We start from the raw sequence: 57,671 nt of genomic DNA, 5'->3' as shown, positions 1-57,671 counted from the left end.
TCGGGCTGGAGACGTCGTTGTCCGATACCTGGTAGGTCATGCCGAGGTTGTAACTGAAATAGAAGAAGTCCCGGTACGCGGGAGGATCGTCGGAGTTGAAGTCGATTCCGCCGGCCGAGGTCACGTAGTAGAGGTAGGCGTAGCGGGTGCCGTACATGAAGTGCAGTGCCGACCAGGCCATGAACACACCGACCAGGGCCGTTGCGGCGTGGCTGGTGTCGGAGTTGCCGATCAGGAGCACCGCGATACCGGCCAGCCCGCACAGCGCCGCAGCGACGACCACGAGTTCCTCGAGCAGGGGGCGAAAGTCCTCTCGCCTGGCATTGCGATGAGTGGCGGAGGAATTCATCGGCCAGAGAACGGTCCAGCCCGACACGACGAAGGAGGTCTCCATTGCCGCGATACTTGCCAGAACACCCAGCGGCGTGTCGGTCGTCAGACCGACGATAGTGCCGATTACCACCCCGACAATCAATGCCGTGGCAAGCCGTGGAACCGCGGACAGCGGCAGCCTGGAACTCATGGGCCATAACTTTAGCCGCTCTCCAATTCTCAGCCGGCATGGCGAAGTCGGGCGTACTCACCTCGTGCGTCGTGCGCAGTTCTTCGTGACCCGATCGGACTTCAGGAGAACGGCATGTAGAATCCTAAGAAATTCCTATTTCCGCGGATGAGGGTTGAGCCTCCGCCGGATGATGCCGTTGACGGCGCGTGCCAGTTCGGTGCGGCGGATCGGGCCGTGGACGGCGGCGTTCAGGATTCCAGTGCTGATGACGACTGCGGTCACGGGTCGTCGACCAAGGGGGACACATGCCCGTTCGCGCACTCGTCGTCGATCCGTCCGCACCCACCGCCGTCCGCCTCGCCGAGGTGCCCGACCCCGTGGCCGGGCCGGGCCAGGTCCTGGTGGGCGTCTCCCACGTCTCGTTGAACTACGGCGACCTGAACGACGCCCGCTCCGGGCGGGTCCCCGTGGGCGCGGTGCTCGGCTCGGACGCCGCCGGAGTGGTCGTTCAGGCCGCCGGCGACGGAACGGGCCCGGCGGTGGGCACCCGGGTGGTGGCGCTGACCTCGGGAGCGTTCGCCGAGCGCGTCGCGATCAACGTGCATGCGCTCGCCGAGACACCGAAAGGCCTGGAACCGGCGCACGCGGTCGCTCTGCCGGTGGCCGGGCTGGCCGCACTGCGCTCGCTGCGGGCCGCCGGGCTCGGACCGGGCAAGAGGGTGCTGATCACCGGTGCGTCCGGCGGAGTCGGCCGATTCGCCGTCCAGTTGGCGGCGCGGGCCGGTGCCCACGTGATCGCGTCCGTGGGCTCGGCCATCCGCGCGGCGGGACTGGCCGAGGCCGGCGCCGACGAGGTGCTGATCGGTCTGGAGGGACTCCGGCGACCGGTCGACGTGGTCATCGACAGCGTGGGCGGCCCCCAACTGGTGGTGGCGTGGAACCTGCTCGCTCCCGGGGGCAGCGTGCAGAGCGTCGGCTGGACATCCGGGGAACCGGCGGTCTTTCCGCCGTACACGACCGTCGGCCCGGCCAAATCGCTGACGTCCTTCGTCATCGAGGGGGAAGTCGGCGCGGACCTGGCCGTTCTTGCCGATCTGGCCGCTGAGGGCGCCGTCGCCGTCGAGATCGGCTGGCAGGGGTCGTGGGAGCGCTTCGACGAGGCCGCCGAAGCCCTCCGCGGGCGGCGCGTCGCCGGGAAGGCGGTCCTGGAGGTGGCGGGGGAGGGCCGGTAGGGGAGCCGCCGGACTCCCCGGACCACCTCGACCGCCCGGGCGCCGCCCGACATGAGCAGACGGAGGTGGCGCCCCGGCGGCAGGGTCGCGCGGAACGGCCCTGGCGGGCGCGGGTCAGGCGGTGGCGCTTTCGGTGGTGGCGCGGTGCCGGATGTCCTTGACGACGCGGGAGCCTAGGGCACGGGAGAGGCGGGCGAGATCACGGGTGGAGAGGGCACGGTGATCGGGCGCGACCGGCGCCGGCTCGGGCGGGCGGGCGACGGCAGCGGTGTGCGCCTCCACAGCGGCGGCGATCATCGCGGCGTCGGCGATGATGGCGGCCTGCTCCTCGGTGGCCCGGTGGGCCAGGGCCGCCGCGTGAGCCGCCTCCCAGACGCGGGGGTCGCAGTGGCCACGGCACGCCATGATCCGGTCCGAGATGTAGGTGTGCCGCTGGGTCAACCGCAGCCGCATGCTGGGGCTCCACCAGGGCAGGAGCGGCGGGGCGGGACTGGAGGCGCCCTGCACGGGGCGCACGGTCCTGGCCAGCGGAGCCAGCTGCCAGTAGCGGATGGCGTCGTCGCTCCTGAGGCCGACCAGGGGAAGGATGAAGCCGATGCCTATCAGGACGGCGCTCGGCTGGGCGGTGACGATGGAGACGTCGAGGAGGACGTCCCAGTCGTGGCCCGCCCAGCGGGCGGCGACCGCGACGAGCCGGGTCGCGTCGTAGTTCGCGTAATGCAGCAGGTAGCCGGCGGCCAGCACGCGCAGTCCGATGCGCAGGGTGCCGTGGACCTCGCGTGACCAGCGCCAGCACAGGCGACTGACGGTCAGTGAGGCCACGGCGTGCGCGCTCAGGTAGAGGGCGATCATCTCGCCGAGGTACGCGGTGCTGGCGTAGTAGGTGTCGAACCGGGTGCGCTGTTCGACGGAGGCGTCGCCCAGCGCGAACAGGAGGGCGATCAGGGTGCAGACGGTGACGTACGAGGCAATGGTGATGCGGGTCTGGCGCCGGGTCTGCGCCGCGTCGGTTCCGCCGCGCCAGTTGAGGACGAGCACGAGGGACGCGCCGGAGAACCCGGTGAGCAGGATGTAGACGATCGGGGCGGCGATGTTGGGCACGCCGGTGGCGCGGTTGACGGCGGCGATGGAGGTCGTGGCGACGAAGGCGAGGTCGCCGGCGCCCACCAGCAGCAGCGCGCAGATCGAGTTGAGCAGCCAGTCCCGGCCGCGGGCGCGGATGACGGCCGGGAGTTTCAGCAGGCATGCCAGCAGCATCAGGGCGGCGGTGGCGTAGTAGCCGGCGTCGTGGGTCATCACGTCTCCTCCAGGCGGGACCGTCGTCCGGGTGGGCGCGTGCCGGGCAGGGCGAGGACTGCGGAGCGGCTGGTCATGTCTGCTGGTTCTCCGGTGTTCTGCCGGCGCGTAGCGCGGCAGCGACGATGGACGTGCGCAGGGCGCGGGACAGCCGGACCAGGTGGCTCTGGTCGGTGTTCACACGCCCCTTCCCGGCGTTCGGCGGGACGCGGGGAGGGGGGTGCCGGGTGGCGGCGACGGCGACCATGGCCGCCGTGCCGATGGCGTCGGCGTCCATCGGGTCGGCCCCGTCGGCGAGCGCCTGACGGTGGGCGGTGGCGTGGACGCGGTTGTCGAGGTGCAGGGCCAGCCTGGAGAGCCCGTCACGGATGGCGGTGGTGCGCCTGATGAGATGCAGGTCGATGTCGAAGGCCGAACGCCAGGACAGCGAGACCGTGTAGCGGGTGTCGTCCGCCACCAGCAGACGAAAGAGCGGGCGCAACCGGATGAGTGCGACGGCACTGCTCAGCCGCGGTCCGAGCAGCGGAAGCAGGTAGCCGCCGGTGACGAGGACGCTGGCGGTGGCGACCAGCGCGGGCGCGACACGGGTGCTGAGCACGTCCCAGTCGTGGCCGGTCCAGCGGGCGGCGACAGCGGCCAGCTTGGCTGCACCGAAGGCGATGTTGAAGAGCCAACCCGCCGCGAGGGAGCGCAGGCCCCTACGGGTCCAGCCGGTGACCTGGCGGGTCCAGCGCCAGGACAGTGTCGCGGTGGTGACCGCGGCGGTCATGTGCGCCACCAGGTACAGGGTGATCATCTCGCGGATGAACGGGGTGGTGGCGTAATAGGTGTCCAGGTCGGTGCGCCGCTCGACCGGAGCTTCGCCGGCCGCGAAGAGCACGACCAGGAGCACGATCACCGTGCTGTAGGCAAGCAGCCAGACGTGGCAGTCGCGCCGCACCCGCTGGGGCGGCCCGCCGCGCCACTGCACGACAAGGATGAGGCAGGCAGCGCTGTAGGCGGTCACCACCGCGTACGTCAGCGGAGCCGCGGCGTTGGGGATACCGGTGAGCTGGTTGACGGCGCCGAGGGTCGGCGGCGCGGCGAGCGCGAAGCAGCCGCCGGCAAAGAGGACCACGGCGCACAGGCAGCGCATGAAGGGATCGCGCCGGTCGCGCCACAGGGCGGGCAGTTTGGCGGCCAAGCCGACCCACAGGGCGCAGGCTGCCAGGTAGTAGACGGCCGAGCCCACGTCACACCCAGGGGCTTCTGCACACGCAGGGTCCGCTGCTCATGGAGTCCTCGATGCGGCCGGCGACCTGCTGCCGATCGGCGCGCCGGCGCATCTGCTGGGCGTGTCGCACATGCGTGGCGAAGTGCAGCCCGAACATCTCGGCTTCCGCCTCGTGGGAGTCGTCGAAGTCGGTGCGGGCCACATAACGGAGCTGGCCCAGGTCGCTCAGCCGGTCGTCCCGGGTCGCCAGGAGGGCGTGGACGACATCGTCAACCGCCGTCGTGTGGTGGGCGCGGGCCGCGGCGCCGCCCGCAGCGGTGTGTGCGGCGCAGTGACCTTCGAACATGTGCCAGATCTCATGACCCAGGATCACGTGTTCGTGTTCGCTGTTCGCGGTGTCCTCGCAGACGGCCACGATGTCCATTTCGGGCAGGTCCAGCCACAGGCCGCTGGCCGTGCCTATCGGGAACGCCGCCCGCTTGAGGATCACCGGGCGCCCGCGCAGTTCGCTCAGTACGGCACCGAGGGCGGGGAAGACTCCCTCGTCGTACGCCTGCTGGTCGAGGGAGGCGATCAGGGTGCCGCTGAGTTGCTTCATTCTGTCGCGCTGGGCGCGCCCGCCTACCACCATGCACTCCTCGCTTCCTGTGCTGGGGCCTCCGCCGCAGGCGGCCGTGGCGTCGATTGCTGGTGCACTGTCGGGCGGTGCTCTGGTGCCGGGCGGCGGCTGGCGCGATCTGCCTCCTGGCGATCCGCCACGGGCGCCGCTTGCTGCCTCCGCTTCCACATTAGCCACGTTGTCAACTCCGGTATCCAGTCGAAACAGGTCCGAAAGTAGGCCTAACTGCCTCTCGGGGAGCTGCCGTTCGTGGTCCGGAGGGCCGTCACCGCTGCTGGCGTCGTTCCTCGCGGGCCTGCCGCACCAGGCCTGCGATGACGTCTTCGAGCAGCTCGAACTGGTCGTCGGGCAGGGCGGCGGCGCTGCGCAGGGCGACGGCGCGGCGATCGCTGTACGGTTCGGATCCTGCGGTCGAGCGCAGCAGGTTCAGAACGGGCTGTAGGGCGTCGTTGAGAGCGGATGCCGGGTCTGCCGACAGCCAACCGTTGGGCTGGCCGAAGAAGAACGTCTCGACCCCGGCCTGAGTGGACGCCAGGGGGCCGCCGGAGCGGCCCGTGCGCTGCTCCGTACCTTGTGTCTTCTTCCGGACCAGGTTCGACAGCGACGCCCGGGTGGCCCCGTAGGACGAGGCGATCTCCTCGTAGGAGTGCGGGGATCCGTCGGAGCGCCGCCGTGTGGCACGTAGGTGTTCGATGCGGCGGATGATTCTTTCGGCGATGTCCTCTGCGGGGGGCTGCCCGCCGTCCAGGAGGGTGGTGACCACCTCGTGAGGCTCACCGCTGTCTGCCGACAACTGGTCCAGGTCGAGCACATCGGCGCGGCTTCGTCCGTCCTCGAGGGAGGAGTCGATGCGCCTGAGGGTCTCGGCGAGCGCGGACCGCGGATCTCTCACCGGCACATCTCCTGCAATCAGGTCGGGGCATGAGCCATGGTTGATGGCGAAACCATAACCGTCACCCGGACCTCCCAGCCAGAGAGTCGGATACCCGGGTAGACATTGATGGATACAGCAGTTGACATGTATCGGCCCGGGTTGCAGGATCACGACACGGCGTGAAGGCCGGGATTCGCCTGTGACTGCTGGTGATTCAGCTGCGGTCGCGGGTGATGCCCGGTGTGCGCCCGGACGCCAAGGCCGCCACATGACCCGGTCCGCGGTCGTCACTCCGTCCAGGGGCGTACGGTCGTGGCTCGGCGCTGTCTCCGTGAGACAGGCGGACTCCGAGCGGCCGGCGCTGCGCGTCGCGGAACCAAGCCGAGGCAGTCCGTCGTCCGGAGGGCGCCACCGAGTGCACACGACAACACATCGCCCCGTCCTGTTGGCGGGGGCTGACGAGCGCAGGCGCCAGGCGCGCAGCTTCCTGGTGCTCGTGGGCCTGCGCCCGGCGGGTCTGGCGCACCCCGCCGTCCAGACCTGGGCCCGTTCCTCTTGCCCCCGTCCCCGCGCGCACCGGTGTTCCTTCGGCGAACGGCCTCATCCCCCTCCTGCCCATCCGCGCCACCGCCGTCGGCCTGCACACGCGGCGCCCGCACTGGCGACGGGCGGCAGGCGTGACCCATCACCCGGCCGCGAGCGAGCCACCGCCCTCCGGCTCCCGTAGCCGGCCGGCGCCGGGCCCCCGTCGACCCAAGTTCCCCGGCCGGACCGCGCGTCCGGCCACGAGGAGCGCCTCACACGGCGCAGCAGCAGCGAGGATCGCGCCGCTCCCTGGACGGTCCCGGGCACGGACGCGGTAGGGCATGCCCAAGAGGATCGGCCTCGCTGCTGAAACGAGTCAGCACCCGTGCGTCAGCTATCGCCTCTGTCGCCCCTGTTGTCCCTGTCGCCCCGAGCCTGGTCAGCGGGGCCTGAGAGATGAACTGCCCCTGTCCCACCGGCAGGCAGAAAGTACGCCGCGTCTTCCGCGGATGCATCGTCAGCCGTGCATGTGCGCGCGGTCCACCCCTCCACCCCCCGTTCACCCTCCCACCCCTCCCTCATCGCAGCATTCGTCGGTAATCGCCTGCGTCATGGCGGCTCTCCTGACGCCCACAGGTCCGCGTCAGCTCTTCCCACAAGAGGTGAAATGCCTGCCCCGCTGCTTCTCCTTGGTGTCGGTGACGCCGACACCGCGGACGACGAATTCCCCACGGCGCGAAGCGCTGCCCACCCGACGGCGCTCGTTGACACCGTCTCCCCAGTCCGGGCACGACCGTGTCCGGCGTGCCTTCCGACAGCCGAACGACATCATTCCTTCACCTCTCCACGAAGGGGAACCACTCATGGGTGATCGTCCGGGAAGAACTGCAAGCCGAATCCCAAGCAGTTGTGGCGCCTCACCGGATCTCGTCAGGATTGCCGCTCCGCGTACCGGGGAAACCGCGCTTCCGGGAGCCCCCACCCACGTAGTGGAACAGCATTCCGGCATGGTGACGTCGGGGAGGTTGGGAACGGCCCCGGATGTGTTACTGCGATCCCAGCAGCACATGCAGCACTGCGGTCTGACGGACCTGCCACGGTATCTGATCCCCATCGTCGAAGCGCTCCTGTCCGGACAGACGGATGAAACGGTCAGCCGAAAACTCGGCATCTCACCACGCACGTACAGCCGGCGTGTTGCGGAACTGCTCGAGCACCTGGAAGTGAGCACCAGGTTCCAGGGCGGTGCGGAGCTGATGCGCCGCTGCCAGTCGAACTGTCGGCACAGGAGAAGTGAGCGGCCTTCGGGCCGCCCCTCGGCTTAGACCAGTCGAAAGACGAAGAAAGGTTGACCGTGGACTTCAGCCTCCTCTATTTCATCAATCGCGAGACGGTGGACGCGGCGCGGGAGTACGACCTCCTGTTCGAGACCGCAGGATTTGCCGACGAGCACGACTTCACGGCCGTGTGGCTTCCTGAGCGGCACTTCCATCCCTTCGGGGGCGCCTACCCGAATCCTGCTCTCGCCGCCGCGGCGCTCGCCGCGCGGACGCGCAACGTAAGGCTGAGGGCAGGCAGCGTCGTCATGCCGTTGCATGACCCCTTGTCGGTGGTCGAGGACTGGTCCTTCGTGGACAACGTTTCGCACGGACGGGTCGACATGGCGCTGGCTGTCGGCTGGAATCCCAACGACTTCGTGCTGGCACCGGAGCGCTACAAGGAGCGCAGGGAGTACACGGTTGACGCGATAACCGAGATAAAGGAGCTATGGGCGGGAACGAAGGTGCGACGGCGCAACGGAAACGGAGACGAGGTGCACGTGGCGACGTACCCCCGTCCCGTTCAGCCCGAACCACGTCTCTGGTTCACCTGCTCCTCGTCCCCGGATTCGTTCAAGGAGGCCGGCGCCCGGGGCCTCAACGTCCTCACCGCTCTCCTCTTCCAGAGCGCGGACGAGCTGGCCGCGAGCATCGAGAGCTACCGTTCGGCCCGCGAGCGGAACGGTCACGATCCTGCCGCCGGGACGGTCACGCTGATGCTGCACACGTTCGTCGGGGAAAGTGACGCTGCCGTCAGGGAATTGGTACGGCAACCCTTCACGGACTACCTGCTCTCCTCCGTCGACCTGTGGAAGGCGCAGTGGACGGACCTGAACAGGAGCGATCCGAGGCGTCTGGTCAAGCTCGCCTTCGAGCGTTACTTTCACCGCGCCGCACTGTTCGGGTCCGTAGCGAAGTGCACGGCGTTCGCGCGTGATCTTCAGGCTGCCGGCGTGGACGAGATCGCTTCCCTGGTGGATTTCGGAGCCGCTGATTCCGACGTGCTCGCGATGCTTCCCCGACTCGACGAGGTACGGCGGAACCTGGCGGCACCGCGGGATTCTCCGGCGCTCTGAGCGGAACCACGGGCAGAACGGGGCGGCGTACACCGGGACCACCCTCGCCACGGCCACCGGCAGCCGCCCCGATGCTGCTCAGGACCATCGGGGTGGATCGGTTATCGACGGTCGAGCACGGCGGAAGAGGCGGCGAGGTCACGGTACGGACCGGGGCCGCAGCGGAGTTGATGATGGTGACCGCGCTGCACGATGCGCCCGCCGTCGACGACGACGATCTCGTCCGCGTCCACCGCTGCCGCCAGCCGGTGGGTGATCATGATCAGGGTGCATCCCAGCCTGCGGATGCTCGCGATGACCCGCTCCTCGGTCAGCCGGTCCAGCGCGCTCGTCGCCTCGTCGAGGATCAGGATCCTGGGGCGGCGGATCAACGCACGCGCCAGGGAGATGCGCTGTCGCTGGCCCCCGGACAAGCCGGCACCGCCAGAGCCCAACAGCGTCTCGTAGGCCATGGGCATCTTCATGATGTCGTCATGGATGAGCGCCATGCTCGCCGCCCATTCCAGATCCGCTTCGGTGGCGTCGGGCGAGCCCATCGTGATGTTCTGGCGTATCGATCCGGCGAAGACCCGGGCGTCCTGGTTGACGAAGGAGATACAACGTCTGAGGGAGGCCCGATCGATATCGGCGAAGGAATCGGAGCCGATGAGGATACGGCCGTCGTGCGGTACATACAGCCCGGCAAGAATCATGGCCAACGTCGATTTGCCGCATCCGGACGCCCCGAGGACAGCCAGGAAACCACGGGCGGGCACGACGAGATCCACATCCGACACGGCGGCCTCGGTCGCACCCGGGTAGACGAAACCCACTCCTTCGAGTCTCAGGTCGGCCTGATCCGAGAAGGAGACAGTGCCCGCAGAGCCGAGCTGATCGGGCTCCGCGTCGAGGATGTCGCTCAATCGCGTCAGAGGAGCCTTGACACTGGCGACTTGAAGCCCGGAGAGCACCAGGTTGGTCAACGGCGTGAAAACCCCGATGGAAAGCGACACGAACGCCGTCATCGCCCCCAGCGTGAGATCGCCGTTCGCCACCTTCACGGCGCTGGCGGCCAGTACACACAACGGTGCCGTGAACTGGACCGCGAGGACGAAGGACGATACGAGGGTGAAGTGCCGGCGCCCTCTCGTGCGCGCATTGAGCTCTTCCACCAGGGAGTTGGCCCATCGATCTGCCATCACCTGGTCAAGGCCGCCGCTCTTGACCGTTCCGATGCCCTCGAGGACCTCGTTCAGCTCGCTGTCGGCTTCGGCCTGGCACTCCAGCGCGTCGGCGGAGAGATAGACCTGCTGCCGCCATGCCAGGGCCAGGACCGTCGTTTGCAGCACGACGAGCCCCAGGACCCAGAAGGTGGTGCCGAGGTCCGTCACCATCAGCATGACCAGATAGGAGAGCACCAGCACTCCGTCGAAGGCCGCGGAGACCATGCTGTTGGTCAGCACGTGCCGGACGGAACTGCTCGTCCTGACCCGCAGGGCCAGGTCGGCCGGAGCACGCCGGGAGAAGAAGGCGTACGGGAGGGAGAGCAGCCTGTTGAAGATCCCGAGCGTCACCCGTTTCTCCGCGGCGGTCTGCAACTCGTGGATGACGATGCCGCGGAGGAGCTGAAGCAGGAAGAAAGAGACCGCTGACACGGCCACGGCCATGATGGCCTGAGCGGGCCCGAGGCTCCCTCCGAGACCGCGGTTCTCCACGACATAGGCCGTGGCCAGTGGTGTCACCAGACCGAAGAGAAGGATCCCCAACGACATCATCGTGAGGTAGACCCATCTCCTCGACCGTGGGAAGAAATAGGCGAGGTACCGCCACGGGCTTTGCGGCCGGTGGCCGCTGCCTCTGCCGACCTTTGCGGGGACGGGCGAGTCGAACTCGAGAGCTACGCCGGTGAACAGGCGGCTGGCATCCGCGATGCGCAGTCGCCGGCGCCCGTAGGCGGGATCGACGACGTAGACATGGTCGCGCACGGCACGTTCGAGGACGACGAAATGGTTGAACTTCCAGAAGAGGATGCTGCCGGCCGGCAGGCTGCCCAGTCCTGCCAGGGAGGTCCGCACCCCACGGCCAGGCAGCCCGTAGCGCCGGGCCGCAGTCAGGAGCGTCCGGGCCGACACCCCGTCGCGGCCGCAGCCCGTGTCCAGACGCACCTGCTCCAGGCTCACCTCGATGCCGTGGTAACGCAGCGTCATGAAGAGGCTGGCCGGCCCGCAGTCGCTCATCTGCGACTGGAGCTGGATGGGCACGGCTCGCCGCCTGCGGATCCTCGGCACTCCACGTATGCGACGCAGGGAGGGCCGGCGGAAGCCGGACCGCTCCACGGGCGTGCCCCATGCACGATCCGCTGATCGGCTCTCGCGTGCGTGCTCCCGGAATCGGTGATCTCTCGCTGGGCTGGCATTCCCCGAGGCGTCGTGCCGCTCGTCTGTCAACTTCTCTCCTCTCCCGGGGATCGCTCCCTTGAGAGCTGCCTCAGCCTTGGGATGCTGCCGGAGCGACCGAGATCCTGCTGGGTGCGAGCACCTCGGGGGTATCGGCACCGAGCTCCAGGAGGTAGTGGCGCAGGGCATCCTCGGTCATCGCCTCCCGCACCCCCACCTCGGCACGCAGACACGTCTCACCGGATCCTCCGGTTTCGCAGAACACGGAAGCAGTGCTGACCAGCGGGTGCCGGAGCAACGCCGCTTCCACTTTCCCGACGTCCGCCGAGACGACGGTGGCCCCATCGGCGTCCTTGAGTGCTACTGCCTCTGCCTCTGCCGGCTGGTCCTGGGCACGCCTTCTGCTCCAGTGGCCAGGCGAGGTGAGGTTCTTCCTGAGGGCTGCAACGAGTTCGTTTGCGCTGGCATCCGAGAACACCTCGGAGTTCAGGGCCGCCTGAACGTCCAGTGCATCGCCGAAACTGAGGATCCGCAGCCCTACACCCGGGCAGGAGTGATTGATCTGCGGCTGGTACGCGCTCCAGTCCACCTGAGCGAACGAGCGGCGGCTGATCCTCGACAGCTTCCGGTAGGTGATGCTGAGGTCGTTCCGGCATCGGGCCCCCCACCGCTCGCTCTGCGCCGCCAACGACTCGTCCAGGAGCTCCGGACTGCCCATCTGGTAGAGCGCGGTGGCACGGAGCAGGGCGGTCCCCACTTCCTTGGGATAGCGCCGTACGTCATCCGGGTCCGCGGGCCTGTGGATCACCACGGGGACGTCGATGACGTACATTCCGACGACGTCGCGATCCGTTGCACCGCGCATGTTCACGGGAACCGTGATCCTCAGCCTGTCCTGCCGCGTGAACCGGAAGACCGTCACGGCGAAGGCCGCCAGGATCCAGTGGAATTCCGTGCACCCGTGCCGGCCGGTCAACCGTCGCAGCGCGGCCAGATCGTCGCCGGCGAGCGAGAAGCCGGCCTTCCGGCTCAGCAGGCCGCTGTCCTCCCGCCGCCCGGGGCCATCGACCTGAAACTGGGTGACCGGGGGTACCCCGGAGAACGTGCGGCCCGTGGCTCTGCGTGTCCGCCGTTCAAGGGCAGCCGCCTGACGCAGGACGGACTCCATGAACCTCTGGCGGGGCCGGCAGGGGAGGGAAAGACGTCCTCCCGTGGCCTTCAGATAGGTCTGCATCAGGTCGCGCATGAGGATTTCGCTGCCGACACCGTCGACTGCCAGATGAGAGAAGCCGACGATGAACGCATGGACGTGCGGTGCGTACCGAAGGAGCCTGAACCTGAAGGGAAACGCCCCCGTGTCCCACTCTTTCGCGTTCTCGTTCGCCACCAGGTGCCGGACGTAGCGATTGAACTGCTCCTCTGATCTGCTCAGCACCTTCTCGCAGGTGAGCAGGCGGGTCCGGTCCGGCAGTGGCACGACCCGTTGCCGAACCCTCCCCTCGGGAAGCTCGATGATCCGGGTGCGCAGCGCCTCATGCCTGACCACCAGGGACTCGACGCTGTCGATGAACCTGTCGACGACCAGGACCCCCGGTATCCGGTATGCCGACCAGATGGCCGTACGCAGGCTCGGGTCTTCCCTCGTCCTGCGGTAGTGCTGCAACTGACCGGCGGTCAGCGGGAACTCGTCTTGTCCAGCCACGTTCAATTCGACCCCGGTGACCGTCGGATGCGAGCGGGTGACAGGAAAATGCCGGGCGGTATGAGGCTCTTGGCTCCAGCCTCATACCGCCCAACCGATCAGGACGTTTGGTACGGCACGTTTGGTGCATCACCACCGACAACGTCATCCAGCTCGACATCATCGATCTCTCGAATGTCCACGGTCTCGAATTCCTCGCTGCTCATCTTGCCACCCCCTTTCCGCTCGTCGGACGCGGATCACCTAAGCAGTATTCGCCTTGGGGCGGCAAGATGCCGGCTGAAATGGCGACAACTTGCCAGGACTTCGGGGCGGTGGACATGCGTGAGCTCACCTCTGCCTCGATTCCCGCTGATCAGCGCTTATCGCCGCACACGGCGGACTGCTTGATGGCGACAACTTGCCACTCGTCTTCCGCCCATGGGAATCGACGGCTAGCTTATGCCCATCGTGAAGCTCCTCCTGAAGCAGTTACGGGCATAGCTGTCCCCCTGCGCTGAACAGGTGTCGCTACCAGACAGTTGGAACTTGATGAAGAATAAGTACTCTGTAACGCTGGCTCCCGTGACCCTGGGCGACTGCGAGATCATTTCGCAGTGGACTTCTTCGGAAACATGGGTCTACGCTTCCGGAATTCGGGCATACATGAGCCCCACCGACGTGCAGGCGTTCCTCAACCGTGTCGACGACGAGTTCTTGCTCGCCTGCACGGACGACGGTCAGGCGATCGGTGTCGTGAGCTGGAAACAGGACGACACGCCGGGCAACTACACCGTGGGGTCGATGATCGGTGACGCCGACATGTGGGGGGCCGGCTTCGGTCTGGAATCCGTGATTCTTCTCGTGGGCATGCTGTTCGATTCGCGGAACGCCCATCGGGTCGGGTTCACCTGCGGAGTGTTCAACAAGCGCGCCGTCGAGAACTTCTGCTCCGGAATCATGAAGGTCGAAGGAGTCCTCAGGGATTACTACTTCCTCGACGGGCAGTACTACGACGCGCTCATGGGTTCCATACTCAGGGATGACTACTACGCGGTGCGGGAACCGTCGTACATCATCCCGCCTGCTGAAAAGGTCGCGGCGCAGCTCGTTCTCGATGAGTTCATCAGGCGGAATCCGATGCTGCCGCACAGCAAACCGGGCGAGTGACCTTCCCCATGAAGGAGATCAGGTATGCAGGACATCGTCAGCCCGGTCGGTCATCTTCGTCAGATCTTCCCAGCGGGTGACATCGTAGCCGTCACTGACGACGCTTCACTCGGCCTGGAGGCGGCTGACCACGGACTGAGGTACGTGTCGCTCGACGACGTCGCCTCCCTACCTGCCGACTCGAATGTCGTCCTCCTTCTCAGGAATCATCTCATCAGCCGGAAGCTCAGGGTCCTCTTCAAGCACCACAGGGTTCTCGTCGTGCCCATAGCCAGTTTCGACGCCACCCCCGAAGCGGCCAGTTACACGCTGAGAATGGCCGTGCTGACGGACTACCTGAAGGCGGCCGAGACGGCGACGTACTGGATCGACGGACTTCGCAACGGGGCGGGGAAGGTCGTCTTCGGCCCTCTCGACCCGGCCGGCGACCGTGCCGACACCACGCGTCTGGTGTGTTCGCTCGGGCCCTCCCTCACGGTGGATGCCTGGCCTCATGCCGCCATCGGTGCCGGCGACTGGGTGAGCATCGGCAGCTGCTGCGAACTCTCCCTGACCAGGCAACCGGCTTCTGCCGACGCCTTCAGCATGGCGGGGACCGCCCACGCCTCCGGAGTTCTCGCCGCACGGGACCCGCGCTGTACCGAGGCGGGCGACGCGCGGATTCGGCGGGCCCACCGGCTCCGTGCGGAGCTGACGGACCTCGGCTCGATCACCCTGGCACTGAAGGACAACGTGCTCACCAGCGTCCGTGCCGGGGGCAAGGACTTCACCGCCGAGTTGCTCGAGGTCACCAATCCGGATCACGGCCTCCAGGCCCTCGAACTCGGTATCGGGACCAACCTGGCGCTGCTGCCCGAGGTGGACTGGCGCTACAACTCGCAGCTGAACGAGGGCGCAGGCGTCATGCACATCGGTTTCGGCGAGGGCATCACAGGTGCCCACATGGACTTCATCATCCCGGAAAGCGAGCATCACTTTCTCCCCTGAACCCGAGTCGCGCGTCTGCTCGACTCGCAAGTTCTCCAGCGAAAGGAGGTGTGAAATGCGGGACGTCAATGTTCAGCCTCAGTCTTGGAACCTCGACGAGGAACTCGTCTCCGTCGACGAGACGGAAGAGCGTGCGGAGACTGAAGGCACCGCGTACAGCTTCAGCTACGCGCGAGTCTGACAGTCGGCTTGAAAAGCGGGGGCGACGTAAGCACATGTGGCTTCGCCGCCCCCGCTCGTCAACGGAAGGAAACAAGTCGCGCATGGCGAACGACAACCGTCACATCGTGATTTCCGCCGACTGCCATGGAGGGGCGGATCTCAAACAATACCGAGACTATCTCGACTCCTGCTACCTCGACGACTTCGACGAGTGGGCGAAGAGCTTTGTGAACCCCTACGACGACATGAAGGGTCCGAACGGTTACCGGAACTGGGACTCGTCGCGACGCCTGAGCGAACTGGCGTCCGACGGGATCGTGGCAGAGGTGATCTACCCCAATACGGTTCCCCCGTTCTTCACGTCCGCTGCGCTGGCAAGCAGCCAGGGAGCGGTGGCGAACGCGCGTGATCTGGAGTACCGCTGGGCCGGCCTCAAGGCACATAACCGGTGGCTTCTGGAATTCTGCCAGGACGCCCCCGGACGCCGCGCCGGGGTGTTCCACATCATGCTGCACGACGTCGACGCCGCCGTGGCAGAGGTGAGATGGGCCCGCGATGCCGGACTGACCGGCGGCGTCCTGCTGCCGGGGGCGCCGCCCGGATCGGGTGTCCCCCCGCTCTACCGTCACTCCTCCTACGACAGGCTGTGGGACGTCTGCGAGGACCTCGAGGTACCGGTCAACTGCCATGGCGGCGGGGCCGGGCCGCGTACCGGGACGACGCCGCTCGACCACATGTTCTTCCTCCTGGACCTGCGCTGGTGGGACATCACCAGGTTCCGCCATCTCGTGCTCGGCGGTGTACTGGAGCGGCACCCGGGTCTGACGGTCGTCCTCACCGAGTCCGGTATCGGCTGGATCCCCAGGGAACTGCGGAAGATGGACCGCGTCTTCGAATCCGTGCGCGGCAAGGGCGGTGGGGACATGGCGTACGACGCCGACAGCGCCATCGACGGTCTTTCCCTGCGGCCGAGCGAGTACTGGCACCGTCAGTGCTATGCAGGCGCCACCTTCGTCCACCCCACCGAGGTCGAGATCCGGGATCAGATCGGCATCGACAAGATTCTCTGGGGGAGCGACTACCCCCATCTGGAAGCCACGTATCCGTACTCCAAGGCCGCCATGCAGACGGCGCTCAAGGACGTTCCGGTCGCCGAGGCGGAGCAGATCCTGGCCGGGAACGCGGCGCGCATGTACGGCTTCGACCTGGATCGCCTGCGCGCCGTCGCCGAAGAGGTGGGGCCCCGGCACGACGAGGTGTTCAAGGGCGTGGACGTCTCCGAGCTTCCGGCCGACGCAGCCGGCTGCCCCGCGTTCGCGGGCCTCATGAGCGGATCCGCGAAGACGCGTATGGGGGACAACCGTGCGGCACGCAAGTAGGACTTCCGGTCCCGCGGCCCTGACCGCCATGTGACTGCCATGTCGGCAGATCGTCCAGTGTGTGCGAGCGAGCTGAGAAGTGGTGCGCTGTGACAGGCGGAAAGAACGACTCCATTGCCGTCGTAGGGATGGCAGGCAGATTCCCCGGTGCCCGCGATCTGGCCGAGTTCTGGAGCAATCTTCGGGCCGGCGTCGCCTCGTTGACCGAACTGAGCGACGAGCAACTCCGTCGCACGGGGGTGGCGGAGCGTCACCTGACGAGTCCCGACTACGTCAAGGTCGCCTCGCTGCTCGACGACTTCGATCTCTTCGAACCCGCACTGTTCGGCATCGCGCCCCGCGAGGCCGAGGCCATGGACCCGCAGTTCCGCGTGCTGCTGGAGATCTGCCACACCGCCCTTCAGGACGCGGGATACGACGCAGGCACCTTCGGGGGCCGTATCGGCATGTACTCCGGCGCCCGGAACAGCGAGTACTTCAGCCGCAACGTGCGCGCCAACCCCCGGTTCCTGGCAGCGATAGGGGAGGCACGCGCCCGTATCTCCAATCACGCCGACTTCATGGCGACGAGCGTCTCCTTCCGACTGGGGCTGCGTGGCCCGTCCGTCAACTGCGTGACCGCCTGCTCGACCTCGCTGGTCACGGTGCACATGGCGTGCTCCGCGCTGCTGAACGACGAGTGCGACATGGCCATCGCCGGCGGCGTCGAGATCCCCGTCCCGATGACCATCGGGTACCAGTACAGCGAGGGCTCCGGCTTCCTGGCCTCCGATGGAGTCATCCGGCCCTTCGACGCCAAGGCATCGGGGACCGTGTTCGGGGCCGGCGCCGGCGTCGTGGTCCTGAAGCGGCTGAGCCAGGCCATGGCCGACCGTGACGCGATTCATGCCGTCATCCTCGGATCGGCCATCAACAACGACGGTGCGGGCAAGGCCACCTACGCGGCGCCGAGCGAGACCGGCCAGGTGGAGGTCGTGACGGCAGCCCTGCGCGACGCGGCCATCGATCCGAGGTCGATCGGCTACGTCGAGGGGCATGGCACGGGCACCCTGGTGGGCGACCCCATCGAGGTGGCGGCGCTCAACCGGGTCTACGGCGCCGGACGCCGGGGCAGCCGTGACTGCGGCCTGGGATCGGTCAAGGGGAACGTGGGCCACCTCGGGGCAGCCGCCGGAATCTGCGGTCTGATCAAGGCCGTGCACAGTGTGCGGGAGGGCGTCATCCCCGCCAGCCTGAACTTCAGCGAGCCGAACCCCCGGATCGACTTCGACGGCGGCCCGTTCCACGTCGTGGACGAGACGGCGACGTGGCCGGAGGCCGCCACACGCCGTAGAGCAGGTGTGAGCTCCTTCGGCGTGGGCGGCACCAACGCCCACGTGATCATCGAGCAGCCGCCCCCGGTCACCTCCGAGGCCCCGCAACGGCCGTACCACCTGCTCGCCTTCTCCGCTCGTACGCCGGCCGCCCTCGCCTCCATGGAGGGCCGGTTCGACACGTACCTGAGCGACACCGAAGACCCCCTTGCCGATGTCTCGTACACCCTCACCGAGGGACGCGCCGACCAGCTGCTGAGACGGGCACTCGTGGTCGGCGCGAAGGGCGATGCCGTGCGGCAGTTGCGCGAGCGGCGGGTGAGTGCCTTCGCGCACCCGGTTCCCCGTGGCAGCACCCCGAAGCTCGCCTACGTGCTGCCCGGACAGGGCTCCCAGTACCCGGGCATGGCACGCGGTCTCCACGCCCACGAGCCAGAGTTCGCCGCCGCGATCGGCCGGTGCGCGGCGGTGCTCCGGGCCTCCCACGGGCTGGACCTGGAAGGCATCCTGTTCGCCGGTGACGCCGATACGGACGACCCCGGGCGGATCAACCGTACGTCGGTCACCCAGCCGGTCCTCTTCTCGGTCGAGTACGCGCTCGCCTGCCTTCTGAGGTCCTGGGGCCTCGAACCCGGCGCGCTGGTGGGACACAGCATCGGGGAGTACGTCGCGGCGACGCTGGCGGGGGTGATGGAGTTCGACGACGCGCTACGGCTCGTCGCCGACCGCGGAGCGCTGGTGGAGTCGCTGCCGCCCGGCTCGATGATGGCGGCCTTCGCCCCGGAGGCCGAACTCCTGCCCTTGCTGACGGCCGGCGTGGACCTCGCGGCCGTCAACGCCCCGCACATCTGCGTGGTCTCCGGCCCCGACGACGCCGTCGAGAGCCTGCGGGAGTCCCTCTCCCGCCGCGGCGTGGCCACCACGCGACTGCACACCTCGCACGCCTTCCATTCCAGGATGATGGAGCCCGTGCTGGAGGAGTTCCGGAAGCGGGTCGACCGGGTACCGCTCCGGCCGCCCACGATCCCCTTCGTGTCGACGGTGACGGGCGACTGGATCACCGCGGACCAGGCCATGGACCCGGCGTACTGGACGCACCACGTCCGCACCTGCGTCCGTTTCTCGGACGCCGCACGGGTGCTCCTCGCGGACGGCGGATACGCCTTCACGGAAGTCGGCCCCGGACACGCCCTGACGAACCTCATCGGCGAGATGGCGAAGGGCGAGGGGACGCCGGCCGTGACCGCCCCGCTGGTCAGGGGCGGCCAGGACGAACGCGATGACGTGCAGGTGCTGCTGGAGGGCATCGGTGAGCTGTGGTCGCACGGTGTCCCCGTGCGGTGGGACCGCTTCTGGTCCCGCGAGCGGCGCCACCGGGTGCACGCCCCGACGTATCCCTACGACCGCGCCCGGTTCTGGGTGGACCCCGCGGCCGAGCCGGACACGCCAGACGAAACGACTCCCGAGGACGACGGCCCCCTCTACCTGCCTACGTGGACCGAGACGAGCCTGCCGTCCGGGCTCCCCGCCGGCGAGGTGAGCGCGGCGGACGACGGCGGTACGTGGATCGTGTTCGCCACGCCAGGCGAGGGCGTGGCCACCCGGCTGCTCCGGCGCATGCGGGACGCGTCCCGCGAAGTCATCGTCGTGCGCCCCGGCATGGACTTCGCGGAGACGGGAGACGGACGCTTCACCATCCGGCCGCGTGAGACCTCCGACTACGCACGGCTGATCACCCGGGCCCTGGAGCGCGGGCACGCTCGCCTCCGTATCGTGCACGCCTGGCTGCTCGGTGACTGGCCCTCGCGCACGGAGCAGGCCACGGTCCGCGCCCTGCTCGACCACGGCCTGTACAGCCTGCTCGCGGTGCTCCAACAATGCGCCGACCGGGGCGCCGCGGACGGTCTGGAGGTCTTTGTCGTCACCCGCGGCATGCAGGACGTCCTCGGTGCGGGAGACCTGCATCCGGCGAAGGCCGCCGTGCGCGGGCTGATCAAGACCGCGCCTCGCGAGATGGACTCGGTCGCCATCCGGGGCATCGACGTCGGCACCGGTCACGTCGACGTCGTCGCCGACCAGCTGTTCCACGAGGTCACATCGGCGGCGGACGAGCGGGAGGTGGCGTACCGCGGTCGCAAGAGGTGGGTGGCCGCCCACTCCCCGATCGACCTGCACGAAGGGGAGGGCGCTACGCCCGTCCTTGAGGAGCGGGGCGTCTACCTCATCACGGGTGGCCTCGGGGGCCTCGGCCTCGAACTCGCGGCGCAGCTGGCGGGACTCGTGGCGGCACGACTGGTGCTGGTCGGGCGGTCCGGTCTGCCGCCCCGCTCGGAGTGGACCTCGATCGTCGCGGACGCACGGGACGGGGAACTGGTCCGGCGGATCCGCGGGGTGCTCGCGGTGGAGCAGGCCGGCGGCCAGGTGATGGTGTGCACCGGAGACGTGGCGGACGAGGCACGGATGCGGGCGATCCGCGCGGAGGTGATGCGCACCTTCGGCCAGCTGTCCGGCGTCTTCCACCTCGCGGGCGTTGCGGGAGGCGGTCTCATCGCGCTGCGCCCGGCGGAGGCGGTCGGACGGGTCGTCTCGCCGAAGATCCACGGCACCTACGTCCTGGACCGGGTGTTCCGGCCCGCCCTCCTCGTGCTGTACTCGTCCATCGCTGCCGTCACGGGCGACTACGGCCAGTCCGACTACGCCGGCGCGAACGCGTTCCTCGACGCCTATGCCCAGGCGCAGTGGGGCCGTGGCCGCCGGGTGGTCTCGATCAACTGGCCGCAGTGGGCGGAAACAGGCATGGCCCTGCGCTCGAAGCACGCGCTGGACGTCTACGGCGAGGGTGCTCTGACCTCCCTCGAAGGAGCCACGACCCTGCGTTCGATCCTGGCGGCCCGCCTCGGCCCGCAGGTGATCGTGAGCCCCGGCGGTTTGCACAAGCGTGCGAAGCAGGCGGACCGGGTCGCGTCGACGGTCGTCGGCAGCAGGCCCGCGCCCTCCGCGGGCTCCCTCGGCAAGCGGCAGGTGGAGACTCCCTACGCTCCCCCGAAGAGCGAGGTCGAGAAGGCCCTGGCTGCGCTGTGGCAGCAAGCCGTGGGCCTGGAACAGATCGGGCTGGACGACGACTTCCACGAGTTGGGCGGCAGCTCCATCGTCGCCGTCCGCCTGGTCCAGCGCATGTCGGAGCTGTTCCGCGTGCGGCTCTCCCTGGCGGAACTCTTCCAGTGGCGCACCCTGCGGGTGGCCGCCGCCGCCGTGGAGGCCGCCATCGACGAGCAGGGCGTACCGGACGCGCGGCCGTGAGGAGCCGCGCGTCGTCCCTGCGGGGCTGCCCGCGCCGGTGGCTCTCGGCGGTCCACCTACGCCTCAGACAGCGGCAGCCGCTGTCTTCTCGAGGCGCTGAAGGATCCTGCGGCCGTAGAAGGAGCGGGTGACGAGAGCGAAGACTCGGTTCGCGAGATGCTGTGGCGTCGGCATGGGACGCAGGACATCCACGATCAGAACGACCCTGCGCCCCGAGCACTTGTTGATCACCTCGTGGTCCCAACTGTCGTCGAACAGGACGCTGCCCCCTTCCCGCCACGTGTGAAAGGTGTCGTGGATCCTGATGCACGGGGGATCGTCCGTCGGCACTTCGACACCGAGGTGGTACCGGAGATATCCGTAGTACGGGCCTTCGTGTGCGGGAACCGACTTGCCCGGGTCCAGGACGGAGAAGCTCGCCTGGAAAAGGTTGGGTACCCGCTTCAGCGCCTCGATCGTCTTGGGGCACAGACCCGCGTTGTCCTTGGCGACCGAGCCCATGGCGTACAGATAGAACATGCGCCAGTCGTAGGGCGTGGTCGCGGAGATGCTTCGTTGCAGCGGGTCGAGTTCATGATAGGTCGGCATCACGGCCACGGTCTCGGCGGCGTTCAGGAACTCGCTCCGTATGTCGGGGAAAGCCCGGTCGATTGCACGGAGCTCCGGAATCGTGTCGTCGATGTCGAACACGACTGGACGGGCGTCCCCTCCCGCCGTGTCGCGGAACCAGAGATTGAGGCGCTTGTGTACCCGGGCGACCGGGCTGGCAAGCGCCGAGAGCATGCGGATTTCGAGTTTTTCGAATACCTTCTTCATCATGATCTCCCGGCTGTTCACCGCCATGAAAAGCAATCACCGCCGGAACTATAGGCGCCTCCGCCCCGGCGGGAGTCGGCGCTGGCAACAAGTCGCCAGCCCGTCTCGAAAGGGGACGGCGCCGGTTTCGGCGCGCGGCGGTCTTTGATACGGGGCCGCCTTCCACCACGGGTTCCCCAGGAACGAGAAGACCTCTCGCGATCAGGTTTTCGCCTGGAGCAGCCTGCGCGCGCGAGCGGAGAGTGCGAGACGGTCGGTCTTGCGGTTCGCATTGAGCGGCAGGTCGTCCAGAAATTCGAAGTGACGCGGAATCATGTAGCGGGGAAGGAAGGCACCGAGTTCCGTCAGGAGGAGCGAGCTCGGATGTTCCTCCCCGACGCAGAACGCCACCAACCGACCGTCGGTGGCCACCACGACGGCGTCCCGTACTCCGGGGATGCGTCGCAAGCCCGACTCGATCTCGGCCAGCTCCATGCGTATCCCGCCGATGTTGACCTGGTGGTCCCGCCGGCCGATGTAGGCCAGTTCTCCGCCCTCGGCGTGCTGAACCAGGTCACCCGTCCGGTACCAGCGCTCCCCGTCGTGCTCCACGAAGCGGTCGACGTCGTCGGACGGATCGAGGTAACCGTGGAACATCTGGTCCCCGGTCACGCACAGCTCGCCGGTGCCGTCGTCGTCCGGGCCGAGCAGCAGGTACCGCAGGTTCGGGTGGATGGTTCCCACGGGGACGATGCCGTTCACCGCCAGCCGCGGCGAGGTCTGCGGGTCGAAGCGATGTGCGCTGCACGAGATGGTCAGTTCGGTCGGGCCGTACAGGTTCTCCACATGCGACCGCGGTGCGGCGTCCTGCCATCGGGCCGCGTCTCGCACCAGCAGGGGTTCGCCGCAGAACAGGCTCCACCGCAGGCTCGGGAGGGAGCCGGGCTCGACGCCCCGCGCCCTTCGGGCCAGGGAGATCATGCTGGGGGTGGAGAACCACACGGTGATGCCGTGCCGGGCGATGAACTCGGGAAGCGACACGGCGGCGTGCGGTGGCACGCTGACGACGGTGCCACCACTGCCCCATCCGACGAAGAGGTCGAACATCGCCAGGTCGAAGGTCAGGTCGAAGGTCTGGGAGAACACGTCGTCGGCTGTGAAGGCGTACCGCTCCTGAACATGGCGCAGGTACGCGACCGCGCTCGCATGCCGGACCGGCACCCCCTTGGGCCGTCCGCTGGATCCGGACGTGAAGAGGACGTACGCGACATCGGACGGCGCGGAGGAGACGGGCTTCTCCAGGACGGGGCCGGCGGGTTCGGTCACCACGCTGACGCCGTCCAGCGCACCGGCCAGTTCGGCCAGGGACCGCCGGCCGCGCTCATCGACGACAAGGCCGTCCAGCGAAGCCGCGCTCACCATGGACCGGAGGCGCTCCGCCGGGAAGCTCGGGTCGAGCGGCACCACGGCGGCGCCGGTGTACAGCGCGGCCAGCATCCCCGCGTACGCGTCCGCACTGCGCGCCGCGAGCACCCCCACCCGGCGCAGGGGCAGCGCGGCGGTCGACACCAGGCTGCCGGCGAGGGCCAGCGCGCGGTCGTGCAGCCACCGGTAGGTGATGCGCTGGGCGCCGATGCGCAGCGCCTCGGCCTCTGCATCGCGTTCGAGGCTCCGCAGGAAGCCTTCATGGAGCAGTGGCTGGGGAGGGCGGCCGGTCACCATCACGTCACTCCTAGAGTCGGACACCGGTCATGCGCAGCTGGTCCGGCTGGACAGCCTCGACGAGAACCCATCCCTGCCGTTCCCGGCCCACGGTGTGAAGGAGCGCGCTCTCGCCCCGTTCGACCGCGCCGGAGGCCAGGGCGGCGTAGAAGTCGAGCCACGCGTCGCACGGGCCCGTACCGGAGAACTTGTGCGCGTACGGCTCGGCGTCCACGTTCGGAGGCGTCCCCTCGCCACAGGCACGCACACCCAGGGCGCCCGTGCCGGAGAGCCTCAGGCTGACGGCGGCGAACGCCGGGCGCTCGGTCAGGTCGTCCACGTAGGCGGGGTCGTCGACGACGATGACCGTCGCCCCGCAGCCCTCGGGGACCGCCCACTCGAGCAGGTCGAAAACCAGCGTGCCGCCCTGCTCCTCCAGGTGGCTGATGCCCACCTCGTCGCCGGGCCAGCCCATGGTGTGCACCGTGGCCGTCAGGGGGGCGACCATGGGATCGAGCAGGGGGCCGGAGCGCACGAGATAGAGCGTGTGCGGTCGCTCCGGCGGGGGACCGAGTGCTGCCAGGGCCCGCTGGGCGATGAGGAAGTCCCCGGCGTCCGCCAGGTCGTCGGCCAGGGGCTGACGTACCTTGATCCGGTCCTTGGGTACGCCCCTGCGCCCGGCGACCAGGTGGGCCACCTGCCGTTGCTGGTGCGTGCGGTGCAGCGCGGCCGTCGGCTTGAGCCGCGGACCCGAACGAACGGTGATCGCGAGGGAGTCTATGTACAGCTTGGTCACTGTTCCGTCGCTTCCTCCGGGACGGACTCCCGGCTCACGGCACGGGGCACATGGCGCACGGCGCACGGCTCAGGGCTCACGGCTCACGGCTCGGAGCTCGGGACGACTCCGGGGTGACTTCAACGATCACGACCTGGAAGTAGGCGCCCGGCCCGAGCGCGACCAGCGCGACACGGTCGCCGGGCGCCAGCTGGCCGGTCGTCTCGGCGTGTTGGAGCGCCGAGAGGGCGTCGACCCCGTTGTTGTGTCCCCGCTCCGGCAACAGGTCCAGGCAGATGCGTTCCTGCCGGACTCCGGTCTCCCGGCAGAAGTTGCGCCAGAACAAGGCGTTGGACAGGTCCGGCATGATCCAGTCGATGTCCGAGAAGGACATCCCCGCCCGATCCGTGGCGTCCCGCAGGGCCGTGGCCAGGTGGCCCACGCAGCAGTGGGAGTAGAGGGTCTGCTCCCTCGTCGTCATCCGGAGGCTGCGGTGGAAGCGGCCGTCCCGCAGCGCACCCCCCGACAGATAGCGGTACCGGGGGACGTCGCGCGCGTCGCAGCTGTGCACGACGAGGGCCACGGCGGCGTCGCCCGCGACGGTCACGCGCGGCACGATGCGTGCCGCGTCGGCGAGGCTGCCGTGGTCCCCGCCGAGCACGAGAACCCGTTCCCCGGCCCGCGCGGCGGGCCGGGAGTGGTAGGCGCGGGCCATCTCCAGAGCGCGCAGCACGGAGACGCAGTTGATCTGGGAGACCCCGTAGACCCCCGCGTCAGGCAGCCCGAGACTGCCCCGCAGCCGCTGCGCGAACCCGGGGCCACAGGCGAAGTCCTGGACGCTCTGCGTGTGTCCGTACAGCACCACGTCGGCGCCTCGGTCTCCGAGGGCATCGCGGGCCGCCTCGACGAGGAGTTCCTCCATCGGCTCGCCGGGGGCCAGGGTGGGGCTGTCCCGCAGGCCGTGGAACCTCGCGAACATCCGTCGCTCGAGCAGGCTGGAACCGGCGCGTTCCAGGATGCGGTCCACCCGCTCGACGCCCTTCGGCAGACGGACGGACACACGGGAGAATCCGACGGCTCCGGGCCCGGTCGAGCCGTGCTCGGTGCGTGATCGTGCAGCGACGGTCATCCGAGTCAACCCCGGGCCTGCTTGGCGAGATTGTCCTCGACGTAGTTCGACAGGTTGCCGACCGTCTCGAAGATCTCCGGTTCCAGCTCTTCCGGGTCGACCTCCAGCCCGATCGAGTCCTCCAGGGTCAGCAGCAGCTCCAGCACGCTGGACGAATCCACGGCCAGGTCCTGGAAGAGGGAGGTGCGCTCGGGCAGTTCGGCTATCTCTCGGCCGAGTGCCGCGCCGAGGGCCACGCGTATCTGCTCGACGATGTCCGTACGGTTCACGGGAGTCCGCTCCTGAATGGGGTGTGAGCCGCTCAGCGGGTTCAGAGATCCGCCGCCGGGCGAGACGCCGGTCGGGCGGCCTCGGGGGCGAGCGAGTCCCAGACCAGGTGGGAAGCCATGTCGCCGGAGACGGCGAGTTCCTGCCACATCTCCCTCCGCTTGGGTTTGCCGCTCGTCGTGCGCCGCAGAGTGCCGTGCGGCACGAGCAGGACCACGACGTGCAGCCCGGGCAGCTGTGCCGCCACGGCGCCCCCCACCGCGGACGCCTCCTCGGCGGTGCAGTCCTCGAGCACGACGACGGCCGCGTTGGACCCCGACAGGCTGCCGAGGAGGGCCACGGTCCGCTGGGGCTTGGGAGACGCGGCGGCGGCCAGGCGCTGGACGTCCTCCGCGAATAGCCAGCGCCCGTTCACCTTGACGCTGTCACCGGCACGGCCGACGACGTACAGCTCGCCGTCGACCACGAGTCCCATGTCCCCGGTGCGGAAGGGCTCGCCGAGGGGGGTGAGCCCTTCCTGTCGGTAACCCGTCGCGAGTGAGTACCCGCGGACGGCGATCTCGCCGAACCTGCCCTCCGGGAGAGGGCTGCCAGCACCGTCCAGGATGTCCACCGCGACCCCGTTCAGCGGCTTGCCGCAGGAGACGAGCCGGGTGGCCGAGGGTGCGTCGGCGGCGCAGACCGGTACGGGCTTGCCGATCTCCAGATCGCTGGTGTCCACGAGCTGCGTGTGGACCTCGCGGGGGTCCGGCCGCACCCCCGTCACGGCGAGGGTCGCCTCGGCCATGCCGTAAGCGGGAAGCAGGACGCTGTGGGACAGGCCGAAAGGGGCGAGGAGCCGGTGGAACTCGCCCAGGACATCGGGGTCGATCCGCTCCGCGCCGACGATCACGCTCCGCAGGTGGCTGAAGTCCAGGCCCTCCAACTGCTGCGGGCGCACCCGCCGCAGCATGTGGCCCAAGGAGAACGCGGCAAGGGCGCATGCCGTCGCACGACTCTCCGAAGCCGCGCGCAGCCACCGCAACGGGTGGCCGATGAACTCCTGCGGCGGCATGTACCACGCCGAACACCCGTGGCCCATCGGCATCAGGAGACAGCCCACCAGCCCCATGTCGTGGTAGAACGGCAGCCACGACAGCGCCCGGGAGTCGTCGTCGATGGACAGCCACTCATGGATACCGAAGACATGGCTGTTCAACGCCGACCACGGAAGCTGCACCCCGCGGGGATCGCCCGTCGAGCCCGAGCTGAACTGGATCAGTGCGACGTCGGGCAGCTCGGGTGCGCCGTCGTCCATCGGGCCGTGCACCGCCTCGGTCAGCACCCGGCAGCCGAGCGGGCGGACGGCGCTCTCCAGGAGCGGCGCGTGGTCCGCCGTTGCCAGGAGGGCGGCGGGACGCACGGACCTGATCACGTTCTTCAGGCGGCTCTCCATCGCGTCGAGGCCGACCGGTGCCACGATCGCGGGTGTCGCCCCGGCGTGCAGGATCCCGTAGAGGGAGGTGACGAATCCGATCGTGTTCTGCCCCAGCAGGAGCACCACGTCTCCGGACCCGATGCCTTCGCGGTGCAGAAGGCGGGCGTTGCGGCGCACCTGTTCTGCCACCGCGGGGTAGGGGTGCGAGGTCCACGTCCCGTGTCCGTCGGAGAAGTGCAGGCTGTGCTCGGGCGGAGGGGCCTCGAGCCAGGACATCATGTGCGGGGTCGCAGCCGGCATCGTCACAAGGCCCTGCCTCTCGGCGGAAGCGTACGGAGGAGTTCGAGTTGTTCGAGGTGGGTGCGTACTCCTGCGGTCAGCAGACCCACCTTCGCGAGCGACGTCACGATCTTCGTGAACATCAGTCGCCGGAAGTCGATCATCTTCTGGTCCTGCAACGCGTAGTTGGTGCCGGCTGCCACGTCCACGTCCAGACGGGCCCAGACCTCCTCCAGGCGGAACCTGCGGGACATGAGCAGCGCCGCCTCTTTGACGAACTCCTCCCTGTCGGCGCGCTCATGCGAGGTGAGCTCACCGTAGATCTCCTGTAGGGCCAGTAGGCCGAACGCCACGTGCCGGGCCTCGTCCCTGGCCACGAGCTGCGTCAGCTGGGCGATGACGGGATCGAACGACCTGGTGTGTTCGAACCGGAAGGCGGCGAGGGCCAGCCCCTCGACGATGATCTGCATGCCGAGGAAGACGATGTCCCAGCGGCTCTCGGCCACCACCGTGTCCAGCATCCTCTTGAGGGACGGGTTGACGGCGTAGCTGTTCCCCAGCAGGTCGACATAGCGCGCATACGCTTCCACGTGGCGTGCCTCGTCGGTGACCTGACTGGCCGCGAACATCTTGGTGTCCAGGTCGGGGGCCATCGTCACGAGACGGCTCGTCGCCAGGAGGGCGCCCTGCTCGCCGTGCAGGAACTGGCTGGTCATCCACGAGTGGAACTCCCACTGGAAGGCGCCCCACTCCTCGCGTGGCACCGGGCAGGACGCACTCCACCCGAAAGGCGAGCGGGCGCCCGCGGGGTCGGCCTGGCCGGGCACACCGACACCGGCGTCCCAGGCTATGTCGACGGCGGCGTTCCACTGGGCCGTCTTGCCCCTCTCGTACAGGGCCCGGAGACGTTCATCCGTGGCTCCGTAGTCCCACACGAACCGTGCCTCGGCACCGTTCGTCTCCCGCACCTCGTAGGCGACCGTCACACCTGGCATCCTTTCCGGGCCATCCTCATATTCCGTCCCGCTGTCGCAGCAGGAATCACCGGGCGAGCGGCGACTGTCCCGCACACTGCCCTGTTCACGTTTCATTCCGACTGAGTGGGAACGAGGTCTCTGACGCGGTCTATGTCGCTCTGTGACGGAACCTTGGCGCGCCCCCGGGAAATGACGTCCAAGGTGAAGTCCTCGAGATCGCCCACGGTCTCCATGAAGGGCGCCTCGTCGATGACCGACGAGTCGAACCCGAAAAGCTCCTCCAGGAAGAAGGTGAGTTCGACCTGGCGTACCGAGTCGTATCCCAGCTCGTCCCTGAGTATCTGGTCGGGCCGGACGTCCGGGGATTTCTGTAGGGGAGAGAGTTCGCTCACCAGCTTTCGGATGAGGTCCCGCACCGTGGAATCCAGGCTCTCGCCCTGCTCTGCTGTCTCATCGATCATCTCGAAGGCCTCTTCCCCGTCTACACGTACCCGTGATGACGACCTGCTCCGACACATGGGAAATTCGGAGGGGCTGGCATCCTCAGCTCGGCTCCGTTCCAGGAGATCTCCGTAGGATTACCAAGCGCCCTGCGGACTGGGAAGCGTGCTGGCGAGAAATCGCCAGCACGCTGGATGCGGGCCCGGCAGGAATTATTCTGACGGCACTTCATCCGCCCAGCGGTGCGGGGCGCGGAGCGAGCCGACCCGGTTTCCGGGGGCCGGTGGACCGAGTCGCCCACAACGAGTCGTGAGTTGGTGGACCCCCCTTGCTTCGCTTGCAGACCACGGAGTCACGCCGCCTGATGTGGCTGGCCCGCACGGCACCCGACCGCCCCGCGCTCACGGTGGAGGACGCGGCCGGCCACTGGGTCGGCTACACGGCCGGCGAGTTGTACGAGAGAGCCAGGGCGACGGCCGCCTACGCACGGGCTGCCGGTCTCGAACGCGGACGGCACACCCTCATAGCGCTGCCCAACGGCGAGGGGCTCGTCCGGGCGATCCTGGCGTCCTGGATGCTCGGCTGCACGCCGATGATCATTCCTCCGCGGGCCACGGAGGCGGAGAAGCAGGCCCTCTCGAAGGACCTGGGCGACGATTTCACCGAGGCGTTCCCGTGGGGTGAGTCCGAACTCGCCGCTGCGCTGGAGCCGGACGCCTTGCGGCCGGCGTTCTCGCCCTGGGGTCTGGAACCCCCCGTCACCTGGTACCTGCCGACCGGCGGCAGCACGGGACTGCCCACCCTGTTCCCCGTCAGCCCCCGGCCGAGTACGGCGCTCATCGGTGCCCGCCGACTCATGGAGAACGCCGGCTGGTCCCCCGGCGCCGTCCAGCTCTCCGTCGGACCGCTCACGCACACGGCACCGCTCCAGGTGTGCATGGCCGGTATCGGAGGCGGTGCCCATGTGGTGATGCCCCGCAGGCTCGACCCGGTCTCGCTGAAGTCTGCGGTCGAACGCTTCGCCCCGACGTGGTGCCAGTTGACGCCCCACCAGATGGCGTTGATAGACGCCAACCAGAGCCTTTGGGACGCCCTCTGCTCGTCGCTCCGCGGGCTGCTGCACACCTCCGCACCGTGCCCGGAGGAGGTGAAGCGGCGATGGATCGCGCGGCTCGGAGGGCACCGGGTGCACGAGACGTACACCTCCACCCAGTCGGTGGGCACGACGCTCTGCGACGGCGACGAATGGCTGGCTCACCCGGGCACGGTGGGCAGGCCCTTCCTGTCCAACCAGGTGCTGATAGCCGACAAGGAGGGCCGTCCGCTGCCGCCGGGGGAGGTCGGCGAGGTGTTCATGAGGAGCGAGTGGACCAGCGTGTTCGCGAGCGACGATCCCCAGAGGCTGCGCAGCGGCGGCGAGGACTTCCTGAGTATCGGCGACCTCGGATACACGGACGGTGACGGCTACCTGTACCTCACGGGCCGCCTCTCCGACATCGTCCTCGTAGGGGGAGCGAACGTCAGCACGCGCGAAGTCGAAAGCGTCCTGCTCACGCACCCCAGGATCTCCGAGGCCGTGGTCGTCAAGCGTCCGGACCCGCTGCTGGGCGACGTCGTCCACGCGGTGATCGTCCCGTCGGACCCCGGGAATCCGCCCGGCATCGAGGTGGTGCGGGAGCACTGCGACGGCAAGCTCTCCCCGTACAAGATCCCCCTGACGGTCGATGTCGTCGACGTGCTTCCGCGCTCCCACTCCGGAAAGATCGAGCGATTCTCTCGCCCATGAACCACTCAGACCCCATACGGCGGATGTTCAGAACCACAGAGGGGACGGGACCCAATGCCGACCGAGCGCTCGCACGTCCACGAGAAAATACTGTCCACGCTGCTGGAGCTCGCCTACGAGGTGCTCGGGATCGAGTGCGACCCACAAGGCAACTTCTTCGAATACGGCGATTCCCTGGCGGCCACGCAGATGTGCACCCTCGCGGCCACCCAGTACGGCTGGAAGATCACGGCGCGAGACGTCTTCGCATGGGAGTCGTTCGTCCTCCTGGCCGGCGCGGTCGAGCGCGAAGAAGCCGAGCGTGAAGAAGCCGGGCGAGAGGCGTGAACGGGAGAGGGAGCCATCGGGGGAGGGAAACGTGAGAATCGGCGTTGACATACTTGAAAGGGCTCGCTTCGAGCGCATCGCCGCGAAAGACCGTTGGGTACGCGCACTCTTCACGGCGCGCGAACTCGAGCCCATCGGCGCCTACGGTGCCGGGCGGACCAGCGAGTACCTGGCAGGGAGGTTCAGCGCCAAGGAGGCCGTCGCGAAGGTCCTGGGCGTTGGGTTCATGGGGAGGCTGAAGTGGCGCGACATCGAAGTGCTGCGTTCCTCGCCCAGCGGAGAGCCCTACGTCCGGCTGCACCGTTTCGCCCGTACCCGAGCGGAGGAGCTCGAGGTAGGGAATGTGGCGGTGTCCATCTCGCACCAGCCGACGGTGGTCGTCGCCTTCGCGGTCGGTGAGCGCGCGTGCGCATGCGCCCACGTCGGCGAAGACCCCGCCGATCGCCGTCGCGCCAGCGGGGGCGCGAGGTGAGCGGGTAGATGGCCCGCGCCCGTGCAACCGCCTACCGTGATCTCGCCGAGCAGTTCGGGACGCCCCTGTACGTCTACGAGGCGGAGGTGCTGGAGGAGACGTACCGCGCCCTGCGCCGTGCCCTGCCGGAACAGGTCGACGTGTGCTACTCGCTCAAGGCGAACCCCAACGTCAGTGTCTGCGCGTTTCTGCATGCCCTTGGGGCCGGCGCCGAGGTCTCGTCGTACGTGGAGCTTCGCACCGCCCTGCGGGCCGGTGTCGCTCCCGAGGACATCGTCTTCCTCGGCCCCGGAAAGGACGCCCGGGACCTCGCCGCGTGCCTGGACGCGGGCATCCACGCCGTGGTGTGCGAGTCGCTCGACGAGGTCGCCCGACTGGACCGGCTCACGGCCGAACGCGGCGGACGACCCTGCTCCGTGATGCTCCGCGTCAACCCCGCCTTCCAAAGCAGGGGCGCCGGGCTCGCGATGGGCGGGAAGCCGCGCCAGTTCGGCATCGACGAAGAGACACTCCAGGGCGCCGGGAGCTTCCTGGCGGGCCTGCCCCATGTGCGGCTGAAAGGCATCCACGCCTACATGGGGACCCGTTTCCTCCACCACGAGGACATCGTCGGGAACACCGGACGCATCCTCCAGATGGCCGACCGTCTGGCCGCCCGGCTGGGCATCCCCCTGGAGACGGTGGACTTCGGGGGCGGACTCGGCATCGCCTACTTCGACAGGGACCCCGATGTGGATCTGGCGGCTCTGGGGAGGGGGATCACCGAAAACGTGGAGCGGTTCACCCGGCGACACCCCGGATGTCGGCTGATCATGGAGCTGGGGCGCTACCTGACAGCGATGTCCGGCACGTACGTGGTCCAGGTGCAGTACGTCAAGGAGTCCATGGGGGAGCTCTTCGCCGTCGCGAACGGCGGCACGAACCACCACATGGCTGCCGTCGGCGTCGGCAGCGTGCTCAAGCGGAACTTCCCGATCCGCCACCTCACCCGCTCCGGGGACCCGGCACCCCGCCCCTACACCGTCACCGGCCCCCTGTGCACCCCCGACGACGTGATCGCCAAAAGGGTGCCGCTTCCCGAAGTCCGTCCGGGCGACCTGCTGGGGGTGGAGCGCTCCGGCGCTTACGGGCCCACCGCCTCCCCGGGGCTGTTCCTCGGCCACGGCTTCCCCGCCGAGGTGATGACCTACCGGGGGGAAGCACACCTGGTCCGGCAACGCGACACAGACGACGACCTGTTGGCCAAGCAACGCCTGGTCGAGCTGCACACCCTGCACAGGACCGGCGAAGTCCCCGGCGGCGGCCCGTGAGGAGAAGCGATGCACACCGTCCTGCACGACATCCTGGAAAACGCCGCCGCACGGTACCCGGACAGCCCTGCCCTCCGCTCGCGGAACGGCGCACTGACCTATGCCGAACTCAATGGGGCGAGCGTCCGGGCCGCCGCACGGCTCCGGGAGGAAGGACTCGGCCGCGGCGACCGCGTCGTCATCACCGTCGACGACGCGCAGGGCATCGGCATCGTCCTCGTCGCATACGCGGCGTCGCGCCTGGGAGCCGCCTTCAGCGTGCTCCACGAGCAGGTGCGCGGCGAGCCGCTGCGGCATGTCCTCTCGGACTGCGCGCCCAAGATCCTCGTCTGCGATGACGACGCCGTCCAGGAGGACGCGGCACACCACGACACCCGCTTCCTCCACCTCAGCACCCTCACACGCGCCGCCCTCGCCCCCCGGGCGGCCACGGTCCCGCAGCCCCGGGCACCCGGACCGCTGCCGGTCGACCCGGTCAGCCTGATCTACACCTCGGGCACGACAGCGCTGCCGAAGGCCGTCGTCAGCACCCACCAGCAGGTGCTCTTCGCCGCCACCGCGATCCAGCAGTGCCTGCGGTACCGCGAGAGCGACGTGATCTTCTGCCCGCTGCCGCTCTGCTTCGACTACGGCCTCTACCAGGCCTACCTGGCCGCCCTGTCCGGCGCCTGCCTCTATCTCGGTACCAGCGCCGAGGCCGGGCCGCCGCTGCTGCGCAGCCTGACGTCGACCGGAGCGAGTGTGCTGCCTGCCGTTCCCTCCGTGGCGGAGCGGCTGTCCTGGCTGCTGCGCCGCAGCCGTGGCAGGCCCGAGAGCCTCCGGCTGCTCACCAACACGGGCGCCGCCCTCGCCGAGAGCACCATGGCCGAGCTCCGTGCAGGACTGCCCGGGCTGCGGATCCAGGTGATGTACGGGCTCACCGAATGCAAGCGGGCCGCCATCATGCCCGTGGACGGCGACCAGGACCGCCCCGGCTCCTGCGGAGTCCCGCTGCCCGGTACGGAGGTCCTGGTGATCGGCGACGACGGCGAACGCCTGGCGCCGGGCGAGGTCGGGCAGTTCGTCGTCCGCGGACCCCATGTGATGGCCGGCTACTGGAGGCGTCCCGACCTCACCGCTGAACGGTTCCCGCGAACCGACGGCCTGTTCCCCGAGCTTCGCACCGGGGACTACGGGTGGCTGGACGAGGAGGGCTACCTGTACTTCTCGGGCCGCCGTGACGATCTCTACAAGGAGCGCGGCTTCCGCATCAGCACCATCGAGGTCGAAGCGGCGGCGCGGAAAGTGCCCGGGGTGGTGTCGGCGGCGGTACTGCCACCCACCGGCGACCGGCCCGCCGTGCTGGCCGTCACCGGCGAGCTCACCGGTGACGAAGTGCGCCGGCGGATGCCGCGACACATCGAAGCGTTCAAGGTCCCGCGGCGCTGCGTCAACCTGCCGGAACTGCCCGTCAACGGCAACGGGAAGATCGACCGGAAGCGCCTGGCGTTCCTGATCCAGGAGCCGGCCGAGGGCTCGACCCCGGCCGGCTGAGACCGCGTGCACCTCGCTCTGCGCTTCCCGAGGAGAGCCTGACACCTCATCGGACGGCGCCGGCTCCGCTACGCCGCCACGTCCGGCAGCGCGTCCAGGTGGGTCAGGGTGGCGGCCAGGAGGTGGGTGCCGGTGACGATGTGGCCGAGGCCGGTCCACTCCTCGGGGCAGTGGCTGCGGCCCCCGTGGGAGGGCACGAAGATCATGCCCATCGGCCCGAGTCCGGCCATGTGCGCCGCGTCGTGGCCCGCGCCGCTGGGGACCGGGGCCCAGGGGATGCCGAGGGAGTCGGCGCCGGCGGCGATCACGTCCTGCACGGACCGGCTGGCCAGGACCGGGTCCTGGTCGTTGAGCCACTCCACGGCCGTCTCCACGCCCCGCCGGGCGGCCTGGGCGGCGAGCTCGTCGGCGAGCGTGCGACGCACACCGGACAGCCAGGTGTGGTCGACGCTGCGGGTCTCCGCCCAGATCCTCGCCTCCTCGGGAACGATGTTGTAGACCCCCGGCGAGGACTCGATACGGCCGGTGGTGGTGACCCCGTGGACGGGGGCGCCGCAGCCCACCCGCTCGATGGTCAGCACCGCCTCGGCGGCGGCGACGAGGGCGTCATGACGCTCTGCCATCGGCATGGTGCCCGCGTGGTCGGCCCGCCCGCGGAAGGTGGCGAGCAGCCGCTCGATGCCGGCGATCGCGGTGACCACCCCCACGGGCACGCCGCGCTGTTCGAGCAGCGGACCCTGCTCGACGTGGAGTTCGACGAAGGCGTGCATGCTGCGCGCGTCCCAGCCGAGGCCCAGGGCACGCTCGGGGTCGGCGCCGAAGTCCCGCATGGCCTGGCCGAGGGTGTGTCCGGTCGTGTCGGTGCGCGCCAGGTGGGCGGGGGTGAGGATGCCGGACAGCGAGCGGCTGCCCATGCAGCTGATGCCGAAGCGGTTGGCCTCCTCGCCCAGGAAGTCGACGACGAGCAGGTCGTGGGCGAGGCGGGTGCCGGTCTCGCGGATGCGGCGGGCGGCCTCGATCGCGCCGAGCACGCCGACGATGCCGTCGAAACGGCCGCCGCCGTGCACGGTGTCGGTGTGCGATCCGGTGACCAGCGGCGGTCCGCCGTGGCTGCCGGCGAGCCGCCCGATGACGTTGCCCGCGGCATCGACGGTGGTCTCCAGGCCCGCGTCCCGCATCCGGTCGCGTACCCAGTCGCGCGCGGCCCGGTAGGGCTCCGAGAAGACCTCGCGGCTCCAGCCCGGAGCGTCGGGGTCGGCGTAGCCGGACAGGTCGGCGAGGTCGGCTTCCAGGCGTTCGGCCACGGGGGCGAGGGCGGACGTGTCAGCGGTCAGGTTCATGGTCGGGCGTCTCCGGTGACGGAACGAGGGGTGTGCGGCGGGGAAGTGGACGGGACCCGGCGGGCCGGCGCACGACGGCCGCGGCCAGCGAGCAGGTGGTGGTGACGGGTTCGATGACGGGCACGCCGAACTCAGCGGCCAGCGGGTCGACGAGGGTGACCATCCCGGCGCACCCCAGGACCAGCGCCCGAGCCCCGGCCGCCAGTGCCCGTTCGGCGGCGGCGCGGTAGGGGGCGAGATCGGGTTCGGGGGCCAGGCCGTGGACGACGGAGGTGCCGGTCGGTTCGACGGCCGCGCAGTGCTCGCCGAGGCCCGCGGCCCGCACCTGCTGCCACTTGCGGTCGACGAGGGCGCTGCCGAGGGTCAGGACTCCGAAGCGGCCGGCCGCCGAGGCAGCGGCGTGCAGGGAGGTCTCGCCGATGCCGAACACCGGGCGCCCGGACCGCCGGCGGACGTCGGCGAGCGCCGGGTCACCATGGCAGGCGATGATCACCGCATCGTGGTGACCGTCCTCGGCGGTGAGGCGGTCGAGGACCAGCGGGGCGACGGTGGCGTGGTCGGCGGGACCGGCGATCTGGGCGGGCGCCCGGTCCAGCTGGTCGACGGTGAACCGCACCCCGTGCTCGAGGGAGTCGACGGCCCGGCGCACGGCGTCGGTGACGACACGGGAGCTGTTGGGGTTCAGGACCAGGAGCCGGGGGCGGGACGCGGCGCGTGCGGTCATGCGGGGGCCGCCTCACCGGTGGTGCCGGCGGCGGGGAGGTCCGCGGCCTCGGCACCTGTCGTGCCCGTGGCGGCCAGCGACGCCGCGAGCGGGCCGGCGCTGCGGCGTACGGCCAGTTTGGCCGCGCAGTGCAGCAGGAAGCCGAGCGTGACACCGGAGAACCACGCGTACTGGTAGACCCAGTCGAAGGCGGGCACGGTCTGGGAGCCGAAGAGCAGGGCGAGGGAGAGCCCCAGGGCGCCGAGCCCGAGCGGGTTGAACCCCGCCCAGCCGCGGTAACGGCCCGTCCTGCGGTACAGGTCGGGAACGTCGAGGCGGCAGCGGCGCAGCACGAAGAAGTCGGCGAGCAGGATGCCGGTCACCGGTCCGAGGACGGCTCCGAGGTAGTGGAGCATCGAGAACAGCGTCTCGGAGTTCTCCATGAGCTTCCACGGCATGTAGACGAAGCCGGCGACGATGGAGACATAGGCGCCACGGCGGAAGGTCAACGCCTTCGGCAGCAGGTTGGTGAGGTCGTACGCGGACGATATGACGTTGGCCGGGATGTTCACGGAGATCGTCGCGATGGCCAGCAGGAGGGCGCCGAACGCGCTGAGGACCGGATTGCCGAACGCGCCCAGGACGTCTGTCGGATTCCAGTAGGTCGTGCCGTACAGCTCCTTGCCGGTGGAGACGATGACGGCGGCCATCCCGAAGTAGACGAGGCTGGAGAGCGGCAGGCCGATCATGGTGCCCCAGAACTGGCCGCGGTTGGAGCGGGCGAAGCGGGTCAGGTCGGGGATGTTCAGGACGGCGGTGGACCAGCTGCCGGCGATGTAGGTGGCGACGGCCGGGCCGAAGGCGACGGTCCAGAACCAGTGGTCGCTGTGCTGGGCGGGCGCCGTGAGCAGGGTGCCGGTGCCGCCCGCGTGGCTGACGGCCCACACGAGCAGGACGGCCATGACGACGAAGACCAGGGGACCGGCCCACACCTCGAACCTGCGCACCGCCTCCATGCCGTGCCGCACGATGAGGAAGTTGCAGGCCCAGTAGGCGATCATGGTGATCCACATGCTGGTCGACAGGCCGAGCCAGCCGGAGTGGCCCAGACCCCGCCAGCCCGGGACGACGCCCTCCAGGAGGAGGTTGACGGCGGTGGCGGCCAGGTAGCTCTGGATGCCGAACCAGCCGATCGCGACGACGGCGCGTACCAGCGCGACGATGTTGGCGCCGAAGGTGCCGAAGGCACTGCGGGCCCAGACGGCGAAGGGGATGCCGAAGCGCGCGCCGATCCGACCGTTGAGGCCGATGACGACGGTCTGCACGACGTTCCCGACGAGCGCGACGGTGAGCGCCTGCCACACCGACATGCCGAGGGCGACGAGGCCGCCGACCCAGGTGAAGTTGAAGATGTTGTGGACCATCCCCATCCACAGGGTCGCGAAGTGCCACCAGTTCCAGGTGCGCTCGGCGGCGGGGGTGGGTGCGAGGTCGGCGTTGGCCAGAGAGCTGTCCGGGGCCTGGGCGGCCACCGTGCGCTCACAGGCGGTCGTGGTCATGGATACACGCCTCCAGTGGACAGGCGGGAACGAAAGGGGCGGCGGACGGGCGTGCGGGTGCGGTCCGGTCATCAGGAATCGGGCGCCGGGGGTCGGAATCCGTGGTGGGGCCGGGGCCGGCGGACGGCGTCGGCCGTCACAGGCCCGCGGTCGCGGTGAGGGTCTGGCTGAGGCGGCGGCCGGCCCGGCGCAGCAGGTCACCCAGCTCGCGGGCGCGTGCGGCGTCGATCCGGTAGGCGGGCCCGGCCAGGGAGAGCCCGCAGGTGAAGGTGGATCCGGTGAACACCGGGACGGCGATGCCGACCGCGTGCTGATCCGCCTCACCGTGGGTCACGACCTGGCCGGTGCGGCGAACCTCGGCGAGCTGGGCGCACAGCCGCAGTGCCGCCGCGTTTCCCCGGTCGCCGGGGAGCGCGTGCTCGATCACGTCGTCGATCACCATCTGCGGCGCGTACGCCAGCACGATCTTGGCCGAGGCGCCTGCGTGCAGCGGCAGCAGCCCGCCCTGCTCGAAGGAGAGCCGGATCGCCTGCGGGGACTCCGCCCGGTCGACGACCAGTGCCGAACGCCCCACGAGCACGGTGAGGATCGCGGACTCTCCGCTCGCCCTGCTCAGCTCGGCGAGCAGTGGCGAGGAGTAACGGGTCAGACGGTGGTTCCAGCCGCTGGAGTGGGCCAGCCGTGCCAGCCGCTCGCCGGCCACGTACACCCCGTCGCGCGGCTCGATGAACCCGAAGGCGACGAGCTCGCGGACGTACCGGTAGACCGTGCTGGGCGGCAGTCCGGTGCACTCGGCGAGGGTGTCCACGCGCATCGGTCCGCCGTCCGCAAGGGCGGCGAGGACCGCAAGACCCTTGCCGAGGGATGTCGGGGACGCGCTGGCGCGGTCGGCGGAGGCGGTGGTCATGCGGTCCGGGCCTGGGCCTGGCGTGCCTGGCCGCCGCCGAACTCGACGAGCCGGCCGCGGCCCGCCGTGGAGGTCAGCTTGCCGTCGGCGTAGATCGTCTCGCCGCGGGACAGGGTGCGGGTGATCCGGCCGCGCAGCGTCATGCCGTGGTAGGGGCTCCATCCGGCGTTCGACTGCATCACCGTCTCGTCCACCTCCCACTCGGCCGCCGGGTCGAACACGACGACGTCCGCGTCGAGTCCGGCGCGCAGGTCGCCCTTGCGGTGGTCGATGCCGAAGAGCTCGGCGGGGCGCCAGGAGCTCACCCGCACCAGGGACTCGATGGACACCCCGCGCTCGGCCAGGCCCACCGCGGCGGTGACGGGGAAGAGGGTCTCCACGCCCGGTGCGCCGGAGGCGTTGTCGAAGATGTTCGGCTTGTCCTTCTCGACGATCGGCCAGGGCGCGTGGTCGGAGCTGAGGGTGTCGATGGCGTCCGCGGTGAGGCGGCTCCACATGCCCTCGACGTCCGCACGGGTGCGCACCGGCGGGTTGATCTTGACGCGGGTGCCCATGGTGACCATGTCGTCCTCGGTGAACATCAGGTAGTGCGGGCACACCTCGGCGCTGGCGTCGACACCCTGGGCCGCATAGCTCTGCACCAGGTCGATGGAGTGCGGCAGGCTCATGTGCACGAAGTGCACCTTGGCGTTCGCGGTGCGGGCCAGCTCCAGGGTGTTGGCCACGGCGGCGGTCTCGGTGACGGCCGGGCGGGCCCGGCAGTGGGCGCGCGGGTCCCGGGTGCCGGTCTCGTACAGCTCGTCCACCAGCTTGCGGACGATCTCGTCGTTCTCGGCGTGCACGCACACGCGCCGTCCCGTCGCCGCGATGGCCCGGAAGACCTCGACCATCTCGTCGTCCGGCGTGCGCGGGAAGCGGTCGGCGTGCGTGTGGTACGTCGAGACCTTGAAGGTGACCGCGCCCGCCGCGGCGAGGCCGGCGACCTCGGTGACACCGCCACCTGGTCGGACCGTGGCGAACAGGCCGACGTCGACGTGCGCCTCCTCGGCGACCATCCGCTTCTTCGCCTCCAGGCGCTCGACGGTCCAGATCGGCCCCGCCTGGTCGAAGGGCATCTCCAGGATCGTCGTCACCCCGCCGGCCGCCGCGGCCCGGGTGGCCGCCTCGATGCCCTCGCGTGGATCGCTCAGCGAGTGGACGTGCGGGTCGATGACCCCCGGCAGGACGTAGGCGCTTCCGGCGTCGATCCGCTCGGTGTGCGGGGCGTCGCCGGCCTCCTCGAGCACCTCCACGATGCGGCCGTCGGTGATGCGCACCTCGCCGCGCGGGTAGCTGCCGGCCCGGCTGACGACATGCCCGACGATCGAGAGGTCACAGACTTCCTGGTCACGGTCGGTGTTGTTCATGGGCCCCAGCCTGCGGAGGGGTTCCAGCGGCTGGCAATGCCGTTCTCAACATGCAAGAACCGGCGAGAACCGGCAAGAACCGCAGGAACGGCACCGAAGCCGCTCCGGTGGGGACGCCCCGGCGGTGCGGACGGCGGGAGACGGCGGGAGACGGTGGGCAGTCGCCCCAGCAGGGTGTGGGCCGATCGGCCCTTCCGCCACCGGACGCGCATCGTGGACGGTGGTCCTGGGGTGTTCGATTACCGTAGCCGGGTGTTCGAAGAAGGAGGCCATGGTGCCCGCATTGCTGCTCGACGCGGAGGCCGTGACGGCGCTGGTGGGCGACGCGGTGGCGGCACCGAGCATGCACAACGCCCAGCCGTGGCTGTTCCGGCACCAGCGGGGCAGTAACACGCTGCTGTTGCGCATGGACGCCTCGCGCACGCTGCCCGCCGAGGACCCGTCCGGCAGGGGACTGCACGTGGGGTGCGGTGCCGCGCTGTTCAACCTGCGGGTCGCAGCGGCGCACGGCGGCCGGGAGGCGACGACGACGCTGCTCCCCGACCCGGCGGACCCCGAGTTGCTCGCGGTGGTCACGCTCGTACCGCAGACGGCGTCCCAGGGCGATCTCGCCGCGCTCCACCCCGCGGTGCACCGGCGCCACAGCAGCCGCCGGCCGTTCACCGGGGAGCAGATCCCGGCGACGGTCCTCGACGGGCTGTGCGGGGCAGCCCGGGCCGAAGGCGTACGGCTGGTCTTCCCGGACGCCTGGCATGCACAGACGATCCTGGAGCTGGCCCAGGACGCCCGGGCCCTGGAGGCGGCCTCTCCCGAGACGCTGGAGGAGGTTGCGCGCTGGACCTCCCGCGCCGCGCCGGGTGAGGGCATCCCCGCCGACGCGTTCGGGCCACCGGCCCAGGACGGCCGGGCCGTCGTGCGCGACTTCGCCGCGTCCCCGCAGCCGGCCGGCAGCTCTGCCGTGTTCGAGCGGGCGCCGTGCCTGGCGCTGCTCGGCACCCGTGAGGACGGTCCCCTGGACTGGCTCCTGGCCGGCCAGGGGCTCCAGCGCGTGTTGTTGCAGGCCACCCTGGACGGACTGGCCGCCACCCTCAACTCGCAGGCCCTCGAATGGCCGGAGCTGCGGTGGGCGGTGCGCGATCCGCTCAGCTCGATGGGCCACGTTCAGATGCTGCTCAGGTTCGGCTACGGCCCCGAGGGCCCCGCCACCCCACGCCGACCGGTGAGCGAGGTGCTGACCACGGTGTGACGGGGCGACGGGACGGCGACGGGATCGTGTCGGGCGCCGGCGGCCGTGGCGTGCACGGACGGTGCCTGACCGGGGTGCGGGGCGGTGCCGACCATCCGATGGTGGTGTCGGGGGCGCCGGGTCCGGCGCCCCCCCGGATGCGGTGTTCCGGGGCGCGTCGGAAGGTGGGCGGACCATGGCGGTGCAGGGCTCCGGAGCGGGCCGGCGGGCACGGCGGGTGCCCCGCTCGGTCTACGAGGCGGAGCTGCGGCGCCTCCAGGTCGAGCTGGTCCGGATGCAGGAGTGGGTGCGGGCGGAGGGGGCGCGGCTGGTGGTGGTCTTCGAGGGCCGGGACGCGGCCGGCAAGGGGGGCGTGATCAAACGGGTCACCGAGCACCTCAACCCGCGTCTCGCCCGCATCGTCGCCCTGCCCAAGCCCACGGACCGCCAGCGCGGCCAGTGGTACTTCCAGCGCTACGTCGAGCAGTTGCCCACCGCCGGCGAGATCGTGCTGTTCGACCGCAGCTGGTACAACCGGGCAGGCGTGGAGCGCGTCATGGGCTTCTGCACGGTGCAGGAGTACGAGCGGTTCCTGGAACAGTGCCCGGTGTTCGAGCGGATGCTCGTGGAGGACGGCCTGCTGCTGCGCAAGTACTGGTTCTCGGTCAGCGACGCGGTCCAGGAGCAGCGACTGCGCAGCCGTCTCGAAGACCCCGCACGGCGCTGGAAGCTCTCCGCCCTGGACCTGGAGTCCATCACCCGATGGGAGGCCTACTCGCGGGCCAAGGACACGATGTTCGCGCACACCGACATCGCGGAGGCGCCGTGGCACGTGGTCGACAGCGACGACAAGCGTTCGGCACGGCTGAACATGATCGCCCACCTGCTGTCCACCGTGCCCTACCACGAGGTCACACCCCCCGAACTCGTGGTACCGACGCGCCCGCCGTCGACCGGTTACCAGCGGCCACCGCGCGACACCCAGAAGTACGTGCCCGACCACGTGGCAGCGCTGCGGGACACCGACTGACCTCTCATGCCTCGCGCGGAACCCTCATGCCTCGCGCCGCCGTGCCTGCGCCGCGTCGTCCGGCACGGTGTCGTCGTCGGTGCGGGCGGTCAGCTCCGAGAGGACGCTGACCACGCCGTCGACACTGCGACACAGGCGCACCAGTACCGGCACGGTGCTCCTGCGCTGCACGGTCCCCCGCAGGGTCACGTCACCGTCCACGACGTTCACGTCGACGTCGGAGGGTGCCATGTGGAACGTGTCCGTCAGGATGTCGGTGGTGATCTCCTCGTGGATGGCGCTGTCCTGCCGCAGGAACGCGCGGAGCAGGTCGGCGCGGCTGAGCATGCCGACCAGGTGATCCGCCCGGTCGACCACGGGCAGGCGCTTGACGTGGCCCTCGTCCATGAGCCGGGCCGCCTCCACCACCGACCACTCCGGGTACGCCACCAGAGCGGGTGACGTCATCAGGTTCCCGGCCCGCGGCGATCGGCCGGCCGCCGGGCCGGTGTCGTCGGTCGGGGGAGCGTAGCGCTGGAGCACTTCCGGCACCCGCCCGGACGGGTCGGGCCGGCGCGCCTCGAAGCGCATCAGGTCGGCCTCGGAGACCACGCCGAGCGGGTGGCCGTCGTCGTCGACGACCGGCACGGCGGTGATGTCATGGTCGGCGAGGGTCTTGACGATCTCCTTGAACCCGGTGTCGGGACCCACGTCCACGACGCCGCGGGTCATCAGATCGCTGACGGATCGTTGCCGCATGGGCCGGCCTCCTCCCGTGGCACGCCACAACGGCCCTGACCCCAGGGTGCTTCCCCCGGCTCCGGTCGGAGCCGGGCGGTTCGGACCTGTCCGCGGGCCGTTCGGCCCTGGCGCCCGCGCCGAGTGTCACGCTGCGGGGTGCCGCTCGCGCTCAGAAGGTTCTCAGAGGTTGCCGTGCCACGCTGATCGCCCGCCGCGGCGGCTGATCGTTGCCGCCGCCGACCTCCGTCGACGTCCGTTGACCCGGCCTCCAGGGGCTTTCACCGACGTCTTCGGAGGCCGGTACCCGCGCTCTGCCTGGAGATGCCACCGATGAGCCTGACGGTCGTCAACGGCCTGCCCGCCCATGTCCTGTTCGTGCACTTCGTGATCGTGCTCGTGCCGCTGAGCGCGCTTGCGCTCGTCGTCTGTAGCGTGTGGCCGCAGGCGGCACGGCGGCTCGGACTGGTCCTGCCCGCCCTGGCCCTGGTGGCCCTTGCGAGCGTGCCGGTGACCACGCATGCCGGCGAGTGGCTCGAGGAGCATGTCGGCAGCAGCGCCCAGGTGCGCCGGCACGCCGAACTCGGTGACGGGCTGCTGCCCTGGGCGTTGGGTCTCTTCGTGCTCGCGGTCGCCGTCTGGTGGACCGCAGGACGCTCCGCCCGGACCGCCGGGGAACCCACCGGGGCCGGCTGGGCGGGCACCATGCCGGTTCGGGTGGCCGCGATCGTCCTGTCCCTCGTGGTTGCGGTCGGTTCCGTGGTGGACATCTATCGCATAGGCGACTCCGGTGCGAAGGCGGCCTGGCAGGGAGGATTCTCCAAGACGGCCGAGCACCACGACCACGACGAGGACGACGGCTGACGCGTCCGATGGAGGACGGGGACCAGGGTGGTCCGGCGCTCACCGGCCGGGTCGCCCGCCACGGCGGGCCGTAACGCCGAAGACGGCGCGACGGTCCGCCACACGGCCGCCCTGGGAGCGCGCGAAGAGCCACGGCTGCGCCCCGGCGGCCGGCCGGCACCGCGGGATGAAGGGCCTGCCGCGGTGCCGGCACCCGTCCCCGCACGCCCTGTCCTCGGCCGACCCGACGACGACCCGTGACCCGGGGAGCGAGCAGAACGCCCTGGCTCGCCCGAACGGGAAAGGCGGGAGATGATCGGAACGGAAAGCGGTACGGAAAGCGGTACGGAAAGAGACACGGAGCGCGGAACAGGACGAGAAGAGGCACGGAAAAACGGAAAAGGGGCACACCGCTCCATCCGTGGAGCCGCACGAGGGGTCCCGTGGTGCCATGAGCGAGGGGTCTGTGGTGGTCGGGGTCGACGGTTCCCCCGCCGCGCTCGCCGCCGTGGACTGGGCCGTCGACGAGGCGGCCAGGCGCGACCTGCCGCTGCGCATCGTGCACGCCCTCGTATGGGCGAGCTACACCAGCCGATCGAGGCCGCTGACCGACCCCGTCACGCGTGACGCCGAAGCACGCGCCCGGGCTCGCCGGCCCTCGGTCGCCGTCGCCTCGGAGCTCCCGCTGTGCGGGCCGGTGCAGGCGCTGCTGGCGGAGGGGACCACCGCGGATCTGCTCGTGCTGGGGACCAGGGCGCTCGGAAGGTTCAGCGGGGCCGTGCTGGGGTCGGTGAGCCTGCCGGTGGTGGCGGGGCTGCCCTGCCCCGTCGTGGTGGTACGCGACCTGCCCGTGGCACCCGAGCCGGGCGGTCCCGTGGTGTTCGCGGTCGGGGCGCACGGCGACGCCGCCCCGGTGGTGGCCTTTGCGCGGGCGGCAGCTGCCGCCCGGGGGTGCCCCCTGCGGGCCGTGCACGCGTGGCGGGTGCCGCGCCGGGAGGCAGCCACCGCGCACACGGGTCAGTTCGACGAGGCCAGGAACGCGCGGCACGAGCAGGCCCGGCGCCGACTGGACGACGTGCTCGCGGCCGTCCCCGCGGAGATCGAGATGCACCGGACCCTCGGCGAGGGGCCGCCGGCCGAGATCCTGCTGGCCGCGTCGGAAGGGGCGGACCTGCTCGTCGTAGGCGCCCGCCGTCGTCTCCGCGCCGACTACCGGCTCGGTCCGGTCGACCACGCCGTACTCCACCACGCGCCCTGCCCCGTCGCCGTGGTCCCGCACACCTGAGTCCACGCACACCGGGCCGCGCATCGGACACGGCCACGGCACCATGCGCCGTGCGCAGCCGCCCGACCAGAGGTCCACCGAACGGTTCGCCGTCCCCGACCAGCGTTTGACCTGCGGGTTTCGGCCTGGAGTTAATGGCGTCGACGCGCCTGCACGCATGCTGTGAACCTGTTGCACCACGGCGAGCGCGTGCACGAGCGGACACGGCCGTGCCGGGGGCGGGCGCTGACACGGCCTGGCCCGGTCTGCGTCGGTGCACGCGCAGCGGGGACGCCGGGGGACGAGGGGGAGGGGGTGCCCGCGGCGCTGCGGCCCGCACGATTCCACGGCGTTTCGCGTGGCCGGCGACCGTGCCGGCCTGGAGACGGGTCAGCACAGCCCCGTGTCACCGCATCCGGGTCGAGCCGTGCCCGCCCCCAGCCGGCCCGCTGCCTTCGCATCGATGTGCCCGCGGTCTGTTCGCCACCGCCGGCTGCCGGCTGCCGGCGCTGCTGGTCGAGCGCGGAGCCACTCAGCACGCGGGTCCTGCGGACGATCCGATCCGTGGCCACCTACTCATGCCTCAAGGGAATGCACGGCAGTCGGTACAGGTGAAGTGAACGGAAGAGGTTGAAACGGATGGTGACGAGACACCCAGCCACCGGCTTCGGTGAACTGCTGCATCGGTACCGCAAGCATGCCGCCCTGACGCAGACCGAACTCGCCGGTTTCTCAGCCGTCAGCGTGCGCGCCATCAGAAACCTGGAGCTGGGACAGGCCAGGAATCCGCGCAGGGACACGGTGCGGCTGCTCGCCGACACGCTCGGACTCGCCGGCGAGCGACGGGCGGCGTTCCTGTTCGCCGCCGGACACAAAGCCGACGATGCCGCCTTCGACGACCTCATGACGCTGCCCGCCCTGGCCGCGATCCCGTTGCACGGCAGGACCGCGGAACGGGACCGGCTGCTGACCCTGTTCGCCCACGGCGGCGGACGCCTCGCCACCGTCCGCGGGTTCGGCGGTGTCGGCAAGACCAGGCTGGCGCTGTCGGTGGCGCACGCGCTGCGCGAACAGCACGGCGTGCCGACGCTGTGGATGTCGCCGTCGCACGCGTCCCCGGGGGCGGCGGGACGACCGGGTGCCCGCCACGTGCCGACCGCCGCGGGACTGGAGCAGTTCCTCGGCCTCGACGGCGGAACGACGGGTGAGGCGGTACGCCTGATCGGCGACCGGTCCGTGCTGCTCGTGGTCGACGGAAACGACGACGGACAGGTGACCCACGAGACCGTGCGGGCCCTGCTCGCCTCCTGTCGCGGCCTGCGCGTGCTGGAATCCTCCCGCTGCGGCCCTGCCGCACCCGCCGACCTACAGATGATGCTGCGGCCACTACCCGTGGAGGCACCCTCGCACGCCGAGGACGTACCCGGCGCGACGCACGCTCCGGCGCTCGGCCTGCTGCTGGACCGGATACGGGAGATCCAGCCGGACTTCCGCGTGCAGAGCGGCGAGACGGCGGTGCTGGAGGAGATCTGCTTCCGGCTCGACGGGGTGCCCCGGGCGCTGGAGGCGGCGGCCTCCTGGTTCCCGCTCTCGTCGCCCTGCGAACTCCTCGACCTGGCACGGAGCGAACCGCACCTGCTGGCCACGTCCGTCGACGGCGCCCTCGACGACCGTTGGGTGGAAGACGCCGTGGCCCACGCACTGGCCGGACTCGCACCCGCGCACCGGTCCCTGGTGGAAGGGCTCGGCACCTGGGACACCCCCTGGACCCTCGAGCAGATCTCCGCTCAACCGGGCGTCGGCCGTGCGCGGGCGGCGGCAGCGGTGCACGCTTTGCTGCACTGCGGGCTCGTCCAGCGGCGGGTGTCGGCCGGCGTCGTCGCCTTCACCGCGCTCCACCTGGTGCGCGCCTGCCTCAACGACCGGCTGGCCGCGGTGCCGTTCCCCGCACCCGGCACTCCGACCCGCACAGAGCAGGGCACCCATGACTAGGACGACGACCGGAGCGGCCGGGCCGCCGCCCTCAGCGGATCCCGCGGGACGCACACGGCGGCGTGAGGAACCAGGACCGTGGACGGTCGTCCTGCGGCCCGCGCGGGGCACCCCGGTCGGTCGGATCGTCGCCGTCCCCCACTCCGGCTCGGGACCCAACGTGCTGGCACCGCTGCTGCATCGGCTGCCTGCGGACCTTCAGGCCGTCGGCGTCACCCTGCCGGGCCGGGAGCGTCGGTTCCGGGAGAGCCTCGACGCACTGTCCGACCCGGCCGCCGTGACGGACGCCGTGACGAACGAACTGGCGGCTGCCGAGCCGTTGCCCACCGTCCTGTTCGGCCACAGCATGGGCGCCGCCCTGGCGGCCGCCGTCGCCCTGGCCGCGCCCCGGCTGTGCCAGGGGCTGGTACTCAGCGCTCACCCCGCTCTGGACGCGGGCGCCGGCCGGGCGCAGGAGTGGACCGACGAGGCCCTCATGGAGGTGATCAGACTGAGCGACGGCACTCCCGACGAACTGCTGGGAGAACCCCTCCTACGGGACCTGGTGCTGGCCCGGCTGCGAAGCGACCTGACGCTGGGACGGCGTCTTGCCGTGCGCAACGCCGGGCAACTGCTGCCGGTCGTCCCCACGGTGCTCGCCGGACGTGACGACGCGTTGGTGCCGCCGGCGGACCTCGATCCCTGGACGACGTCCGCGCCCCCGCGCCACCGGTTCTTCCCCGGTGGGCACTGCTACCTCTTGGACGAGGAGAACCTGGACGCCGTCGCGGCGGAGATCGCCGCAGCCCTGCCCTGAGCCGCAACTGCCGCCACTGTGCCTGCCGGAGTGCCGAAGAACGCGCGGTCGCCGGCACTACGGTGGCCGCGGGCGCGAACCCCGGCCCTTGGCGTATGGAGGGGAATTGATACCGAGCCGCGTCTACGACGTGCCGTCCGGCGACCGGTTCCTGGAACTCCCCGGTTTCCAGGACGCGTTCTCCACGACCGTCAAGTTGGAGGGGCTCAACCCGGCCGGATCCATCAAGATCAAGGCAGCCCGGGAAATGGTGCTGGACGCCGAGAGCCGCGGCGTTCTCACCCCCGGTTGCGAGATCATCGAGTCCACCTCGGGGAACCTGGGTGTGGCACTCGCCTCGATCTGCGCGGCCAAGGGCTACCGGCTCACGCTGGTGACCGACCCGAACGCCAACGCCCGCACGGTGCGGTTCTGCCGGGCGCTCGGCGCGCGGGTGGTGACCATGCGGCGGCACGACGCCGCCGGCGGCTACCTCGGCACCCGCATCGAGTTCATCCGGCGCCGCGTCGCGGCCGAACCCGGCCTGGTCTGGCTGAACCAGTACAGCAACCCGCAGAATCCGCGGGCGCACAGCAGACACACCGTCACGGAGATCCTCGACGCATTCGGCGTCCCCGACTGGCTGTTCGTGGGGACGGGCACGTCGGGCACCCTGATGGGCTGCGTGCGGGGGCTGCGCGAACGGGGCCTGCCCACCCGGGTAGTCGCGGTGGACGCCGTGGGATCGGTCACGTTCGGCGGGCCGCCCGCACGCCGGTGCATCCCCGGGATCGGCGCCAGCCGCCGACCGGAGTTGCTGGACGACGACGGCACGTTCCTCAAGACGCTCGTCGCGGAACCCGACTCCGTGCGCATGTGCCGTCGTGTCGCCCGCGTCTACGGGCTGCTGCTGGGTGGCTCCTCGGGAAGCGCGCTCGCCGCGGTCGCCGCGCTGCGTGAGCGGATCGCCCCCGGAAGCCGGGTGCTGGTCCTCTCGCCCGACATGGGCGACGGCTATCTCGACACCGTCTACGACGACGACTGGGTGCGGGAACGCTTCGGCCAGGAGGGGCTCGACGCGGTCGCCGGGCCCCCTGTCGAGGACATTCTGCGAGAACTGGGCCGAGAGCACGTGTGACCTGGCCGCCCCGGGCGCCCCGGCCACCGGTGCGTTGATCACCCCGGCCGCTGGACGGGCGCGAGCGTGACGCCGTCGCGCGTGGTTGATGTCGCCACATCAACGACAGGACCGTCCGCCAACGCCGCGACGCGCACGCCGCCGTCCCACGGAGCGCCAGCACGATACCGGCGCGGCGGCCTCAACGGTCCGGCTGCCCGACTCCCGCGGATGCGCGCGCCGCTGCCACGCCCCACACCTACCGCCGCTCGGGAAACCCGCCCTGCGGCCGGCAGTCCTCGCCGCCACGGTGCTGCGAGGCCGGGAACGGTGAGCTCGCCCGGCTGCGTCCCCGCGTCCCCGGATGCCCGCGTCCTCGCATGCCCGCCTCCCCGTCGCGCGCCTTCCGCTCCGGGGCACCCGTGGCCCGACGTTCTCCTGGCCGTCGGTCGCCGCCGGTACGCCCGAGAACGGGTGGCCCGGCAGTGGGACGCCCCGGCCACCTCGGCGGACCGCCGCCGGCTGCGCCCCGTGCAACTGCCTTCGTTGTGCCCCGGATTGTGCCGCACCGCGCCGGTCGCCGCTGCCTACGCTCGACCTCGACTCCCTGCGCACATGATCTGGACTGGTGACAATGGCTGTGGGAATCCCGCCCGAGCAGGACGACGCCGTGCCCTGCCGGCTCCCGACCGGCGGCTCGTGCGGGTCGGCAGGCCGCTGCGGGACGGTGCGTCGTTCGATCCTGCTGCCCGAGGAGGTCGTCCGCCACCGCGGGGGGTGGACGGACGCCGACCTGCTCGCCGCCGCGCTGCTGCTCGGCCGCAAGTACACCGACGGCACGGCGTTCCGGGTCTTCGTGCGGTACGCCTGCTGGCCAGCGGCCACCGCGTCGGCGAAGGTGACCTGTGCGATGCCGTCCGAGCTGCGCGCGGCCGAGCTCCGCGACACCGTCGCCGAGCACCTCCCGCTCGACGAGCCGCCGGCCACGCAGACCGGCACCCCCACGGGTTCCCTGCTGTGCGTGCTGGACGGTCCGGCCGCTGACCGGTACGGGGCGGACCTCGCCGTCTGGGCATCCGCCACGCCCGAGGGCGTCGCGCTGCACGTGGACGTGCACGAGCACCTCTTCGACCCGGGCTTCGCAGACCGGGCGCTGGGACACCTCGTCCACCTGGCCGAGCAGATGGCGCAACACCCCGAGACCGCCGTCGGCGATCTGACCCTGCTGACCGACACCGAGCTCGCGCAGCTGCACAAGGTGAACGGCACCGGACGCGACTACCCGCGGGACGCCGGCGTCTACGAGGTGTTCGCGGCGTGTGCCGACGCCCTGCCGGAGCACGTCGCGCTCGCGCACGACGGCGGCCGCCTGACCTACGAGGAGCTTCGAGCAAGGGCGTTGCGGCTGGCAGGCGTGCTGCACGGCCATGGCGTGGGCCGGCACGCACGCGTCGCGGTCATGCTCGACAGGTCACCCCACCTCCTCGTCGCCGCGCTGGCCGTCCTCCGGCTCGGCGCGGCCTACGTGCCCCTCGCCCCGGACCTGCCCGCGCCGCGCAGGGACTTCCTCCTCGCCGACAGCGGTGCCGCCCTGCTCGTGACCGACGGCCCGGTGGACGCCGCCCCCGTTCCCGTCCTCGACCTCTCCCGCGCCCATGAGATGCCCGGCGGCGCCCCGCTGCCCGACCTCGACGTCGCGCCCCACGACCCGGCCTACGTGATGTACACCTCCGGGACCACCGGCCGGCCGAAGGGCGTGCTGGTCGGACAGCGGGCCGTCACCCGGCTCGTCTGCAACACCGACTATGTGGCCCTGTCGGCGGACACCACCATCCTCCAGACCGGGGCCCTCGCCTTCGACGCCACCACCTTCGAGTACTGGGGCGCGCTGCTCAACGGCGGCACGCTCGTCCTGCCGCCCCGGGACGCGGTGCTGGACGCGACGAGCTTGCGCGAGGTGATCACGCGGCACCGCGTGAACACCATGTTCCTCACCACCCCGCTGTTCCACCAGCTCGTTGAGCAGGACCCGGCCGCGCTGGCCGGCTGCCGGGTGCTGGTGGGGGGCGAGTCGCTGTCCCCACGCCACGTCGAACGCGCCATGAAGGCCTGCCCGGACAGCGTGTTCGTCAACGTCTACGGCCCGACCGAGAACACCACCTTCTCCACCGCCCACCGCATCACCGGCCGGTACACCGGCCCGATCCCCATCGGCCGACCGATCGCCAACTCCACCGCCTACGTCCTGGACCGCGACGGGCACCCGCGGCCCGTCGGCATTCCCGGCGAGCTCCACGTGGGTGGCGACGGCCTCGGCAACGGGTACCTCGACCGGCCCGACCTCGACGCACGGGCCTTCGTGCACGGTGGCCCCCAGGTGCCCGAACGGCTCTACCGCACCGGCGACATCGCTCGCTGGACACCCCAGGGCGACCTCGACTTCCTCGGCCGCAGGGACCACCAGGTCAAGGTGCGCGGCCACCGGGTCGAGCCGGGCGAGGTCGAGAGCCACCTGCTGCGTCTCCTCCCGGTGAAGGAGGCTGTGGTCATGCTGCGCCGCCGGGACGACGGGCCCGACGTGCTCACCGCCTACGTCACATCCGAGCACCGTCTGGACCCGCACGAGGTCCGCAGCGTGCTCCTCGCCGAACTCCCCGAGTACATGGTCCCGGGCGCCTGCCTGCAACTCGACGCACTGCCCCTGACACCCAACCAGAAGCTGGACCGGGCGGCTCTGACCCGGCTGGAGCCGCAGACCCCGACCCGGTCGACCGTGCGCAGGCCGCCGCGCACCGCGTTGGAGGCGACGGTCGCCGACACCTTCGCCGACGTGCTCGGGGTGGCGTCGGTCTCGACCGACGACGACTTCTTCGAGCTGGGTGGCCACTCGCTACTGGCGATGAAGGTGTGGGGCCGGCTCCAGGAGTCGCTGGGCGTGGAGTTCGAACTGCGGCACGTTCTGGACACCCCGACCGTGGCCGACCTGGCCTCGGCCCTGGAACGGCATGCGGTGCCCGCCTCCCGGCGCCCCAAGCTCGTGAGGCGCCCCTCGTGACACCCCGGTGAGGCCGGGCCCCCGACATCCGTGACGTGCACGTAATTCCGATGGGGAGTGGTGAGCGTGTTCCCTTTGTCGTTCTCGCAGCAGCGGCTGTGGTTCGTGGACCGGCTGGAAGGGCCCGGCCCGACCTACAACGTGCCCGTGGTGGTGCGCCTGACCGGTGCGCTGCACACCGAGGCGCTCGAGGCGGCGCTCGCCGACGTCGCGGAGCGGCACGAGAGCCTGCGCACGGTTTTCGGGGAGTCGGAATCAGAGCCGTACCAGCGCGTGCTGCCGGCCGCCCGGAGCGGGCTCGTCCTTCAGCGCCGGTCCGTGCGGCCCGAGGACCTGGACGAGACCCTGCGAGGGCTGGCGCGTCTGCCGTTCGATTTGGACGGTGATCTGCCGGTGCGCGCCTGCCTGCTGCGCACCGGGCCCGACGCCCATGTGCTGGCACTGGTCATGCACCACATCGTCTGTGACGGCTGGTCCATGCGCCCCCTGCTGCGGGACCTCGCCGCCGCGTACGCGGCGCGCGCCGAGGGCCGCGCCCCCGGCTGGGAGCCGCTGCCGGTGCGGTACTCCGACTTCGCCCTCTGGCAGCGGGACCTGCTCGGCGCCGAGAGCGACCCGGACAGCCTGGCCAACCGCCAACTCCAGTACTGGCAGCGGACCCTTGCCGGGCTGCCCGAGGAGCTGGAACTCCCCTTCGACCACGTGCGTCCGGTGGTGGCCAGCTACCGTGGCGGGGAGATCGACTTCCGCCTCCCCCCGGACGTCCACACCGCGCTGCGGAACCTGGCGAGGCAGACCAGGAGCACCGTCTTCATGGTCCTCCAGGCCGCCGTGGCGGCGATGTTGTCCCGCCTGGGCGCCGGCACCGACATCCCGGTGGGGACCGCCGTCGCCGGACGGACCGACAAGGCGCTCGACGACGTCGTCGGTTGCTTCATCAACACGCAGGTGCTGCGCACCGACGTGTCGGGTCGCCCCACGTTCCGGGAGCTGGTGCGACGGGTGCGGGAGACGGACCTGGACGCCCTCGGCCACCAGGACGTGCCGTTCGAACGGCTCGTCGAGAGGCTCAACCCCGTGCGATCGCGTGCCCGCCACCCCCTCTTCCAGGTCGGACTGGAGCTGCACGACGGCGTCCCCGACCTTCCGCTGCCGGGCCTGGACACCGCGGTGGAGCTGCTCCGCATGCCGGTGGCGAAGTTCGACCTCTCCTTCGTGCTGCGGGAACGCACCGGCGCCGACGGTGCATTCGACGGCGTCGACGGTGTCCTGGAGTACGCCACCGACCTGTTCGACGCGGGCACCGCGACCGCACTCGTCGAGCGGTTCGTGCACCTGCTGAGCGTGCTGGCCGAGGAGCCCGACACCGAGGTGGCGACCGTCGACGTCCTCACGCCCGCCGAGCGCCGCCAGCTGGAGGCATGGACCGACACCACCGCGGAACTGCCCGACAAGACGGTCGTCGACCTGTTCCAGGAACGGGTCGCGCTCGTCCCCGACGATGTCGCACTGGTCGCGGGGGACACCCGGCTCAGCTACGCGGAACTCAACGCCCGGAGCAACAGACTCGCCCACCACCTCATCGAGCTGGGCGTGCGTGCCGACTCCCTCGTCGCCGTCGCTCTGCCCCGCACGGCGGCAGCGGTCGTCGCCTGGCTCGCCGTCGGCAAGGCCGGTGGGGCGTACACCCCGATCGACCCGCAGAACCCGGTCGAGCGCATCCGCACCATCCTCACCGACGCCCGACCCACCGTCCTGGTCACCACCGACGACATGGCCGCCCGCCTCGGCCGGGGAGCCGCGCTGCCGGTGCTGGTGACCGATCACGCACAGCAGGACCGCCCCGCGCACGACCCCACCGACGAGGACCGGCACGTACCGCTGCTCCTGGACCACGCTGCCTACGTCATCTACACCTCCGGCTCGACCGGCCGCCCGAAGGGCGTGACCGTGCTGCACAGGGCGCTCACCAACCTCTGGACGTACCACACGGACGTCACCTTCCCGTCGCCCACCGGCCCCGACGACCGGCGCCGGGTGTCCCTGTCGGCCTCGCTCGCCTTCGACACGGCCTGGGAGGGCGTGCTGGCCATGATCGCGGGCCATCAGCTGCACCTGCTGGACGAGCCCACCCGGCGGGACCCGGCCCGCATGGTCGACCACCTGCTCGCGCACCGCATCGACCAGCTCGACGTCACCCCGAGCTTCGCGCAGCAACTGCTCACCGAGGGGGTCCTCACGGGCGAACACGCCCCCTCCGTGCTGATGCTCGGGGGCGAGGCCGTCAGCGAGGCCCTGTGGACTGACCTCGCCAAGGCCCCACGCACGACCGTCTACAACTACTACGGGCCCAGCGAGTTCTGCGTGGAGGCGTCCGGCTGCGCCCTGCCCGAGCACCCGGTCAGCACGATCGGCCGCCCGGTCCACAACTCCCGGGTCTACGTGCTCGACGAGCATCTGAACCGGGTGCCCCCGGGAGTGCAGGGCGAGATCTACCTCGCCGGCGCCAACCTCGGCCGTGGCTACCTCGGCCGGGCCGCGCTGACCGCCGAGCGGTTCCTGCCCAACCCCTTCGGCGCACCGGGCGAGCGGATGTACCGCAGCGGTGACCTGGGGCGCTGGACCGCCGACGGCTACCTGTTGTTCGGCGGGCGCGCCGACGACCAGGTCAAGCTCCGTGGCTTTCGCATCGAACTCGGCGAGATCCAGACGGCGCTGTGCGCCCAGGAGACGGTCGCCGATGCCGCCGTCATCGCGCGCGAGGACGTCGCCGGCGACACGCGCCTGGTCGGCTACGTCGTCCCGGCGGCGGGCGGGTCCGTCGACGCGGTCGCGCTGCGCAGCGCGCTGGAGACGTCGCTCCCGGACTACATGGTGCCCGCCGCCATCGTCGCACTCGACGCCCTCCCGCTGACCGTGAACGCCAAGCTCGACCGCCGGGCGCTGCCCGCCCCCGACTACGGGGCGCTCTCCGCCGGACGGCCGCCGACCACGGAACGCGAACGGCAGGTCGCCGGCCTGTTCGCCGAGATCCTCAAGCTCGACGCGGTCTCCCTCGATGACGACTTCTTCGAGCTGGGCGGCCACTCCCTGCTGGCGACCCGGCTGGTGAACAGGATCCGCAGCACCCTCGGCGTGGACGTGAACCTGATGAAGGTGTTCGAAAGCCCGACGGTGGCCGGGGTGGTGGCCGCCCTGGAGGAGAACGGGACCCCCCGGCCCGCCCGCCCCGCGCTGACACGCCGTTCGTCCTGACGTACCCGGCCCGGCCGGACCGCGTACTCCCGCACCGCAATACCCCAGACGGAGGGGCACATGACACCCGAGATCGACGCGTGTTTCGCGGCCGTGCGCGCGGAGTACGGCGCCGACGCGCTCGACCGCGTCGAGGGGATGCTGGAGCCCCGCCGCAGGAGCGAGGGCCGGCACCCCCTACAGCAGGCGGCCAAGTGGATCCTGCCAGGCATACCGCAGCGCCCCTGGCACGACCCGTACGCCTACCCGGAACTCCTGCCCCTGGTGGCGGCCCTTGAGGAGAGTCACCCGCGCATCAAGGGGGAGCTGGAGGCGGCCTGGAGCGAGCGGCGAGCGAGCTTCTCCGACTACCGGCACTACCTCGTGCGCCAGGCGAACTGGCAGGCCCTGTACCTGTACCGGGAGGGTGCACTGGTCGCGGACTCCGCGCCGCTCGCCCCGACCGCCTTCGCGGTGTTGCGCGAACACGCCGTGCAGCCGGGGGTGATCTGCCCGCTGTTGGAGTCCCACTTCTCGACGCTGCTGCCGGGCGGCTCCATCGCGCCGCACTGCGACCTGTGGAACTTCAGCATCAACCTGCACCTGGCCGTCGACATCCCGGAGGGAGCCGGCATCCGGGTGGCGGAAGAGACCCGCCGGTGGGAGGAGGGCCGGTGCCTGCTCTTCGACTACTCCTTCGAGCACGAGGCGTGGAACGGCGCCGAGCGCACTCGCACCTGCCTCCTGGCCGACCTGTGGCATCCGGACACCACCGCGGCGGAACGCGTCGCGCTCACCGTCCTGATGACGGAGATCCAGCAGATGATGGCCGGCTGACCGGCCGAGACTCCCACCCGCCAGACCTTCACCCCCAGGGGCCCATGTGGACGCCACGACCACCACCGCAGCAGCCGTCGACCTCGCCGATCCCCACCTGTTCGCCGACCCCGGCTACCACCGGCTGTTCCGGCACCTGCGGGAGAACGATCCGGTGCACTGGAACCCCGAGGCCGCCGAGCCGGGCTTCTGGTCGGTCACGCGGTACGAGGACTGCCAGGCCGTCCAGCGGGACGACGAGACCTTCAGCTCCACCGGCACCAACGTGCTCGGCCAGCAACGGTGGACGGGAGACGACGGATCCGGCCGCATGCTCACGCACACCGACGGTCCCCGCCACACGGAACTGCGCCAGGTCGTCAACCGCTCGTTCACCCCGCGGGCCGTCGCCTCACTGGAGTCCTACCTGCGCGCGGTCGTCGGCCGGGCGCTCGACGAGGCGCTCGACGCCGGCGAGGTGGACTTCGTGGAGACCGTCTCCCTGCTGCCCGTGGCCTCCATCGCGGCGGTCCTCGGAGTACCCAGGGAGGACTGGCCGCTGCTGCTCCGCCTGACCACCGCCGCCTTCGGCTCGGCCGACCAGGACTACCAGACCTCTCCCAGCGCCCGGGCCAGCGCCGCCCACGCCCACGCCCAGCTGCTCCTGTACTGCCAGGACCTGATGGAGACACGCCGCCGCGACCCGGCCGACGACGTCGCGACCCGGCTCGTCGAGGCGCAGGACGCGGGCGTGCTGACGGAGGAGGACGCGATGATGTTCTTCGACCTCCTCATCCTCGGCGGCAACGAGACGACCCGCCACGGCGCCGTAGGCGCGCTGCTGGCCTTCACCGACTTCCCCGACCAGTGGCGGCTGCTGCGCGCCGACCGCGGCCTGCTGCCGTCCGCGGTCGCGGAGGTGCTGCGCTACGTCTCACCCAGCAAGCACGTGCTGCGCAGGGCGACACGGCACGTCGAGCTGCACGGCAGAACCATCAGGGCCGGACAGGACGTCGCCGTCTGGCACTTCTCGGCAAACCGCGACGAGCGGGTCTTCGAGCGGCCCGACGTCTTCGACATCACCCGGGGGGACAATCCGCACCTCGGCCTGGGATCCGGTCGGCACTACTGCCTGGGCGCGTCCCTGGCGCTGATGGAGCTCCGGCTGTTCCTCGACGAGCTGTGCACCCGCGTGGCGTCGGCCGAGGTGGTGGAGCCGCCCCAGCGGCTCGCCTCCACGGTCATCAGCGGATTCAAGCGCCTCCGGGTGCGGCTGCGGTCGGCGTGAGGGGAAGGTGGCCGAAGCGGTGGACACCACGACGCTGCTGTCCTGGTTCACGGACAGCGCCGCACGCGGGCCCGACGAACCCGCCCTCGTCATCGGGGGCCGCAGCCTGACCTACGCAGCGCTTGACCGGCTCTCACGCCACCTGGCGCGCCGACTGTCCCAGTG

The 57,671-nt window shown here is 70.3% G+C and carries 45 protein-coding genes (2 of these 45 only partly in view); 24 read left to right on the top strand and 21 right to left on the bottom strand.

Annotated elements, in window-relative coordinates; all coding sequences use genetic code 11:
• Positions 1 to 523 carry the 5' portion of a DUF1345 domain-containing protein gene (locus NQO67_RS15850; protein ID WP_255950621.1) on the bottom strand. The gene continues 104 nt to the left of window position 1, outside the view, so the window shows 523 of its 627 coding nt (coding positions 1-523); its start codon is at positions 521 to 523; its stop codon lies beyond the left edge, outside the window.
• Positions 524 to 810: 287 nt separating this feature from the next.
• Here NQO67_RS15850 and NQO67_RS15845 point away from each other — a divergent pair, with 287 nt between their 5' ends.
• Entirely contained in the window at positions 811 to 1,737 is a 927-nt protein-coding gene (locus NQO67_RS15845; protein WP_255950620.1) for a zinc-binding dehydrogenase, read from the top strand.
• Between the two features lie 114 nt (positions 1,738 to 1,851).
• Here NQO67_RS15845 and NQO67_RS15840 read toward each other — a convergent pair whose 3' ends face one another.
• The 4 genes from NQO67_RS15840 to NQO67_RS15825 all read right to left on the bottom strand — a co-directional run bounded on the left by NQO67_RS15840 (position 1,852) and on the right by NQO67_RS15825 (position 5,757).
• Positions 1,852 to 3,033, bottom strand: coding sequence for a DUF6545 domain-containing protein (locus tag NQO67_RS15840; protein WP_255950619.1), 1,182 nt, complete (start codon positions 3,031 to 3,033; stop codon positions 1,852 to 1,854).
• Between the two features lie 73 nt (positions 3,034 to 3,106).
• Positions 3,107 to 4,264, bottom strand: coding sequence for an MAB_1171c family putative transporter (locus NQO67_RS15835; RefSeq protein WP_255950618.1), 1,158 nt, complete (start codon positions 4,262 to 4,264; stop codon positions 3,107 to 3,109).
• A 1-nt stretch (position 4,265) separates the two neighbouring features.
• The gene (locus tag NQO67_RS15830) at positions 4,266 to 4,844 is read right to left on the bottom strand and encodes a toxin-antitoxin system, toxin component (protein WP_255950617.1); all 579 of its coding nucleotides are present in this window, start codon (positions 4,842 to 4,844) and stop codon (positions 4,266 to 4,268) included.
• Between the two features lie 286 nt (positions 4,845 to 5,130).
• Positions 5,131 to 5,757 carry a hypothetical protein gene (locus NQO67_RS15825; RefSeq protein WP_255950616.1) on the bottom strand — a complete coding sequence of 209 codons (627 nt, stop codon included), beginning with the start codon at positions 5,755 to 5,757 and terminating at the stop codon, positions 5,131 to 5,133.
• A 1,861-nt stretch (positions 5,758 to 7,618) separates the two neighbouring features.
• Here NQO67_RS15825 and NQO67_RS15820 point away from each other — a divergent pair.
• Positions 7,619 to 8,659, top strand: a complete 1,041-nt coding sequence (locus tag NQO67_RS15820; protein ID WP_255950615.1) for a MupA/Atu3671 family FMN-dependent luciferase-like monooxygenase — start codon at positions 7,619 to 7,621, stop codon at positions 8,657 to 8,659.
• 101 nt (positions 8,660 to 8,760) lie between these two features.
• Here NQO67_RS15820 and NQO67_RS15815 read toward each other — a convergent pair whose 3' ends face one another.
• Together NQO67_RS15815 and NQO67_RS15810 are read right to left on the bottom strand one after the other, a co-directional pair.
• Positions 8,761 to 11,223: a peptidase domain-containing ABC transporter gene (locus tag NQO67_RS15815; RefSeq protein WP_255950614.1), complete on the bottom strand. Its 2,463-nt coding sequence runs from the start codon at positions 11,221 to 11,223 to the stop codon at positions 8,761 to 8,763.
• Positions 11,126 to 12,697, bottom strand: a complete 1,572-nt coding sequence (locus tag NQO67_RS15810) for a condensation domain-containing protein (protein WP_255950613.1) — start codon at positions 12,695 to 12,697, stop codon at positions 11,126 to 11,128. Before NQO67_RS15810 ends, NQO67_RS15815 begins: the two co-directional genes overlap by 98 nt.
• 570 nt (positions 12,698 to 13,267) lie before the next feature.
• On the opposite strand from NQO67_RS15810, the gene NQO67_RS15805 reads away from it, so the two are divergent.
• The 5 genes from NQO67_RS15805 to NQO67_RS15785 all read left to right on the top strand — a co-directional run bounded on the left by NQO67_RS15805 (position 13,268) and on the right by NQO67_RS15785 (position 21,026).
• The gene (locus NQO67_RS15805; protein ID WP_255950612.1) at positions 13,268 to 13,885 is read left to right on the top strand and encodes a GNAT family N-acetyltransferase; all 618 of its coding nucleotides are present in this window, start codon (positions 13,268 to 13,270) and stop codon (positions 13,883 to 13,885) included.
• Between the two features lie 24 nt (positions 13,886 to 13,909).
• A complete protein-coding gene (locus NQO67_RS15800; RefSeq protein ID WP_255950611.1) occupies positions 13,910 to 14,872 on the top strand; it encodes a CgnE/CgnB domain-containing protein in 963 nt (320 codons plus the stop codon).
• A 55-nt stretch (positions 14,873 to 14,927) separates the two neighbouring features.
• Positions 14,928 to 15,053 (top strand): hypothetical protein, encoded by a 126-nt coding sequence (locus NQO67_RS15795; RefSeq protein ID WP_255950610.1) that lies wholly within the window; start codon positions 14,928 to 14,930, stop codon positions 15,051 to 15,053.
• Between the two features lie 82 nt (positions 15,054 to 15,135).
• Entirely contained in the window at positions 15,136 to 16,413 is a 1,278-nt protein-coding gene (locus NQO67_RS15790; protein WP_255950609.1) for an amidohydrolase family protein, read from the top strand.
• Positions 16,414 to 16,472: 59 nt separating this feature from the next.
• Positions 16,473 to 21,026 carry a type I polyketide synthase gene (locus NQO67_RS15785; RefSeq protein ID WP_308295667.1) on the top strand — a complete coding sequence of 1,518 codons (4,554 nt, stop codon included), beginning with the start codon at positions 16,473 to 16,475 and terminating at the stop codon, positions 21,024 to 21,026.
• 63 nt (positions 21,027 to 21,089) lie between these two features.
• Here the strand turns inward: NQO67_RS15785 and NQO67_RS15780 are convergent, their stop codons facing one another.
• The 8 genes from NQO67_RS15780 to NQO67_RS15745 all read right to left on the bottom strand — a co-directional run bounded on the left by NQO67_RS15780 (position 21,090) and on the right by NQO67_RS15745 (position 28,827).
• Positions 21,090 to 21,869: an aspartyl/asparaginyl beta-hydroxylase domain-containing protein gene (locus tag NQO67_RS15780; protein WP_255950607.1), complete on the bottom strand. Its 780-nt coding sequence runs from the start codon at positions 21,867 to 21,869 to the stop codon at positions 21,090 to 21,092.
• Positions 21,870 to 22,043: 174 nt separating this feature from the next.
• The gene (locus NQO67_RS15775; protein WP_255950606.1) at positions 22,044 to 23,543 is read right to left on the bottom strand and encodes an amino acid adenylation domain-containing protein; all 1,500 of its coding nucleotides are present in this window, start codon (positions 23,541 to 23,543) and stop codon (positions 22,044 to 22,046) included.
• Between the two features lie 10 nt (positions 23,544 to 23,553).
• The gene (locus tag NQO67_RS15770) at positions 23,554 to 24,318 is read right to left on the bottom strand and encodes a hypothetical protein (protein ID WP_255950605.1); all 765 of its coding nucleotides are present in this window, start codon (positions 24,316 to 24,318) and stop codon (positions 23,554 to 23,556) included.
• Between the two features lie 76 nt (positions 24,319 to 24,394).
• Entirely contained in the window at positions 24,395 to 25,426 is a 1,032-nt protein-coding gene (locus NQO67_RS15765) for a 3-oxoacyl-[acyl-carrier-protein] synthase III C-terminal domain-containing protein (protein WP_255950604.1), read from the bottom strand.
• 5 nt (positions 25,427 to 25,431) lie between these two features.
• Positions 25,432 to 25,695 carry an acyl carrier protein gene (locus tag NQO67_RS15760; protein WP_255950603.1) on the bottom strand — a complete coding sequence of 88 codons (264 nt, stop codon included), beginning with the start codon at positions 25,693 to 25,695 and terminating at the stop codon, positions 25,432 to 25,434.
• A gap of 41 nt (positions 25,696 to 25,736) precedes the next feature.
• Positions 25,737 to 27,410: an AMP-binding protein gene (locus NQO67_RS15755; protein WP_255950602.1), complete on the bottom strand. Its 1,674-nt coding sequence runs from the start codon at positions 27,408 to 27,410 to the stop codon at positions 25,737 to 25,739.
• A gap of 2 nt (positions 27,411 to 27,412) precedes the next feature.
• Positions 27,413 to 28,375 carry a ferritin-like domain-containing protein gene (locus NQO67_RS15750; protein WP_255950601.1) on the bottom strand — a complete coding sequence of 321 codons (963 nt, stop codon included), beginning with the start codon at positions 28,373 to 28,375 and terminating at the stop codon, positions 27,413 to 27,415.
• Positions 28,376 to 28,476: 101 nt separating this feature from the next.
• A complete protein-coding gene (locus NQO67_RS15745; RefSeq protein WP_255950600.1) occupies positions 28,477 to 28,827 on the bottom strand; it encodes an acyl carrier protein in 351 nt (116 codons plus the stop codon).
• Between the two features lie 308 nt (positions 28,828 to 29,135).
• Between NQO67_RS15745 and NQO67_RS15740 the strand changes: the two genes are divergently transcribed.
• Genes NQO67_RS15740 through NQO67_RS15720 form a run of 5 tightly spaced genes read left to right on the top strand, consistent with a single transcriptional unit; the run spans position 29,136 to position 34,235 of the window.
• On the top strand, positions 29,136 to 30,593 hold the full coding sequence (locus NQO67_RS15740) for a class I adenylate-forming enzyme family protein (RefSeq protein WP_255950599.1): 1,458 nt from the start codon (positions 29,136 to 29,138) through the stop codon (positions 30,591 to 30,593).
• A gap of 54 nt (positions 30,594 to 30,647) precedes the next feature.
• Positions 30,648 to 30,920, top strand: a complete 273-nt coding sequence (locus tag NQO67_RS15735) for an acyl carrier protein (protein ID WP_255950598.1) — start codon at positions 30,648 to 30,650, stop codon at positions 30,918 to 30,920.
• Positions 30,895 to 31,392, top strand: coding sequence for a holo-ACP synthase (acpS, locus tag NQO67_RS15730; protein ID WP_255950597.1), 498 nt, complete (start codon positions 30,895 to 30,897; stop codon positions 31,390 to 31,392). Before NQO67_RS15735 ends, acpS begins: the two co-directional genes overlap by 26 nt.
• An 8-nt stretch (positions 31,393 to 31,400) precedes the next feature.
• Positions 31,401 to 32,702 (top strand): type III PLP-dependent enzyme, encoded by a 1,302-nt coding sequence (locus tag NQO67_RS15725; RefSeq protein ID WP_255950596.1) that lies wholly within the window; start codon positions 31,401 to 31,403, stop codon positions 32,700 to 32,702.
• Positions 32,703 to 32,711: 9 nt separating this feature from the next.
• The gene (locus NQO67_RS15720) at positions 32,712 to 34,235 is read left to right on the top strand and encodes a class I adenylate-forming enzyme family protein (RefSeq protein ID WP_255950595.1); all 1,524 of its coding nucleotides are present in this window, start codon (positions 32,712 to 32,714) and stop codon (positions 34,233 to 34,235) included.
• Between the two features lie 68 nt (positions 34,236 to 34,303).
• Here NQO67_RS15720 and ertE read toward each other — a convergent pair whose 3' ends face one another.
• The 5 genes from ertE to NQO67_RS15695 form a co-directional block, all read right to left on the bottom strand.
• Positions 34,304 to 35,575: an N-carbamyl-l-glutamate amidohydrolase ErtE gene (gene ertE, locus NQO67_RS15715; RefSeq protein WP_255950594.1), complete on the bottom strand. Its 1,272-nt coding sequence runs from the start codon at positions 35,573 to 35,575 to the stop codon at positions 34,304 to 34,306.
• Positions 35,559 to 36,299 carry an aspartate/glutamate racemase family protein gene (locus NQO67_RS15710; protein WP_255950593.1) on the bottom strand — a complete coding sequence of 247 codons (741 nt, stop codon included), beginning with the start codon at positions 36,297 to 36,299 and terminating at the stop codon, positions 35,559 to 35,561. The genes ertE and NQO67_RS15710 overlap by 17 nt, the downstream gene beginning before the upstream one ends.
• Positions 36,296 to 37,837 carry an NCS1 family nucleobase:cation symporter-1 gene (locus NQO67_RS15705; protein WP_255950592.1) on the bottom strand — a complete coding sequence of 514 codons (1,542 nt, stop codon included), beginning with the start codon at positions 37,835 to 37,837 and terminating at the stop codon, positions 36,296 to 36,298. Before NQO67_RS15705 ends, NQO67_RS15710 begins: the two co-directional genes overlap by 4 nt.
• 136 nt (positions 37,838 to 37,973) lie before the next feature.
• Positions 37,974 to 38,744, bottom strand: a complete 771-nt coding sequence (locus tag NQO67_RS15700) for an IclR family transcriptional regulator (RefSeq protein ID WP_255950591.1) — start codon at positions 38,742 to 38,744, stop codon at positions 37,974 to 37,976.
• Positions 38,741 to 40,150 carry a dihydroorotase gene (locus NQO67_RS15695; protein WP_255950590.1) on the bottom strand — a complete coding sequence of 470 codons (1,410 nt, stop codon included), beginning with the start codon at positions 40,148 to 40,150 and terminating at the stop codon, positions 38,741 to 38,743. Before NQO67_RS15695 ends, NQO67_RS15700 begins: the two co-directional genes overlap by 4 nt.
• A 271-nt stretch (positions 40,151 to 40,421) precedes the next feature.
• Here NQO67_RS15695 and NQO67_RS15690 point away from each other — a divergent pair, with 271 nt between their 5' ends.
• Both NQO67_RS15690 and ppk2 read left to right on the top strand, forming a co-directional pair.
• Positions 40,422 to 41,396 carry an Acg family FMN-binding oxidoreductase gene (locus NQO67_RS15690; RefSeq protein ID WP_255950589.1) on the top strand — a complete coding sequence of 325 codons (975 nt, stop codon included), beginning with the start codon at positions 40,422 to 40,424 and terminating at the stop codon, positions 41,394 to 41,396.
• A 175-nt stretch (positions 41,397 to 41,571) separates the two neighbouring features.
• Positions 41,572 to 42,405, top strand: a complete 834-nt coding sequence (gene ppk2 / locus NQO67_RS15685) for a polyphosphate kinase 2 (protein WP_255950588.1) — start codon at positions 41,572 to 41,574, stop codon at positions 42,403 to 42,405.
• Positions 42,406 to 42,429: 24 nt separating this feature from the next.
• Here ppk2 and NQO67_RS15680 read toward each other — a convergent pair whose 3' ends face one another.
• The gene (locus tag NQO67_RS15680; protein ID WP_255950587.1) at positions 42,430 to 43,143 is read right to left on the bottom strand and encodes a CBS domain-containing protein; all 714 of its coding nucleotides are present in this window, start codon (positions 43,141 to 43,143) and stop codon (positions 42,430 to 42,432) included.
• A 312-nt stretch (positions 43,144 to 43,455) separates the two neighbouring features.
• On the opposite strand from NQO67_RS15680, the gene NQO67_RS15675 reads away from it, so the two are divergent.
• From NQO67_RS15675 to NQO67_RS15630, 10 genes are all read left to right on the top strand, one after another.
• Entirely contained in the window at positions 43,456 to 43,986 is a 531-nt protein-coding gene (locus NQO67_RS15675) for a DUF2231 domain-containing protein (protein ID WP_255950586.1), read from the top strand.
• A gap of 430 nt (positions 43,987 to 44,416) precedes the next feature.
• Positions 44,417 to 45,250 carry a universal stress protein gene (locus NQO67_RS15670; protein WP_255950585.1) on the top strand — a complete coding sequence of 278 codons (834 nt, stop codon included), beginning with the start codon at positions 44,417 to 44,419 and terminating at the stop codon, positions 45,248 to 45,250.
• 618 nt (positions 45,251 to 45,868) lie between these two features.
• Positions 45,869 to 47,221, top strand: a complete 1,353-nt coding sequence (locus NQO67_RS15665) for a helix-turn-helix domain-containing protein (RefSeq protein WP_255950584.1) — start codon at positions 45,869 to 45,871, stop codon at positions 47,219 to 47,221.
• Positions 47,214 to 48,017, top strand: coding sequence for a thioesterase II family protein (locus NQO67_RS15660; protein ID WP_255950583.1), 804 nt, complete (start codon positions 47,214 to 47,216; stop codon positions 48,015 to 48,017). The genes NQO67_RS15665 and NQO67_RS15660 overlap by 8 nt, the downstream gene beginning before the upstream one ends.
• A 106-nt stretch (positions 48,018 to 48,123) precedes the next feature.
• Positions 48,124 to 49,134 (top strand): 2,3-diaminopropionate biosynthesis protein SbnA, encoded by a 1,011-nt coding sequence (sbnA, locus tag NQO67_RS15655; RefSeq protein WP_255950582.1) that lies wholly within the window; start codon positions 48,124 to 48,126, stop codon positions 49,132 to 49,134.
• Between the two features lie 613 nt (positions 49,135 to 49,747).
• Positions 49,748 to 52,168 carry a non-ribosomal peptide synthetase gene (locus tag NQO67_RS15650; protein ID WP_255950581.1) on the top strand — a complete coding sequence of 807 codons (2,421 nt, stop codon included), beginning with the start codon at positions 49,748 to 49,750 and terminating at the stop codon, positions 52,166 to 52,168.
• A gap of 66 nt (positions 52,169 to 52,234) precedes the next feature.
• Positions 52,235 to 55,423 (top strand): non-ribosomal peptide synthetase, encoded by a 3,189-nt coding sequence (locus NQO67_RS15645; protein ID WP_255950580.1) that lies wholly within the window; start codon positions 52,235 to 52,237, stop codon positions 55,421 to 55,423.
• Positions 55,424 to 55,483: 60 nt separating this feature from the next.
• Positions 55,484 to 56,239, top strand: coding sequence for an aspartyl/asparaginyl beta-hydroxylase domain-containing protein (locus NQO67_RS15640; protein ID WP_255950579.1), 756 nt, complete (start codon positions 55,484 to 55,486; stop codon positions 56,237 to 56,239).
• Positions 56,240 to 56,285: 46 nt separating this feature from the next.
• The gene (locus NQO67_RS44260) at positions 56,286 to 57,506 is read left to right on the top strand and encodes a cytochrome P450 (protein ID WP_255950578.1); all 1,221 of its coding nucleotides are present in this window, start codon (positions 56,286 to 56,288) and stop codon (positions 57,504 to 57,506) included.
• A 19-nt stretch (positions 57,507 to 57,525) separates the two neighbouring features.
• On the top strand, positions 57,526 to 57,671 hold the 5' portion of the coding sequence (locus tag NQO67_RS15630; RefSeq protein ID WP_255950577.1) for an amino acid adenylation domain-containing protein. It continues 1,381 nt past the right edge of the window; 146 of the gene's 1,527 nt are visible here — the first part of the coding sequence; the start codon lies at positions 57,526 to 57,528; its stop codon lies beyond the right edge, outside the window.

The organism is Streptomyces odontomachi (genome assembly GCF_024435355.1).
GTDB classification, from domain to species: domain Bacteria; phylum Actinomycetota; class Actinomycetes; order Streptomycetales; family Streptomycetaceae; genus Streptomyces; species Streptomyces odontomachi.
The sequence above is the reverse complement of the archived record's forward strand: the minus strand, read 5'-3'. Positions and strand labels throughout refer to the sequence as shown.

What these genes read in the sequence shown, in the direction of transcription:
- NQO67_RS15845 (WP_255950620.1), top strand. Translation starts at nt 811, where the DNA reads ATGCCCGTTCGCGCACTCGTCGTCGATCCGTCCGCACCCACCGCCGTC.
- NQO67_RS15840 (WP_255950619.1), bottom strand. Translation starts at nt 3,033, where the DNA reads ATGACCCACGACGCCGGCTACTACGCCACCGCCGCCCTGATGCTGCTG.
- NQO67_RS15830 (WP_255950617.1), bottom strand. Translation starts at nt 4,844, where the DNA reads ATGAAGCAACTCAGCGGCACCCTGATCGCCTCCCTCGACCAGCAGGCG.
- NQO67_RS15815 (WP_255950614.1), bottom strand. Translation starts at nt 11,223, where the DNA reads ATGCCCTGCGCCACTACCTCCTGGAGCTCGGTGCCGATACCCCCGAGG.
- NQO67_RS15805 (WP_255950612.1), top strand. Translation starts at nt 13,268, where the DNA reads ATGAAGAATAAGTACTCTGTAACGCTGGCTCCCGTGACCCTGGGCGAC.
- NQO67_RS15800 (WP_255950611.1), top strand. Translation starts at nt 13,910, where the DNA reads ATGCAGGACATCGTCAGCCCGGTCGGTCATCTTCGTCAGATCTTCCCA.
- NQO67_RS15795 (WP_255950610.1), top strand. Translation starts at nt 14,928, where the DNA reads ATGCGGGACGTCAATGTTCAGCCTCAGTCTTGGAACCTCGACGAGGAA.
- NQO67_RS15790 (WP_255950609.1), top strand. Translation starts at nt 15,136, where the DNA reads ATGGCGAACGACAACCGTCACATCGTGATTTCCGCCGACTGCCATGGA.
- NQO67_RS15780 (WP_255950607.1), bottom strand. Translation starts at nt 21,869, where the DNA reads ATGGCGGTGAACAGCCGGGAGATCATGATGAAGAAGGTATTCGAAAAA.
- NQO67_RS15775 (WP_255950606.1), bottom strand. Translation starts at nt 23,543, where the DNA reads ATGGTGACCGGCCGCCCTCCCCAGCCACTGCTCCATGAAGGCTTCCTG.
- NQO67_RS15765 (WP_255950604.1), bottom strand. Translation starts at nt 25,426, where the DNA reads ATGACCGTCGCTGCACGATCACGCACCGAGCACGGCTCGACCGGGCCC.
- NQO67_RS15755 (WP_255950602.1), bottom strand. Translation starts at nt 27,410, where the DNA reads ATGCCGGCTGCGACCCCGCACATGATGTCCTGGCTCGAGGCCCCTCCG.
- NQO67_RS15745 (WP_255950600.1), bottom strand. Translation starts at nt 28,827, where the DNA reads ATGATCGATGAGACAGCAGAGCAGGGCGAGAGCCTGGATTCCACGGTG.
- NQO67_RS15735 (WP_255950598.1), top strand. Translation starts at nt 30,648, where the DNA reads ATGCCGACCGAGCGCTCGCACGTCCACGAGAAAATACTGTCCACGCTG.
- NQO67_RS15725 (WP_255950596.1), top strand. Translation starts at nt 31,401, where the DNA reads ATGGCCCGCGCCCGTGCAACCGCCTACCGTGATCTCGCCGAGCAGTTC.
- NQO67_RS15720 (WP_255950595.1), top strand. Translation starts at nt 32,712, where the DNA reads ATGCACACCGTCCTGCACGACATCCTGGAAAACGCCGCCGCACGGTAC.
- ertE (WP_255950594.1), bottom strand. Translation starts at nt 35,575, where the DNA reads ATGAACCTGACCGCTGACACGTCCGCCCTCGCCCCCGTGGCCGAACGC.
- NQO67_RS15710 (WP_255950593.1), bottom strand. Translation starts at nt 36,299, where the DNA reads ATGACCGCACGCGCCGCGTCCCGCCCCCGGCTCCTGGTCCTGAACCCC.
- NQO67_RS15705 (WP_255950592.1), bottom strand. Translation starts at nt 37,837, where the DNA reads ATGACCACGACCGCCTGTGAGCGCACGGTGGCCGCCCAGGCCCCGGAC.
- NQO67_RS15700 (WP_255950591.1), bottom strand. Translation starts at nt 38,744, where the DNA reads ATGACCACCGCCTCCGCCGACCGCGCCAGCGCGTCCCCGACATCCCTC.
- NQO67_RS15695 (WP_255950590.1), bottom strand. Translation starts at nt 40,150, where the DNA reads ATGAACAACACCGACCGTGACCAGGAAGTCTGTGACCTCTCGATCGTC.
- NQO67_RS15690 (WP_255950589.1), top strand. Translation starts at nt 40,422, where the DNA reads ATGGTGCCCGCATTGCTGCTCGACGCGGAGGCCGTGACGGCGCTGGTG.
- ppk2 (WP_255950588.1), top strand. Translation starts at nt 41,572, where the DNA reads ATGGCGGTGCAGGGCTCCGGAGCGGGCCGGCGGGCACGGCGGGTGCCC.
- NQO67_RS15680 (WP_255950587.1), bottom strand. Translation starts at nt 43,143, where the DNA reads ATGCGGCAACGATCCGTCAGCGATCTGATGACCCGCGGCGTCGTGGAC.
- NQO67_RS15675 (WP_255950586.1), top strand. Translation starts at nt 43,456, where the DNA reads ATGAGCCTGACGGTCGTCAACGGCCTGCCCGCCCATGTCCTGTTCGTG.
- NQO67_RS15670 (WP_255950585.1), top strand. Translation starts at nt 44,417, where the DNA reads ATGAGCGAGGGGTCTGTGGTGGTCGGGGTCGACGGTTCCCCCGCCGCG.
- NQO67_RS15665 (WP_255950584.1), top strand. Translation starts at nt 45,869, where the DNA reads ATGGTGACGAGACACCCAGCCACCGGCTTCGGTGAACTGCTGCATCGG.
- NQO67_RS15660 (WP_255950583.1), top strand. Translation starts at nt 47,214, where the DNA reads ATGACTAGGACGACGACCGGAGCGGCCGGGCCGCCGCCCTCAGCGGAT.
- NQO67_RS15650 (WP_255950581.1), top strand. Translation starts at nt 49,748, where the DNA reads ATGGCTGTGGGAATCCCGCCCGAGCAGGACGACGCCGTGCCCTGCCGG.
- NQO67_RS15640 (WP_255950579.1), top strand. Translation starts at nt 55,484, where the DNA reads ATGACACCCGAGATCGACGCGTGTTTCGCGGCCGTGCGCGCGGAGTAC.